The sequence below is a fragment of the Listeria sp. ILCC792 genome (assembly GCF_900186135.1).
GTDB lineage: Bacteria > Bacillota > Bacilli > Lactobacillales > Listeriaceae > Listeria > Listeria goaensis.
Genome location: NZ_FYBO01000003.1, coordinates 1 through 57,671, shown reverse-complemented (window position 1 = coordinate 57,671; position 57,671 = coordinate 1). Strand labels below are relative to the sequence as shown.

Annotated in this window: 59 protein-coding genes, 2 tRNA genes and 1 riboswitch (1 of these 62 running past the window's edge); of the genes, 44 read left to right on the top strand and 17 right to left on the bottom strand. The window is 41.4% G+C overall.

What is annotated here, in order from left to right:
- A protein-coding gene (locus CFS60_RS05000) for a pyrimidine-nucleoside phosphorylase (protein ID WP_088838911.1) crosses the window boundary here: on the top strand, positions 1-132 show its 3' end. It extends 1,170 nt beyond the left edge of the window; 132 of the gene's 1,302 nt are visible here — the last part of the coding sequence; the start codon falls outside the window, past its left edge; the stop codon is at positions 130-132.
- A 36-nt stretch (positions 133-168) separates the two neighbouring features.
- Here the strand turns inward: CFS60_RS05000 and ilvA are convergent, their stop codons facing one another.
- From ilvA to ilvD, 9 genes are read right to left on the bottom strand one after another with little or no spacing between them, the layout of a single operon-like run.
- Positions 169-1,437 (bottom strand): threonine ammonia-lyase IlvA, encoded by a 1,269-nt coding sequence (gene ilvA / locus CFS60_RS04995; RefSeq protein WP_088838910.1) that lies wholly within the window; start codon positions 1,435-1,437, stop codon positions 169-171.
- A 15-nt stretch (positions 1,438-1,452) separates the two neighbouring features.
- Positions 1,453-2,034, bottom strand: coding sequence for a 3-isopropylmalate dehydratase small subunit (gene leuD / locus CFS60_RS04990; protein ID WP_088809592.1), 582 nt, complete (start codon positions 2,032-2,034; stop codon positions 1,453-1,455).
- A complete protein-coding gene (gene leuC, locus CFS60_RS04985) occupies positions 2,012-3,409 on the bottom strand; it encodes a 3-isopropylmalate dehydratase large subunit (protein WP_088809593.1) in 1,398 nt (465 codons plus the stop codon). Before leuC ends, leuD begins: the two co-directional genes overlap by 23 nt.
- Entirely contained in the window at positions 3,402-4,463 is a 1,062-nt protein-coding gene (leuB, locus tag CFS60_RS04980; RefSeq protein ID WP_088838909.1) for a 3-isopropylmalate dehydrogenase, read from the bottom strand. Before leuB ends, leuC begins: the two co-directional genes overlap by 8 nt.
- Positions 4,464-5,996: a 2-isopropylmalate synthase gene (locus CFS60_RS04975; protein WP_088825449.1), complete on the bottom strand. Its 1,533-nt coding sequence runs from the start codon at positions 5,994-5,996 to the stop codon at positions 4,464-4,466. It lies immediately after the preceding gene.
- Between the two features lie 38 nt (positions 5,997-6,034).
- The gene (ilvC, locus tag CFS60_RS04970) at positions 6,035-7,045 is read right to left on the bottom strand and encodes a ketol-acid reductoisomerase (protein ID WP_088809596.1); all 1,011 of its coding nucleotides are present in this window, start codon (positions 7,043-7,045) and stop codon (positions 6,035-6,037) included.
- Positions 7,046-7,087: 42 nt separating this feature from the next.
- Positions 7,088-7,576 (bottom strand): acetolactate synthase small subunit, encoded by a 489-nt coding sequence (ilvN, locus tag CFS60_RS04965; protein WP_088809597.1) that lies wholly within the window; start codon positions 7,574-7,576, stop codon positions 7,088-7,090.
- Between the two features lies 1 nt (position 7,577).
- A complete protein-coding gene (gene ilvB / locus CFS60_RS04960) occupies positions 7,578-9,290 on the bottom strand; it encodes a biosynthetic-type acetolactate synthase large subunit (protein WP_179946597.1) in 1,713 nt (570 codons plus the stop codon).
- A 9-nt stretch (positions 9,291-9,299) separates the two neighbouring features.
- The gene (gene ilvD, locus CFS60_RS04955) at positions 9,300-10,991 is read right to left on the bottom strand and encodes a dihydroxy-acid dehydratase (protein ID WP_088809599.1); all 1,692 of its coding nucleotides are present in this window, start codon (positions 10,989-10,991) and stop codon (positions 9,300-9,302) included.
- Between the two features lie 633 nt (positions 10,992-11,624).
- On the opposite strand from ilvD, the gene CFS60_RS04950 reads away from it, so the two are divergent.
- Both CFS60_RS04950 and CFS60_RS04945 read left to right on the top strand, forming a co-directional pair.
- Positions 11,625-12,146 (top strand): GNAT family N-acetyltransferase, encoded by a 522-nt coding sequence (locus tag CFS60_RS04950; protein ID WP_088838907.1) that lies wholly within the window; start codon positions 11,625-11,627, stop codon positions 12,144-12,146.
- Positions 12,143-12,610, top strand: a complete 468-nt coding sequence (locus CFS60_RS04945) for a DUF6884 domain-containing protein (RefSeq protein ID WP_088838906.1) — start codon at positions 12,143-12,145, stop codon at positions 12,608-12,610. The genes CFS60_RS04950 and CFS60_RS04945 overlap by 4 nt, the downstream gene beginning before the upstream one ends.
- On the opposite strand, the gene CFS60_RS13895 is transcribed toward CFS60_RS04945, so the two are convergent.
- Positions 12,587-12,724 carry a hypothetical protein gene (locus CFS60_RS13895; protein ID WP_088809602.1) on the bottom strand — a complete coding sequence of 46 codons (138 nt, stop codon included), beginning with the start codon at positions 12,722-12,724 and terminating at the stop codon, positions 12,587-12,589. The genes CFS60_RS04945 and CFS60_RS13895 overlap by 24 nt on opposite strands.
- 17 nt (positions 12,725-12,741) lie before the next feature.
- The gene (locus CFS60_RS04935; protein WP_088809603.1) at positions 12,742-13,173 is read right to left on the bottom strand and encodes a YueI family protein; all 432 of its coding nucleotides are present in this window, start codon (positions 13,171-13,173) and stop codon (positions 12,742-12,744) included.
- Positions 13,174-13,411: 238 nt separating this feature from the next.
- On the opposite strand from CFS60_RS04935, the gene CFS60_RS04930 reads away from it, so the two are divergent.
- Positions 13,412-14,080 carry a uracil-DNA glycosylase gene (locus CFS60_RS04930; protein WP_088838905.1) on the top strand — a complete coding sequence of 223 codons (669 nt, stop codon included), beginning with the start codon at positions 13,412-13,414 and terminating at the stop codon, positions 14,078-14,080.
- Between the two features lie 139 nt (positions 14,081-14,219).
- On the opposite strand, the gene zwf is transcribed toward CFS60_RS04930, so the two are convergent.
- Positions 14,220-15,701: a glucose-6-phosphate dehydrogenase gene (gene zwf, locus CFS60_RS04925; protein ID WP_088838904.1), complete on the bottom strand. Its 1,482-nt coding sequence runs from the start codon at positions 15,699-15,701 to the stop codon at positions 14,220-14,222.
- Positions 15,702-15,934: 233 nt separating this feature from the next.
- Here zwf and rnz point away from each other — a divergent pair, with 233 nt between their 5' ends.
- The 4 genes from rnz (at position 15,935) to CFS60_RS04905 (ending at position 19,332) form a co-directional block, all read left to right on the top strand.
- Positions 15,935-16,849, top strand: a complete 915-nt coding sequence (gene rnz, locus CFS60_RS04920) for a ribonuclease Z (RefSeq protein ID WP_088838903.1) — start codon at positions 15,935-15,937, stop codon at positions 16,847-16,849.
- A gap of 9 nt (positions 16,850-16,858) precedes the next feature.
- On the top strand, positions 16,859-17,650 hold the full coding sequence (locus tag CFS60_RS04915) for an SDR family oxidoreductase (RefSeq protein WP_088838902.1): 792 nt from the start codon (positions 16,859-16,861) through the stop codon (positions 17,648-17,650).
- Positions 17,651-17,742: 92 nt separating this feature from the next.
- Positions 17,743-18,813 carry a DNA polymerase IV gene (dinB, locus tag CFS60_RS04910; protein ID WP_088809608.1) on the top strand — a complete coding sequence of 357 codons (1,071 nt, stop codon included), beginning with the start codon at positions 17,743-17,745 and terminating at the stop codon, positions 18,811-18,813.
- Positions 18,814-18,825: 12 nt separating this feature from the next.
- The gene (locus CFS60_RS04905) at positions 18,826-19,332 is read left to right on the top strand and encodes a GNAT family N-acetyltransferase (RefSeq protein ID WP_088809609.1); all 507 of its coding nucleotides are present in this window, start codon (positions 18,826-18,828) and stop codon (positions 19,330-19,332) included.
- Between the two features lie 53 nt (positions 19,333-19,385).
- Here CFS60_RS04905 and CFS60_RS04900 read toward each other — a convergent pair whose 3' ends face one another.
- The gene (locus CFS60_RS04900; protein ID WP_088809610.1) at positions 19,386-20,579 is read right to left on the bottom strand and encodes a toxic anion resistance protein; all 1,194 of its coding nucleotides are present in this window, start codon (positions 20,577-20,579) and stop codon (positions 19,386-19,388) included.
- Positions 20,572-21,219 carry a 5-bromo-4-chloroindolyl phosphate hydrolysis family protein gene (locus tag CFS60_RS04895; RefSeq protein ID WP_088809611.1) on the bottom strand — a complete coding sequence of 216 codons (648 nt, stop codon included), beginning with the start codon at positions 21,217-21,219 and terminating at the stop codon, positions 20,572-20,574. The genes CFS60_RS04900 and CFS60_RS04895 overlap by 8 nt, the downstream gene beginning before the upstream one ends.
- 221 nt (positions 21,220-21,440) lie before the next feature.
- On the opposite strand from CFS60_RS04895, the gene CFS60_RS04890 reads away from it, so the two are divergent.
- Positions 21,441-21,998 carry an NUDIX domain-containing protein gene (locus tag CFS60_RS04890; RefSeq protein WP_088809612.1) on the top strand — a complete coding sequence of 186 codons (558 nt, stop codon included), beginning with the start codon at positions 21,441-21,443 and terminating at the stop codon, positions 21,996-21,998.
- 80 nt (positions 21,999-22,078) lie between these two features.
- Here CFS60_RS04890 and CFS60_RS04885 read toward each other — a convergent pair whose 3' ends face one another.
- Entirely contained in the window at positions 22,079-23,077 is a 999-nt protein-coding gene (locus CFS60_RS04885) for an NAD(P)/FAD-dependent oxidoreductase (protein ID WP_369821516.1), read from the bottom strand.
- The gene (locus tag CFS60_RS04880) at positions 23,055-23,897 is read right to left on the bottom strand and encodes an ABC transporter ATP-binding protein (RefSeq protein ID WP_088809613.1); all 843 of its coding nucleotides are present in this window, start codon (positions 23,895-23,897) and stop codon (positions 23,055-23,057) included. The genes CFS60_RS04885 and CFS60_RS04880 overlap by 23 nt, the downstream gene beginning before the upstream one ends.
- Before the next feature lie 319 nt (positions 23,898-24,216).
- On the opposite strand from CFS60_RS04880, the gene CFS60_RS04875 reads away from it, so the two are divergent.
- The 12 genes from CFS60_RS04875 (at position 24,217) to CFS60_RS04820 (ending at position 35,573) form a co-directional block, all read left to right on the top strand.
- Positions 24,217-24,666 carry a Fur family transcriptional regulator gene (locus tag CFS60_RS04875; protein WP_088809614.1) on the top strand — a complete coding sequence of 150 codons (450 nt, stop codon included), beginning with the start codon at positions 24,217-24,219 and terminating at the stop codon, positions 24,664-24,666.
- Positions 24,667-24,796: 130 nt separating this feature from the next.
- Positions 24,797-25,690, top strand: coding sequence for a site-specific tyrosine recombinase XerD (gene xerD, locus CFS60_RS04870; protein WP_088809615.1), 894 nt, complete (start codon positions 24,797-24,799; stop codon positions 25,688-25,690).
- A 22-nt stretch (positions 25,691-25,712) separates the two neighbouring features.
- Positions 25,713-26,897 carry a phosphopentomutase gene (deoB, locus tag CFS60_RS04865; RefSeq protein WP_088809616.1) on the top strand — a complete coding sequence of 395 codons (1,185 nt, stop codon included), beginning with the start codon at positions 25,713-25,715 and terminating at the stop codon, positions 26,895-26,897.
- Between the two features lie 21 nt (positions 26,898-26,918).
- Positions 26,919-27,737, top strand: coding sequence for a purine-nucleoside phosphorylase (locus CFS60_RS04860; protein ID WP_088809617.1), 819 nt, complete (start codon positions 26,919-26,921; stop codon positions 27,735-27,737).
- 133 nt (positions 27,738-27,870) lie between these two features.
- Positions 27,871-29,181, top strand: a complete 1,311-nt coding sequence (gene lysA, locus CFS60_RS04855; RefSeq protein WP_088809618.1) for a diaminopimelate decarboxylase — start codon at positions 27,871-27,873, stop codon at positions 29,179-29,181.
- A 4-nt stretch (positions 29,182-29,185) separates the two neighbouring features.
- Positions 29,186-29,932 carry a segregation/condensation protein A gene (locus tag CFS60_RS04850; RefSeq protein ID WP_088809619.1) on the top strand — a complete coding sequence of 249 codons (747 nt, stop codon included), beginning with the start codon at positions 29,186-29,188 and terminating at the stop codon, positions 29,930-29,932.
- Positions 29,925-30,512, top strand: a complete 588-nt coding sequence (gene scpB, locus CFS60_RS04845) for an SMC-Scp complex subunit ScpB (RefSeq protein WP_088809620.1) — start codon at positions 29,925-29,927, stop codon at positions 30,510-30,512. The genes CFS60_RS04850 and scpB overlap by 8 nt, the downstream gene beginning before the upstream one ends.
- Complete coding sequence (locus CFS60_RS04840; protein ID WP_088809621.1) at positions 30,512-31,252, top strand: pseudouridine synthase; 741 nt, start codon at positions 30,512-30,514, stop codon at positions 31,250-31,252. The genes scpB and CFS60_RS04840 overlap by 1 nt, the downstream gene beginning before the upstream one ends.
- A gap of 206 nt (positions 31,253-31,458) precedes the next feature.
- Complete coding sequence (locus CFS60_RS04835; RefSeq protein ID WP_088809622.1) at positions 31,459-32,175, top strand: response regulator transcription factor; 717 nt, start codon at positions 31,459-31,461, stop codon at positions 32,173-32,175.
- A gap of 85 nt (positions 32,176-32,260) precedes the next feature.
- Positions 32,261-34,054, top strand: coding sequence for an ATP-binding protein (locus CFS60_RS04830; RefSeq protein ID WP_088809623.1), 1,794 nt, complete (start codon positions 32,261-32,263; stop codon positions 34,052-34,054).
- Positions 34,055-34,059: 5 nt separating this feature from the next.
- Positions 34,060-34,584 (top strand): acyl-CoA thioesterase, encoded by a 525-nt coding sequence (locus CFS60_RS04825; RefSeq protein WP_088809624.1) that lies wholly within the window; start codon positions 34,060-34,062, stop codon positions 34,582-34,584.
- A gap of 79 nt (positions 34,585-34,663) precedes the next feature.
- Positions 34,664-34,784, top strand: a riboswitch (FMN riboswitch).
- A 174-nt stretch (positions 34,785-34,958) separates the two neighbouring features.
- The gene (locus tag CFS60_RS04820) at positions 34,959-35,573 is read left to right on the top strand and encodes an ECF transporter S component (protein WP_088809625.1); all 615 of its coding nucleotides are present in this window, start codon (positions 34,959-34,961) and stop codon (positions 35,571-35,573) included.
- Here the strand turns inward: CFS60_RS04820 and CFS60_RS04815 are convergent, their stop codons facing one another.
- Positions 35,574-35,867: a ferredoxin gene (locus CFS60_RS04815; RefSeq protein ID WP_162859594.1), complete on the bottom strand. Its 294-nt coding sequence runs from the start codon at positions 35,865-35,867 to the stop codon at positions 35,574-35,576.
- A 70-nt stretch (positions 35,868-35,937) separates the two neighbouring features.
- Between CFS60_RS04815 and CFS60_RS04810 the strand changes: the two genes are divergently transcribed.
- From CFS60_RS04810 to CFS60_RS13820, 23 genes are all read left to right on the top strand, one after another.
- Positions 35,938-36,933 (top strand): helix-turn-helix domain-containing protein, encoded by a 996-nt coding sequence (locus CFS60_RS04810; RefSeq protein ID WP_088816109.1) that lies wholly within the window; start codon positions 35,938-35,940, stop codon positions 36,931-36,933.
- Entirely contained in the window at positions 36,930-38,342 is a 1,413-nt protein-coding gene (locus CFS60_RS04805; RefSeq protein ID WP_088809628.1) for an ATP-dependent DNA helicase RecQ, read from the top strand. Before CFS60_RS04810 ends, CFS60_RS04805 begins: the two co-directional genes overlap by 4 nt.
- Positions 38,343-38,453: 111 nt before the next feature.
- Complete coding sequence (locus tag CFS60_RS04800; protein WP_088809629.1) at positions 38,454-39,173, top strand: LysM peptidoglycan-binding domain-containing protein; 720 nt, start codon at positions 38,454-38,456, stop codon at positions 39,171-39,173.
- 82 nt (positions 39,174-39,255) lie between these two features.
- Complete coding sequence (locus CFS60_RS04795) at positions 39,256-40,233, top strand: asparaginase (RefSeq protein WP_088809630.1); 978 nt, start codon at positions 39,256-39,258, stop codon at positions 40,231-40,233.
- 1 nt (position 40,234) lies between these two features.
- Positions 40,235-40,906, top strand: a complete 672-nt coding sequence (gene cmk / locus CFS60_RS04790; RefSeq protein WP_088809631.1) for a (d)CMP kinase — start codon at positions 40,235-40,237, stop codon at positions 40,904-40,906.
- 287 nt (positions 40,907-41,193) lie between these two features.
- Positions 41,194-42,342, top strand: coding sequence for a 30S ribosomal protein S1 (gene rpsA / locus CFS60_RS04785; protein WP_088809632.1), 1,149 nt, complete (start codon positions 41,194-41,196; stop codon positions 42,340-42,342).
- Positions 42,343-42,654: 312 nt separating this feature from the next.
- Positions 42,655-43,353: a WxL domain-containing protein gene (locus CFS60_RS04780; protein ID WP_088809633.1), complete on the top strand. Its 699-nt coding sequence runs from the start codon at positions 42,655-42,657 to the stop codon at positions 43,351-43,353.
- 62 nt (positions 43,354-43,415) lie between these two features.
- On the top strand, positions 43,416-44,435 hold the full coding sequence (locus CFS60_RS04775) for a DUF916 and DUF3324 domain-containing protein (RefSeq protein WP_088809634.1): 1,020 nt from the start codon (positions 43,416-43,418) through the stop codon (positions 44,433-44,435).
- Between the two features lie 15 nt (positions 44,436-44,450).
- Positions 44,451-46,943 carry a pectate lyase-like adhesive domain-containing protein gene (locus tag CFS60_RS04770; RefSeq protein WP_088825456.1) on the top strand — a complete coding sequence of 831 codons (2,493 nt, stop codon included), beginning with the start codon at positions 44,451-44,453 and terminating at the stop codon, positions 46,941-46,943.
- 160 nt (positions 46,944-47,103) lie between these two features.
- Positions 47,104-47,175, top strand: a tRNA-Glu gene (locus CFS60_RS04765).
- 4 nt (positions 47,176-47,179) lie between these two features.
- Positions 47,180-47,252, top strand: a tRNA-Asp gene (locus tag CFS60_RS04760).
- A 181-nt stretch (positions 47,253-47,433) separates the two neighbouring features.
- Positions 47,434-48,003: a GTP cyclohydrolase I FolE gene (gene folE, locus CFS60_RS04755; protein ID WP_088809636.1), complete on the top strand. Its 570-nt coding sequence runs from the start codon at positions 47,434-47,436 to the stop codon at positions 48,001-48,003.
- A gap of 83 nt (positions 48,004-48,086) precedes the next feature.
- On the top strand, positions 48,087-48,854 hold the full coding sequence (locus CFS60_RS04750; RefSeq protein ID WP_088825457.1) for a heptaprenyl diphosphate synthase component 1: 768 nt from the start codon (positions 48,087-48,089) through the stop codon (positions 48,852-48,854).
- Between the two features lie 19 nt (positions 48,855-48,873).
- The gene (locus CFS60_RS04745) at positions 48,874-49,596 is read left to right on the top strand and encodes a demethylmenaquinone methyltransferase (protein ID WP_088816105.1); all 723 of its coding nucleotides are present in this window, start codon (positions 48,874-48,876) and stop codon (positions 49,594-49,596) included.
- Entirely contained in the window at positions 49,586-50,554 is a 969-nt protein-coding gene (hepT, locus tag CFS60_RS04740) for a heptaprenyl diphosphate synthase component II (RefSeq protein WP_088809639.1), read from the top strand. The genes CFS60_RS04745 and hepT overlap by 11 nt, the downstream gene beginning before the upstream one ends.
- A gap of 12 nt (positions 50,555-50,566) precedes the next feature.
- Positions 50,567-51,010, top strand: a complete 444-nt coding sequence (ndk, locus tag CFS60_RS04735) for a nucleoside-diphosphate kinase (protein WP_088838901.1) — start codon at positions 50,567-50,569, stop codon at positions 51,008-51,010.
- A 130-nt stretch (positions 51,011-51,140) separates the two neighbouring features.
- On the top strand, positions 51,141-52,307 hold the full coding sequence (aroC, locus tag CFS60_RS04730; protein ID WP_088838900.1) for a chorismate synthase: 1,167 nt from the start codon (positions 51,141-51,143) through the stop codon (positions 52,305-52,307).
- 1 nt (position 52,308) lies between these two features.
- Complete coding sequence (aroB, locus tag CFS60_RS04725; RefSeq protein WP_088816102.1) at positions 52,309-53,394, top strand: 3-dehydroquinate synthase; 1,086 nt, start codon at positions 52,309-52,311, stop codon at positions 53,392-53,394.
- 5 nt (positions 53,395-53,399) lie between these two features.
- On the top strand, positions 53,400-53,774 hold the full coding sequence (gene aroH / locus CFS60_RS04720; RefSeq protein ID WP_088809652.1) for a chorismate mutase: 375 nt from the start codon (positions 53,400-53,402) through the stop codon (positions 53,772-53,774).
- Positions 53,774-54,859, top strand: coding sequence for a histidinol-phosphate transaminase (hisC, locus tag CFS60_RS04715; RefSeq protein ID WP_088809643.1), 1,086 nt, complete (start codon positions 53,774-53,776; stop codon positions 54,857-54,859). Before aroH ends, hisC begins: the two co-directional genes overlap by 1 nt.
- 12 nt (positions 54,860-54,871) lie before the next feature.
- Positions 54,872-55,975 (top strand): prephenate dehydrogenase, encoded by a 1,104-nt coding sequence (locus CFS60_RS04710; protein WP_088809644.1) that lies wholly within the window; start codon positions 54,872-54,874, stop codon positions 55,973-55,975.
- A gap of 12 nt (positions 55,976-55,987) precedes the next feature.
- Positions 55,988-57,262: a 3-phosphoshikimate 1-carboxyvinyltransferase gene (gene aroA / locus CFS60_RS04705; RefSeq protein WP_088838899.1), complete on the top strand. Its 1,275-nt coding sequence runs from the start codon at positions 55,988-55,990 to the stop codon at positions 57,260-57,262.
- A 141-nt stretch (positions 57,263-57,403) separates the two neighbouring features.
- Positions 57,404-57,550 (top strand): hypothetical protein, encoded by a 147-nt coding sequence (locus CFS60_RS13820; protein ID WP_159457902.1) that lies wholly within the window; start codon positions 57,404-57,406, stop codon positions 57,548-57,550.
- Positions 57,551-57,671 lie beyond the last annotated feature (121 nt).

Genomic DNA, 57,671 nt, shown 5'->3' with positions numbered 1-57,671 from the left:
GGCGACTCTCTCGTAACCATTTTCAGCAATAAGGAAGATGTGGCGGGTGTCACAGAGAAAATTTATGAGAATATCCGCATTTCTAGTCAGGCGGAAGCGCCGAAACTGGTGCATAAAATTATCACGGAATAATGAAAAGCGTTTGGGGCACCCCCAAACGCTTTTTTTTTAAACCAAAAGAGTATATAAAGTTTGATTATCATTAATCGGAATGAAACTTGGGTCAAAGATTCCCATTCGCTCGAGCAGCGCGGGATAGTCTTCTTTATAACTTAGTAGCACGCCAATGATAACAGGCCCGTTGCCACGATTGATTTTTTTCGTGTATTCAAATTTAGTAATGTCATCATGCGGTCCGAGCACCTCACCAACAAATTCCTTTAGCGCACCAGGGCGTTGCGGGAAATTTACGATAAAGTAATGCTTTAAACCTTGGAACAGAAGGGAGCGCTCCTCGATTTCCTGCATGCGATTGATGTCATTATTACCACCGCTCACCACGCAGACGACCGTTTTCCCTTTAATTTCTTCTTTATAGTGTTCGAGCGCCGCAACAGACAGGGCTCCAGCCGGTTCCGCCACAATCGCTTGCTTTGTGTACATCTCAAGAATCGTCTGGCAAACTTCGCCTTCTGGGACTGAAATGCAACCATCTATAAACTTCTCGGCATGTTTAAAGGTGAGTTCACCGACTTGCTTCACAGCCGCCCCGTCTACAAACTTGTCGATTTGGGGGAGATTGACCGTTTTGCCGGCTTCAAGGGCAGCCGCCATCGAAGGTGCACCGCTTGGCTCAACGCCAATTATTTTCGTATGTGGGCTAGCTTCTTTCATGAAACTCGAAATGCCACTAATTAAGCCGCCACCGCCAATTGCTGCGAAAACGTAATCGGCTTTTTCCCCAGCCGCTTCGAGGTCATAAAAGGCTTCAACAGCAAGCGTGCCTTGGCCTGCAATGATATCAAGATCATCAAACGGCGCGATGAAAGTAGTTTTATGCTCCTTTGAATAAGCTTTGGCAGATTCAGCAGATGCGTCGAATGTGTCGCCTGTTAAAATGACGTCGACAAACTCACCACCGAAAAATTTTACTTGCGAGACCTTCTGATTTGGCGTAGTTGTGGGCATGAAAATGGCTGCTTTTACCCCCAATTTTTGACATGTATAAGCAACGCCTTGTGCGTGATTGCCAGCGCTTGCGCATGTGACGCCTTTTGCGCGTTCGGCTTCGCCTAAGCGGTGAATGGCATAGTAGGCACCGCGGAGTTTAAAGGAGCGGACCCATTGCAAATCTTCGCGTTTAAGGAAAACTTGGCAGTCGTATTTGTGCGAGAGATACGGATCTAGTTCGAGCGGAGTCCGTTTTACGATGGATTTTAACACCTCATATGCTTTTAAAACATCGGATTTTGATACGAGTACATCAGCCAGTTCCATTTTTTCACAACCTTTCTATTTGGTTTCGATTTTTTCTTCATACGCCAAAATGGCATCTAAATGTTCGAGCGTAATCGCGATATCGTCGAGTCCGTTCAAAAACTTTTCTTTCCAAGTGGGGTCAATCGTGAATGAAAATTGACCGACAGAGCTTCGCACCTCTTGATTTGGCAAGTCGATAACGATTTCTTCTTCGGAGGAAATTTTGGACAGTTTCTCGCGTGCCAGAGCAGGCAACACAATGGGGAGGACTCCGTTTTTTGTGCAGTTCATGTAAAAAATGTCGCTGTAGCCACCGGCAATGATGACCCGGAAGCCGTAATCAAGTAGCGCCCAAGCGGCATGTTCGCGCGACGAGCCGCAACCAAAATTGTCGCCAGTTACTAGAATCGTCGCGTTTTGTCTGTCAGCCGCATTAAGCGGGAATTCAGGATTTGGCTTACGATTTGGCAAATAGCGCCACTCATCAAACAGAAATTCACCAAATCCCGTTTTTTCAATTCGTTTTAAAAAGGTCTTTGGAATAATTTGGTCGGTGTCGATGTTATCATTCATGAGCGCCACCGTTTGCCCTTTATGAATTTGAATAGCTTCCACTAAGAACAGCCTCCTTTCGAACATCAATAAATTTGCCGTGAATAGCTGCTGCCGCGGCCATAGCAGGGGAGACGAGATGCGTTCTAGCACCTTTCCCTTGTCGTCCTTCAAAATTACGGTTGGACGTCGAGGCGCAGTGCACACCATCTGGCACTTGGTCGGGATTCATCCCAAGACACATTGAGCAACCAGGCTCGCGCCACTCAAATCCGGCCGCCTTAAACACCTCATCTAAACCACGCTTTTCTGCTTCAAAACGGACTTTGCGCGAACCCGGGACGACGAGTGCGCGAATCCCCGGTTTAACTTTTTTCCCCGCAATGATTTTAGCCGCTTCCTCAAGATCAGAAATCCGTGCGTTCGTGCACGAACCGATAAAGACGTATCCGAGCTCAATATCTTCGGCGCGTGCGCCAGGAGTAAGTCCCATGTAAGTGTAGGCACGCTCATCGTTAATATTTTGAATCGCTGGGAACGGCTGGGAAATCGGCACGCCCATTTCAGGATTCGTTCCCCATGTGACGTAAGGTTCGAGAGTGGAAACGTCAACTTGAAGATGCAAATCATAAGTAGCGTCGTCGTCTGTTTTCAGCGTCTGCCAATCTGTAATGGCCGCTTCCATATCTTGCGGTGCATATTCACGTCCGCGAACATAGTCAAATGTCGTTTGATCTGGCGCCATCATGCCCATTTTTGCGCCACCTTCAATTGCCATATTGCAAATGGTCATACGTTCTTCCATCGTGAGCTTCGATATCGTATCGCCGAAATATTCAATGGCATATCCCGTTCCAAAAGCAACGCCATAAGTGGCAATTAAATGCAAAATAATATCCTTCGCATAAACGCCTGGTTGCAGCTCGCCCGTAATTTCAATGCCCATCGACTTCGGTTTCTGCTGCCAAATGGTTTGCGTCGCAAAAACATGTTCCACTTCACTTGAACCAATCCCAAAACCAATCGCGCCAAAGGCCCCGTGTGTCGCCGTATGCGAGTCACCGCATACAATGACTTTCCCAGGTTGTGTCAGCCCCGTTTCAGGGCCCACCATGTGCACAATTCCTTGTCGGTCAGAACCTACATCGGCAAGTGTGACACCAAAATCGCGACAGTTTTTTTGCAAAGCTTCAATTTGTTTTTTCGCTACTAAGTCTTGAATGTTAAAAATATCTTCAGTCGGAACGTTGTGATCCATCGTCGCAAACGTCTTATCTGGCCGTCTTACTGGACGATTTCCCATGCGAAGCCCTTCAAACGCCTGCGGAGAAGTCACTTCATGGATGAGATGCAAATCAACATATAATAACTGCGGTTCACCAACTTCCCCGTAAATCACATGACGGTCCCACAATTTATCAAATAGCGTCTTACCCATGTGTAACGCCTCCTTTAATCCGTTTTTGAACTTCTGCCGTAAAGGCCGTCGTACTCGTTTCGCCTTTTAAGTCTTTTGTGAAAAACCCGGCTATTAAGGTATCATTTACAGCGGTTTCCAGTGCGTGCGCCTCAGCTTCCAAGTGGAAAGATTCCCTTAACATCATCGCAACTGATAAAATCATCGAAATTGGGTTTGCTACGTTTTGACCCGCAATATCAGGCGCAGATCCGTGAATCGGCTCATAAAGCGAAGGTCCATTTTCCGCAAAACTCGCCGAAGGAAGCATGCCCAGTGAGCCAGACAAAACAGAGGCTTCGTCACTTAAAATATCACCAAACATGTTTTCCGTAACGAGCACATCATATTGCCGCGGATTTTGAATCAAATGCATCGCACATGCGTCCACATATTGATGTTCGAGTGTAACGTCAGGATAGTCCGCCGCCACATCATTTGCGATTTGGCGCCACAATTTGCTCGATGCAAGTACATTCGCTTTATCAACCGAAGTCACTTTTTTCTTGCGGTTTTTCGCAATTTCAAACGCCTGAACGATAATTCGACGGATCTCTTCAGCAGAATAAACGAGCGTATCTACCGCGCTGTCTGCGTCGAAACGCTTCGGCTCACCGAAGTAAAGCCCACCCGTCAGCTCCCGCACAATCACCAAGTCAGTGCCATTTACAATCTCTTGTTTTAAAGGGGAGAGATGGCTAATACTTCTAGACACCTGTACAGGACGAATATTTGCGAACAAACCGAGTGATTTCCGAAGAGCAAGTAAGCCTTGTTCCGGCCGAATCGGTGCATCATCCCACTTTGGGCCTCCAATTGCCGCAAGCAAAATGGCGTCAGCGCTTAGACATGCTTGAAGCGTTTCTTCTGGAAATGGCTGGCCTGTCAAATCAATTGCCGCCCCACCAAACGCGCAAGTTTTAATTTGAAACGTATGACCAAATTGTTTTTCAATTTCCTTTAGCGCAGAAAGACCAGCCTCCATAATTTCTGGTCCAATCCCGTCGCCTGGAAGTGCTGTAATCGTGTACTCCATTTAGCGTGCCTCCTCAAATGACTTTTCTGTTTCAGGCATTTTTTTCGTGCTTGCATTTAAGTATGCCTTCGCACTTGCGGTCAGCACATCATGGTCAATGCCAATTCCGTGAATTTCATGGCCCGCTTGATTTTTAATAACCACATGAACTTCCGCTTGTGCATCTTGACCAGGAGTAATGGCTTGAATGTGATAATTCACGAGCGTAACGTCTTGATTTAGCAGACGATTAATCGTGTTGTAAATCGCTTCAATGCTTCCAGCTCCAGTCGCAGCGTCTTCGCGCACGCCATCTTGTCCCTCTGTTCTAACGACCGCCGCCTGAACGCCATCTGTCACAAATTGCACTTGGAGGTGAGTCAGCGATTCATTTTCCGCTGTTTCAGCCGCTTGACCAGCCACTAACGCATGCAAGTCTGCCTCGGAGATTTCCTTTTTAACATCAGCAAGATTTTTAAATTGTTTAAAGGCTTCGTTTTGTTCCGCTTCCGAAAGCGAATAGCCGAGTTCCTCCATGCGTGCTGTGAACGCGTGCCGCCCAGAAAGCTTCCCAAGTGGTAGCGAATTTTTTTGAACGCCAACAAGAGCTGGCGTAATAATCTCATACGTATCCGGATTTTTCAGCACACCATCTTGGTGAATGCCCGATTCATGCGCATAGGCATTGCCACCAATAACCGCTTTGTTGCGCGGAACCGGCATGCCTGAAAGCCGGCTTACCAAATCGCTCGTCGCCTTAATTTGATTGAGTGTTATATTCGTTTCCGCTTGGTAGAAATCCTTCCGAATGTGGAGCGCTACAGCGACTTCCTCAAGTGCAGTATTGCCCGCACGTTCGCCGATGCCATTAATAGCACCTTCCACGCGGAGCGCACCGTTTTCAATTGCCGCCAGCGAATTGGCAACTGCCATTCCAAGGTCATCGTGACAATGCGAGGAAAAAATCACATCATCAAATTCTGGAATGTTCGCTTTTAGGTCACGGAAGAGCTGGCCAAATTCGGTAGGATTCGTGTAGCCGACCGTGTCAGGGATATTAATTACCTTTGCGCCAGCATGAATGGCGGTTTGAACGGCCTCAATTAGAAACGCCCGATCTGTCCGCGTCGCATCTTCTGGCGAAAATTGAACAATGTTAAATAGCTTTCTAGCAAAAGTAACGTGGTGTTTGATAGAAGACAAAACTTCATCTTTGGTCATTTTGAGTTTGTACTGCATATGGACGTCGCTTGTCGCAAGAAAAATATGCAGTTGCGGGCTTTTCGCATGTTTTAGCGCTTCATGTGCCCGTAAAATGTCCTGTTCCCGGCAACGTGCTAAACCAGTTACACTAGATGTTTGAACGGCTTCACTAATGGCTTTCACGCATTCAAAATCACCTAGAGAAGAAATCGGAAAACCGGCTTCGATGACATCTACACCAAGTTTTTCCAGTTGTAAGGCGATTCTAACTTTCTCCTTTACATCAAAATTTACTCCAGGGGTTTGTTCGCCGTCGCGAAGTGTAGTGTCAAAAAACTGGATTTTTTTCATTCGATTTCACCTCATTAGATTTATTTGATGGAACAAAATTATTTGACTTGTTCAACTTGTTTAGGATTTACAAATGGCATCATACGACGTAAATTCGCGCCAACTTCCTCAATTTGATGTCCTTTTTGTTCAGCACGCAAACGGTGGAATTCTTTAAAGCCGTTTTTATTATCATCAATAAAGGCTTTGGCAAAATTTCCGTTTTGAATATCCGTAAGTACTTCTTTCATTGCTTTTTTCGTATCCGCCGTCACAACGCGAGGACCAGATACGTAATCACCGTATTCCGCCGTATTTGAAATGGAGTGGCGCATTTTTTCCATACCGCCTTCATACATTAAATCCACAATTAATTTCATTTCGTGCAGCACTTCAAAGTAAGCAAGTTCAGGTTGGTAACCCGCTTCCACAAGCGTTTCAAAACCAGCTTGGATTAAATGTGTAGCACCGCCGCAAAGAACAGCTTGTTCACCGAATAAATCTGTTTCCGTTTCTTCTTTAAAGGTTGTTTCAATAACGCCAGCACGTGTTGCTCCGATACCTTTTGCATAAGATAAAGCAACATCGCGCGCGCCTCCAGTTGCATCTTGGTAAACTGCAAACAGGGCAGGGACTGCACCGCCTTCAACGAATGTGCGACGAACAAGATGCCCAGGACCTTTTGGCGCTACTAAAAATACATCCACGTCACTTGGCGGCGTGATAACGTCAAAGTGAATGTTAAAACCATGTGCAAAAACAAGTGCATTGCCAGCTTCTAGGCCGGGTTTAATTTCATTTTCATAAGCTTCTCCTTGTGTCTCATCAGGAAGCAAAATCATGACCACATCAGCTTTTTCAGCAGCATCTTTGACAGAATATACTTTAAAACCATCATTTCTTGCCGCTTCCGCTGATTTACCTTCACGAATACCGATAATAACGTTATTTCCATTATCACGTAAATTTTGAGAATGGGCGTGACCTTGCGAACCATACCCAATAACCGCAACCGTTTTTCCTTCTAAAGCATTTCCATTTACTGCATCTTCATAATAAACTTTTGTCATTTTCCTAACCTCCAAATTTTTTTCTATAGGGTAATTCATTACCTAATTTTTTTTCGGACTGCGTGTAAAGCCAGTCACACCAGTTCTTGCCATTTGTTTAATTCCATAAGGTCTGACAACATCGACAAAGGCGTCTACCTTTTCACTCGTTCCCGCAACTTGAATGACAATGCTTTTTGCACCGACATCAATAATCGTCGCTCGAAAAGGTTCAATCACAGCAGTGAGCTCCGCACGAACAGAAGCAGGGGCGCTAATTTTCACAAGTGCTAATTCACGCTCAATATGCGGATCATCTGTAATATCACTAACCTTTAACACATCAATTTGCTTATTTAATTGCTTCGTCACTTGCTCAATTTCATACAGTGAGTCCACATGAACAACAATCGTAATCCGCGATACATTCGGGGTTTCTGTCCAACCAACCGAAATACTATCGATATTATATTGTCGCCTCGAAATGACACCCGTAATCCGGTTCAAAACCCCCGAAGCGTTGTTCACCGTTGCCGTAATAATTCTGCGCATCTCACTCGACTCCCTCCATCTGATGATTCGGTTTTCCACTCGGCACCATCGGCAGCACGAGCTCATTTTTTGAAATATGAACATCAATGACAGCAGGACCATCGTGTGAAAAAGCTTCGCGTAATTTCGCTTCAAGCGTTTCAGGGTCTGTGATGCGTACACTCTTGACCCCGTATGCTTCACTAAGCTTCACAAAATCAGGCTGACTTTGGAAAATGGAATGTGAAAAGCGCTCATTGTGGAATTTTTCCTGCCACTGTCTGACCATCCCAAGAGAGCCATTGTTTAAAATAATCGTCTTAAGTGCGATGCCGTAATCATTTAAAATCGCCAGTTCCTGCGACGTCATTTGAAAGCCACCATCGCCAACAAAAGCCACGACCGTTTTATTTGGAAAAGCTAACTTTGCGCCAATCCCAGCTGGAATCCCAAAGCCCATCGTGCCTAGACCGCCACTTGTAATAATTTGATGATCAAATTGGAAAGGATAAAATTGTGCCACCCACATTTGATGCTGCCCAACGTCCGTTGCCACAAGCGCCTCACCATTTGTTAATTCACCAACGAGTTCAATTACTTTTTGCGGTTTAATCTCAGCATTTTGTTTCCGGTCATATGAATAAGGATGTCGTTCTTTTCGCGTCATATTTAATTTGTGCCAGTGGGTAATATCTTCCTTGTCCGCTAAATCCATTTTTAAAATTTGCTGTAGCGTTTCATTAATGTCTGCCACAATAGGAATTTGCGTCGGAATAATTTTACCAATTTCCGCTGGGTCAATATCAACATGAGCAATAACAGCGTGTTTGGCAAATTCTTTTGGTGCGCTTGCTAAACGATCATCGAAGCGTGAACCAAAGTTGATGAGCAAATCGCAATCTGTTAGCGCCATGTTGGCAGCATAGGAGCCATGCATACCGCCCATACCAAGAAAAAGTTCGTGATCAGAAGGGAAGCTCCCAAGACCAAGTAAGGTATTCACAACTGGTATTTCATAACGTTCTGCAAATTCTAAAAGTTCAGCCGTCGCGCGCGAATGATTTACGCCTGCACCTGCTAAAATGAGCGGCTTATTCGCTTTTTCAAGCGCCTGCATCAATTTTTCTACTTGCAATGGATTCGGTAAGTAAGTAGGTTGGTATCCCGGTAAATCAATTGTATCGGGATGTACCACATCCGTATGCGCAATTCCAATGTCTTTTGGAATATCAATTACAACAGGGCCTTTTCGACCGGTTGTCGCAATATGAAATGCTTCATTTACAATTCGTGGTAAGTCACGCACATCGCGCACTTGGTAATTGTATTTTGTAATCGGAATGGTTAGCCCAATCATATCAGCCTCTTGGAAGGCGTCTTTACCAATTCCCGGCGTATGAACTTGGCCAGTAAAAACGACTAAAGGAATTGAATCGCTCATGGCATCAGCAATTCCAGTTAGCACGTTCGTAGCACCAGGCCCACTTGTCACAACAACAACGCCTGGTTTGCCCGTCACTTTCGCATAACCTTCCGCCGCATGAATGGCACCTTGTTCGTGTCTTGCCAAAATATGCGGAATATTGCAGTCATAAAATCCATCGTAAAGCGGTAGAACGGCACCACCCGGATAGCCAAAAATCATTTCAACGTTTTGTTTATTCAAGGCATCAATTAGCAGTTCGGCGCCTGTTTTTGCTGCCGTGTCGCTTACTTCGTTTTTTAGCATCTTCATCACCTCGTTTTAATCTAATAAGTCTTCTGGAATTTGCATAACGCCGCCTGTATGAGCCGATGTGACGAGCGCTGTGTAACGAGCCAAATAACCCGTTTTTACTTTTGCTTTAAAAGGTTGTAGTTCTTGTTTGCGCGCTTCAAGTTCGGCATCTGACACGTCCACGTTTAGCGTTCTGTTCGGCAAGTCGATGATAATTTGGTCACCGTCCCGAACGAGTGCAATCGGACCACCCGCTGCTGCTTCTGGTGAAATATGACCGACGGCAATGCCGCGAGTTGCTCCGGAAAATCTACCGTCTGTGATGAGCGCCACATCTTTACCAAGTCCGCGACCAACGATAGAAGAGGTTGGTGCGAGCATTTCTGGCATTCCCGGCCCGCCTTTTGGACCTTCATAGCGAATGACCACGACGTGACCTTCTTTTACGGTATGATTATCAATCGCTTCAACCGCTTCATCGTGTGAACTAAAGCAAATCGCTTCGCCTTTAAACACTTGAACGGACGGATCTACACCGCCGACTTTAATCGCCGCTCCTTTTGGTGCAATGTTGCCAAAGAGAATGGATAACCCGCCAACAGGGCTATAAGGATCTTCTTTCGGATGAATGACTTTTTCATTTTTGATTGCCGCATCCGCTACATTTTCGCGAATCGTTTTGCCCGTTACCGTGATTCGGTCAGGGTGAATCGCATTTTCAAGTTCCACAAGTTCTTTCACTATGGCAGAAACGCCACCAGCCTCATGAACATCGTGCATCGAATAGGCGGAAGACGGGGCGATTTTTGAAAGGTAGGGTACACGAGCTGCAATATCATTAATTCGCTCAAGCTCATAATCGATGCCTGCTTCATTAGCAAGCGCGAGCGTGTGCAGTACCGTGTTGGTTGAACCGCCCATCGCCATATCAAGCGCAAACGCATCATCAATGGCATCCTTCGTAACAATATCTCTTGGACGAATGTCCTTTTTAACCAAATCCATCAAATGAAAAGCCGATTTCCGAATCAGTTCGCGCCGGTCATCTGAAACTGCGAGTGTCGTCCCGTTACCCGGAAGAGCAAGACCAAGAATTTCCATCAGACAATTCATGGAGTTGGCAGTGAACATTCCTGCGCATGAACCGCAAGTTGGACACGCGTTTTTTTCCATATCTAAAAATTCTTCTTTCGACATCGAGCCTTCTTTAAATGATCCAACAGCTTCAAAAACGGAGGAGAGCGTTAACGCTTTTCCGGTTGCTGAAAGACCAGCTTTCATCGGGCCACCTGAACAAAAAATAGCGGGGACGTTTGTCCGAACTGATGCGAGCAACATGCCGGGCGTAATTTTATCGCAATTCGGAATATAAAACACGCCATCAAACCAGTGCGCATTAATAACAGTTTCTGCCGCATCCGCAATGATTTCGCGACTTGGTAGGGAATAACGCATACCAATATGTCCCATCGCAATCCCATCATCTACACCAATCGTATTGAACTCAAATGGAATACCGCCAGCTTCGCGAATAGCTTCCTTCGCTACATCTGCAAGTTCACGTAAATGTACGTGACCCGGAACAATATCAATATATGAATTACAGATTGCAATGAATGGCTTATTCATGTCACCCGGGCTTTTTAGTTGCCCCGTTGCATGCAGCAAGCTTCTTGCCGGTGCTTGTTCAACACCTTTTTTGATTTTATCACTTCGCATTTTTCTACCCCTTTTCCTACCATAAATTTTCTAAGCAGAATTTTGTGAATTTACTAAACAATAAATGTATGCTAGCTATCTTTTCAAAAGAAAAAGCACCCCAATTTTGTTCCAAACAAAATGGGATGCTTTGAAAGAATCCCATTTAGTAATTCTAAACAGGACTCGAAACCGCTTGAAATCGCGAATTCAAAGTCCTGCTAGAGTAATAAAATTGTAATGACGGCATTAAATGATACTTGTTTCATGGTCATTAACTCCTTTTAATCAAAATGGGATATAGCATTCATAATTTACCACATCAAAGCTTTAAATCTAGCAAGTGATGTAATGTTATAATTAAATATAAACGTGTTGCTCGTAGAAGTCAACAGTTATTTGAAAATTTTCTGTCAGTTTAGACGATTCAATAATTGAGAATAGAAAAATGATAAATTAGTACCAGGTATAACAATCCACCTATAACTTAAAAGAAAACGCTTTCTCGATGAAAATAAAAAAAGAAAACAGAATAGTTTTACTTTTTGATTAAAATTATTATATTTTTATCACGATGGACCCAAAAGTATACAAGTGGAGCTTTTTTTGATAAGTTTAAATTAGTAAATTTGATGAGGAAAGCAAGGGAATAAAATGGAACCTTTGGAAACAAGACGGTTGCTTTTAATTGAATATACATTTGAAATGATTGAGGCCACAATTAAAGGTATTTCAGAGCTCGAAAAAGTGACGGGATACGATGTTTCAGAAGAATGGCCGGGAATCGATTTCTTTTTTTATTTACCATATGTTCTGGAAAATGTGAAAAACAAACCTGAGATGACAAAGTGGACAAAACTTGTTGTCTTAAAAGAAGAAGGCATTGTAATCGGTGAAATTGGTGGGCAAGGGAATCCCGACGAAACAGGAGAAATTGAGCTCGGATACAGCATTGTAGAAAGCTATCAAGGCCATGGATACATGAAAGAGGCGTTAGCTGAAATGGTTTTGTGGCTTGTCGCGCAGAAAAAAATAACCCGCATTTTTGCGCGGTCATTTGAGCATAATTTAGCTTCGATACATGTTTTACAAGGCACCGGCTTTAAATACCGAGAAGGTCACGATGAAATGCAACTAGGCGGGAAAATTACACTTTGGGAGCTGGATCAAACATGATGATAATTCCTTCTGGGAAACCTAAGATATGGGATAAAAATCCAAAATATGGTCCTTGTCAGACAAGAAAAGCATACACTGGAACGTTTCATAAACTCTGTCAGGCTTACGCAGAAAAATTTGCAGATGAATACGTGATTTTGTCCCCAAAATACGGATTCCTGCACCCAAATGATACCCTTTTGAAAACATATGATGTCCGTTTCAATCAAAAAGGCGTCACAGCTGAAACTATTCAACTAGACGCACTAAAAGCGCAGTGGCGCGCATTAAAACTTGAAAATCAAGAATCAATTATTCTACTTGGTGGCAAAAAATATGGTCCGCTTCTGGAACAAATCACAGGTGGTACGCAGCAATTTGTGCAGCCACTCATTGGCTACTCGGGAATTGGCGTGATGCAGGCAAAATTGAAACAAGCCATTTTGTCCAATCAGCCGTTAAATGCGTGTGAGCATGAATAAAGCGGCTGTAATTAATAAGAAAAGTACGCCCATATTGACGTTTTTTCGAATGAAAAAGTAAAGTGATTGAATTAGCATTAGCGCGCATAATGCGACAACAACTATGTGTAACATCTTTTAAACCTCCTATGCTAATTTAAAATTTCTTTGATTTTGTCTAAAAGGGAGCGTTTCTCTGTGTTTTCAGGTTCCTTTTGCTCCGCATGTAAATGGACGTCTTCGATATTCACTTCTTTTGTATCGGCTAAAACGAGATAAATATCGGTATCCTCTTCTTCACGTGACACAATTGAAAACTCATGTTTCGTTCGTTCAGCAATTTGGATATATGGTCGAAGCAGCGCGTATCCAAGTGCGCCATTTAAAAGTAATTTTGAACCTTCATACGTGAGAACCTTTTCTTCTAGTTCAGGCAACATTTTTTTAGAAAGAACTTCACTTTTATTTAACGCAACAATGACGCGTTCTCGGTACGTTCCCAAATATTTCTTTTTTTCTGCTGGATTCAATTCTTTCGGACCATATAACCCGTTGTCGATGTAGTCTTGCAAATTATCAGCCATTTTACAACTGCTCCTTTAAGATTATTCTCTTTCATTTTAGCATGTGCCCATTTAAATTCAAGCTTGAATAATCAATTTGCACTTTATTTTTAACTTCTAGGTATGATATAATTTTTATAACTACGTTTTGTAGTATAAGTTAGGGCAATCTAAAAAAATACATAAGATGAGGCTTAGAAAGTATGCTAGGCGTATATTTTCTTTTTAGTCAAAAAAGAAAGCAAGAGGTGTAAGCTTAATGAAAAGCTGGAGTGAATTTTTAGAGCAGGAAGCGAATGAAACTTATTTTGTCGAACTGATGGAAAAAGTTGGTGCGGCACGTCGTTTAGGAAATGTTTATCCACCTGAAGAAGATATGTTTTCCTGTTTTAAATTATGCCCATATGAAAAGACTAAAGTGGTCATTATCGGGCAAGATCCGTATCACCGCGCGGGGCAGGCGCATGGACTTAGTTTCTCGGTTAAACCGGGGCAAAAAATTCCGCCTAGCTTGCGAAATATGTATAAAGAGTTGAAAACGGACTTAAATATTGATGCGCCAAATCATGGTTATTTAGGTGGTTGGGCGGAGCAAGGTGTTTTGATGATGAACACAAGTTGGAGCGTTCAGGAAGGGGCGGCGGGAAGCCATAAATCATATGGCTGGGCTACTTTCACGAAAAGAGTGTTAGCTGAACTAAATGATTACCCCGAACCACTTGTGTTTATTCTTTGGGGCAACCACGCTCAAAAGGTAGCAGAAGGTGTGACAAATCCAAAACATTATTTAATTAAAGGAACGCACCCATCACCACTTGCGGCAAATGGCGGATTTTTTGGAAGCCAACCATTTTCAAAAGCAAATGATTTTCTCGAAAAATCTGGGCGCGGGAAAATTGATTGGGCCCTCCAAAATATAAACAGCTAAGGGAAGTAATGATAAGATTAGAGGCATTAAATTCCCAAATGGAGCCAAAAACAGAAGCAGAGCTTTTGCGATTAGCCATAAAAGTGCGGACAATGTTTAAAAACAAGCGGCGAGGATTTAATTCCTCGCCGCTTGTTTTTTATTCTTCATGAACTTTAAACCAGCTAAAGCCGTCCTTAGCGAGTAGTTCATCTGCTTCATCTGGCCCCATCGTGCCAGGTGTATAATTCGGGAAGTGTCCCTTCGTGTTTTTCCAAACATCTGCTACGTGATCGATGAAATTCCAAGATAGACTTACCTCATCCCAATGTGAGAAGTAAGTGGCATCACCGCGTAAGCAGTCTAAAATGAGTTTTTCGTATGCTTCTGGTGTGTTCATTCCGTCTGGAGAAGAATGAGCGTAGTTTAAATTAATCGGCATGGTTTCCATACCTTGACCAGGCTTTTTAACATTAAGATGTAAAGTGATACCTTCATTAGGTTGGATATGAATGACGAGCACATTGCCGCCTAGTGACATATCGCTACCAAAAAGGTTCATTGGGACGTTTTTAAAGTGAATCGCAATTTGTGTAGCTTTGGCAGCTAAACGTTTACCAGTTCGGATATAGAACGGGACGCCAGTCCAGCGGAAATTATCAATTAATAGTTTCGCCGCGACAAACGTTTCGGTATTGGAGTCTGGATTCACATTGTCTTCTTCGCGGTAACCTTTTAAATCTTTACCAAATGCGTGACCAGAACCGTATTGCCCACGAATGAAGTTTTCTAACACTTCTTCACCTTCATAAACGCGAAGAGAACGTAGTGCTCGTACTTTTTCATGACGAATTTCTTTGGTGGAAAGTTTAATAGGCGGTTCCATGGCAAGTAAGGAAACAATTTGCAAAATATGGTTTTGCACCATATCGCGGAGTGCACCACTTTCATCATAGTAACGCCCGCGGTCTTCAACACCTAAAACTTCACTTAGCGTAACTTGAATATTGTCAATATAACGATTATTCCAAAGTGATTCGATAATAGAATTAGCGAAGCGAATAACGGAAATATTTTGAATCATTTCTTTCCCTAAGTAATGGTCAATACGGTAGATTTCATCTTCATGAAAAGCTTCACGAAGGGAATCATTTAATTCATGAGCACTTTCTAAGTCATGCCCAAACGGTTTTTCAATAATTAAACGATGGAAACCTTTCGTATCAACAAAGCCTTCAGATTTGATGCGGCTTGCAATAATGCCGAAAAAGTTCGGCGCCATAGCTAAGTAGAAAATACGATTGCCAGCTAAATCATATTTTTGATCAAGTTCATCTGACAATGTTTTAAGCGAAACGTAGGACTCTTTATTGGTGACATCATGTGACTGATAGTAAAAATGACTAGCAAATTCATCTGCTTCAGCACTTGAAGCGGCAATATCTTGAATTGATTCTTTCACCTTATCTCGAAAGAAATCATTACTCCATTCCCGGCGCGCAGTTCCAATTACAGCAAAATTTTTCTTTAAATAGCCTTTGCTAAATAAATGATATAGCGAAGGGTAAAGTTTTCGATTTGCTAAATCTCCCGTACCGCCAAAAATTGTAATCAAAGCTTTTTGTTCTAAATTATCTGTCATACGCACTTACCCTCTTTCTCGTTTCTGCTTTAACAAGGATTACATAAATCCATTCGAGCACAAAAAGCTCTATAGCTCCATACTATTTTATCCATTAAAGTATGTTTGTGCAACTGTTTGAACTAGAAAAAGAATGTGAATTTAAAATGAAAACGTTTTATTTCGAGAATTCATTTCATTTTTGAAGGAGTATGATAAAATGGAACATATTGATTTAGAAAGTTGGGAGAAAAATGGAACTTATTTTTCTTGGGACAGGTGCGGGAGTGCCTTCAAAAAATCGCAACGTCACATCAATTGCCATTTCCATGTTAAATGAGCGAAATGCGATTTGGCTGTTTGATTGCGGAGAAGGGACGCAGCATCAAATTTTGCGCAGTTCAATTCGGCTAAGCAAACTTGAAAAAATTTTTATTACACATTTACACGGCGACCATATTTTTGGTTTGCCCGGTCTTTTAAGCAGCCGTTCATTTCAAGGCGGAGAAACAGAATTGACAGTTTATGGTCCGACGGGCATAGCTGCCTTTATCGAAAATTCTTTGGAACTTAGTGGTTCTCATTTGACCTACCCACTTCAGGTCATAGAAGTTGAACCAGGCGAAATTTTCCGCGACAATCAGTGGCAAGTTGTTTGTGATGAGCTCGATCACGGCATTTCGAGCTTTGGTTACCGGTTGGTTGAGGCGGATAAGCCGGGGACACTTGATGCCGCACGACTTAAGCAGGAAGGGGTTCCGGCAGGGCCACTTTATCAGGAATTAAAGCAAGGAAAAAAAGTGACGCTTCCTGACGGTCGAATGATTGATGGTGAGGCGTTTATTGGGCCAAAACAAAAAGGGCGCATTATCGCGATTTTTGGTGATACGAGGCCACAAGAGAACGAGCGAGCGTTAGCGGAAAATGCAGATATCGTTGTGCATGAAGCAACGTTTGAAGCGTCTAAAGAAGAGATGGCGAAAGAATACATGCATTCAACGACAACCGATGCGGCCAAGCTTGCCCAAATTGCTGGCGCGAAACATCTTATTTTGACGCATATTAGCTCGCGGTACGACAAGGAAGCCAGTTTACAGCTTTGCGACGAGGCGCGTGAAGTGTTTCCAAATACGGATATCGCCGAAGACTTTGCTAGTTTTACTATTTAGGAGGCAAAAATGAATTCTTTTTTAAAAGGAAAAACGGTTCTAATAACGGGCGCTTCAAGCGGTCTTGGCGAAAATTTGGCCTATTATGCGGCGAAATCAGAAGCGAGTGTTATTTTGATTGCGCGAAATGCGGCTAAGCTTGCCGAAATTAGTGCGCGTATTGAACGTGACTACCAAGTCAGTACACACGTCTACCCGCTCGATGTGACAGATTTTCTTGCTATGGAACAAATAGTCAAAGAAATTTTACAGGCTCACGATATCGACGTGCTAATCAATTGCGCTGGCTTTGGTCTGTTTGAAACGGCAGAAAACACTCCGTTTGAAACGGTGGAAGCGATGTTTGATACGAATGTTTTGGGACTCATTCGCTTGACGCAACTTTTTATTCCGCATTTCAAGGAAAAACGAAGCGGGCATATTGTAAATATTGCTTCTCAAGCCGGCAAAATTGCGACGCCAAAATCGAGTGCGTATGCGGCAACCAAATTTGCGGTGTTAGGCTATTCAAATGCGTTAAGGATGGAACTAAAGGCGGACAACATTAAGGTGACAACGGTGAATCCTGGACCGATTGCGACAAACTTTTTTGACCTTGCAGATGAATCAGGAGAGTATTTAAAAAGCGTAGGATTTTTCGTTTTAAAACCCGAAAAAGTAGCTGAAAAAACAATCCGAATCATTGGGAAAAATCGGCGCGAGGTGAATTTGCCATTTTTGATGAACATAGGGACAAGAATTTATCAAGTAATGCCGAGTGTCGTCGAGTTTTTTGGGCGAAATGCTTTCATGAAAAAATGACGCCATATTAGGCGTTTTTTTTCTTGAAAAAAATTAAGATTCTGGTATAATGGAAATAGAACAAACGTTCGTTTTCAGAGGGGTGGCTTAACATGGATGTGAGCAGAAAGATAATTCATATTGATATGGATGCGTTTTATGCTTCTGTTGAGCAACGCGACCATCCTGAGTACCGCGGGAAACCGCTTATAATCGGCGGCGATCCAAACAAGCGCGGTGTTGTTTCGACCTGTTCTTATGAAGCGCGTAAATTTGGTGTACACTCTGCAATGCCCACAAAACAAGCAGTTAAGCTATGCCCAGAAGGGATTTTCATTCATGGAAACATGGAGCACTATATGGAAATCTCTAGCCAAATTCGCGATATTTTCAGACGCTATACGGACATCATTGAGCCGCTCTCGTTGGACGAGGCGTATTTAGATGTGACAGAAAATAAAAAAAACATGACTTCCGCAACACTTATCGCAAGGGAAATCCAATATGCGATATACAATGAATTAGGCCTCACTTCGTCTGCTGGAGTGTCCTACAATAAATTTATTGCTAAAATAGCATCCGATTATAAAAAGCCAGCCGGTCTGACAGTCGTCCCGCCAGAAAAAGCTGAACAATTTTTAGAAACTATTCCCATTGACAAATTTTATGGAGTAGGAAAAGTAACTTCCGAAAAAATGCATCGTTTAGGCATAAAAACGGGTAAAGACTTAAAAGCATGGAGTGAATGGGATTTGATTCGAGAGTTCCATAAACATGGCTACTACTTGTATCGCCACGTGCGAGGTCGTTCGAATAACATTGTTAATCCGCATCGTGACCGTAAATCAGTTGGGAAAGAAACCACTTTCGAACGAAATGTTTTAAATGAAGCTCTGCTTGAAAAAAGTTTAATGCGGTTTGCGGAAAAGATTGAAACGCGACTACTTAAAATCCAAAAGCACGGAAAAACGGTAGTCTTAAAACTGCGATATAGTGATTTCACGACGATAACAAAACGGATGACGCTTACCGATTATATCCATGATCGCCAAATGATATACGAAGCCGGAGCCGCGCTACTAAATGATGTTTATGATGGTAAAGAAGCTATTCGTCTAATCGGTTTGACCGTCACAAACTTAAAACCCATTCATTTTGAAAATATGCGCCTAGAAGGTATATAAAAGGAGGAGTATATGGTTACAATTCGCGTTGCTGAAAAAAAGGATGCCGAAAATATTATTCGTTATTTAAACGGTGTTGGGGGAGAAACTTCATTTTTAACTTTTGGGAAAAATGAATTTTTAGTTTCCCGTTCAGACGAAGAAGCCATCATCGAAGATTATTTTTATCATCAAAAGGCTTGTATGCTCGTGGCTTATGAACATGATGAGCTAATTAGCGTTGGGCTTGTGATTGTGCCGCCTAAAGAGCGAATGGCGCACCGCGGGGAGATTTCACTTTCTGTGAAAAAAGCGTTTTGGGGACAAGGAATCGGCTCGCAAATGCTGGAGGCGCTTGTCCATTCGGCCGAAACAGCCGGTCTGCACATTTTGACGCTTGAAGTTGTGAGTGAGAACCGAGCTGCCTTTCTGTTATATAAAAAATTCGGATTTAATGTGGCGGGGGAGTATCCCGATTATTTCCGCGTTCACGACAAGTTCTATGCGGTGACACTAATGTACCGCACATTAAAAAACTAGGCTTTGAGATTCCAAAGCCTAGTTTTGCGCGACACGTTTAAGTTATAGTATTTTTAACGTAATTCAATTAAACGATCTTTTAGTTCTTGTTCCATAGAAACGAGTTCTTTTTCTGCTGCAGCACGTTTAGCACGGCCTTCTTGTTGAATTTTAAGTGTTTCTTGCAGTGTTTCAATTAAACTTGATTGCGTATGTTTAAGCGTTTCGATATCCACGATACCTCTTTCGTTTTCACGCGCAGTTTCAATCGCGTTTGTTTTCAGCATGTCAGCATTGCGTTTCAGAAGTTCATTTGTCGTTTCAGAAACTTGACGTTGTGCTTCAACTGCTTGTTGTTGTCTTAAAAGTGTTAAGGCAATCGCCACTTGGTTTTTCCAAAGCGGAATAGCCGTCATAATGGACGATTGAATTTTTTCAGCTAACGCTTGGTTCGTATTTTGGATTAAACGAATTTGCGGTGCTTGTTGAATCGTAATCTGCCGACTAAGTTTTAAGTCATGCACACGTTTTTCAAGACGGTCAGCAAATTGCGTCAAATCATTCACTTCTTGGAAATCCATTTGATCGCCAGTTTCTTCAGCTTTTTTGCGAAGTTCAGGCAACAACTTATCATTGATTTCTTCAAGCTTCAATTCGCCAGCCGCGATATAAATATTCAAAGCTTGAAAATAATCTTTATTTTTATCATAAAGTTGCTCTAAGAAGGAGTTATCTTCCATCAAGCGTTTTTTCGAATGCTCTAGTTTTAAAGCAATTCGGTCGATTTGGGTGCCAATTTTTTGATATTTTGACGTGATTTCATTAATCGATTGTTTCACACGGTGAAACATTTTTGTGAAAATATTTTTATTGCGTGCAGCAAGCTCGTCTGGATCAGCTTCTTGCAGTCGATACATCAAGTCGCTAATGATATCCCCAATCGGACCAACATCTTGCTTCTGCACGTGGGCGAGCATTGAGTGCGAAAAATCATGAAGTTTCGCTTGAGCAGGTGCACCGTATCCAAGAATGGCCGCCTGATTTCCCGCATCAATTTGTTTGCTCAGTTCAAGAGCCTGACGTTTATTGCTTTCGGGAAGCATATCTACGAGGCGAGGCGCCGCGTCATTTTCGCTATTCGTAATGCTCGTGTTTTTTGTATCATCCATTCCGAATGGATTGCTAAGTAAATCATCTAATGTATGATTCATATCTTTCTCAAGTAATTCAGTTTGATTTAATTCTTTTTTTTCACTGTTCTCACTCATGTTTCGAGCTCCTTTCGAACTTTTGTTTTTGCTTGGAAATTGAGTTTTTAGCAACTTCAAGCTCAAAATCAAGACTGTTAACATCTTGATTAAGGAGTGTAAACAAATCCTTTTCAATCACACGGCTCAAATCATTTAAAAGTGAGCGAGTGTCTGACAAAGTCTGATAGATTTTTTTATCTTTAACAGGTTGGCTCTCAAGAAAAGCATATTTCTCAGTAAGTTCTACAAGTGAATCAAGGTGGGAGAAGAAGAAATCTTCCGCTTCGTAAAAACGTTTTGGTTCATCTTTTACAATCCCATAGATTCTTTTCGCCAGTTGGAGTGTTTTGTTACGTTCTTGAAAAGAATAGAGTCCTTTATTTGTAGACATGATTTTTTGAAGACGCATTATTTTAAGACGCGCTTCCTCTAAATTTGAGCGAATATATTTGAATTCTTTTTTTGTTAAACCTGTCTTTTCGGTTAAAGCTTGGTCACCTGCTTTTGCAGAAAAGAAAAACAGAATAGAAGCTACAGCAATGGTGATTAAAGCAATCAGAAGCCAGCTACTCTTTAAGATGGCTGAAAGAATACCGAATAACACGATGACGATAAAAATGGAACCTGTAAACGCCATAATCTTTTTAAATGTAGTCATTGTTTATCTTCTCCTTCAGATACCTATTCTAAAAAATAAATTTATGTAATCTCTTGGGATTACTTACTTTCATTATACAAGATTTTTTCTTTTTAGAAAGGATGTTTGATTTGACTTCATCATACCATAATTGAAGAAATGATGTTATCAGTCGTGCGATGTAAATTCATCTCGGACCAAATTTTATGTTAAAATATATAAATAGAAAGAAGGTGCTCTAAATGAAGGATTTAGAAGAAAAAACAATTAGTGAGGAAACCATTTTTAAAGGACGTGTTGTGGAGCTTTCTGTAGCAGATGTGCGCCTTCCAAACGGTAAAATCGCGAAAAGAGAGCTCATTAAACATCCGGGAGCAGTGGGGATTATTCCGATTACACACGATGGGAAAATTGTTATGGTCGAGCAATATCGTAAACCTTTAGAGAAAACAGTCGTTGAAATTCCAGCAGGTAAAATGGAAGTAAATGAACCAAAAGAAGAAACAGCACAACGTGAACTAGAAGAAGAAACAGGCTATAAGGCAAGTGGACTAGAGTTATTAACTTCTTTTTACACGGCACCAGGCTTTGCTGATGAAATTATCCATATTTATGTCGCACGAGGCTTACATAAACAAAATAAACCTTTAGCCCAAGATGATGATGAATTTATCAATGTTTTAGAAGTCACTTTAGATGAAGCCAAGCAATTAATTGAAGAAGCTTCAATTTGCGATGCCAAAACAATGTTTGCAATTCAATATTTAGAGTTAGAACAATTAAAAGCAGAAGAACAGTAAAAGGTTGGGAAAATGTTATGCCCCGAAAAGTTAGATTTTAGGTCTAACTTTTTTTGGTGGCTCAAAATTCCCAACCTTTTTTAGTGCATAAAATGCTCGTGATGTGTGCTAACCATTGCTTCTGGCGCCGCATTTGGATCCAAATATTTTTTCGCGCTATTGACAGCAATTGGACCTTCGTGAAGCCCCGCTGCAATAATTCGAATTTTTCTCGGATAGCAGGCGACATCGCCGCAAGCATAAATACCTGGCACAGTCGTCTGCATTTCTTTGTCGACTGTTATGCCCCATTCTTCAGTTGCAAATCCCCAGTCACGCATCGTACCAATATCGACTTCAACGCCGTGATTGACAAAAACCGCATCGCACATAACTTTTTTATTTTCCCCAGAATGCTTACAAGTTAATTCAATTTCTTTCAAATTTTCATCACCATGTAAGCTTGTAATCTCGTGGTGCAAATGTGTCGTAATACCAGAAGAATGAACGGCTTTCGCGCGTTCCTCATAGCCTTTGAAGTCATCGCCACGGTAAATAAGTTCAACACTTTTAGCAATCGGAAGAAGCATCAATGCTGCATCAAGCGCCGCATCGCCACCTCCTGAAATGACGACTTTCTTATCTCTAAGCTTTTCCAAATCGCGCAAATGATAGTGAATCTGTGCTGGGAAATTTTCCGCAAAACGAGCTTCGAGCGGATTCATTTTGTAAGTCCCGCTACCAACTGCAATAATAATCGTTTTGGTTAAATGAACGGTCCCGTCGTCCGTCTTAATATAGAAAGTGCCATCATTTTGTTTGACGACAGACGTTGCGCGGGTGTTTAAAACAAAGGTCGGATTAAACGTTTCCGCCTGTTTCTTAAAATTAGCGACTAAATCAGCACCGAGAATTTCAGGGATGCCGCCAATATCATGAATCAGCTTTTCAGGATAGAAGTAGCGAATTTTGCCGCCAACATCTGGTTCAGCATCAATAATTTTTGTTTTCATAGAACGAAGACCGCTATAAAATGCGGCATATAGACCGACTGGGCCGCCACCAATTATGGTGACATCAAATAGAGATGGCTTCAACATGATCAAGCTCCCTTACAACATCTTTAATTTCACAACCGTTACAAGTTTCATATGGCAGGCAAAGCGGTACGCCGCTTCTAGGGTCCATTAAAATATCGGCTTTAATATTAAAAACATCTTCTAAAATTTCGCAAGTCATCACTTCTTGAGGTGTTCCGCTTGCGGCAACTTGCCCGTTTTTGATGGCAATCATATGTTCAGCGTACCGTGAAGCATGGTTTAAATCATGTACGACCATAACGATGGTACGATTTTCAGTTTGATTTAACTGCTTCAAAATGTTCATCACATCTAATTGGTGTGTCATATCTAAAAAGGTAGTAGGTTCATCTAAAAATAAAATGGATGTATCTTGTGCAAGTGCCATCGCTATCCAAGCGCGTTGTCTTTGACCACCAGATAAGTTTTCAATAGGGCGGTCTTTAAACTCTTCAAGATTCGTCATTTTAAGCGCCCATTCAATCATATGTTGATCCTCTTTACTGCTGATTTTAAAACCAGTTTGATGAGGACTGCGGCCATAAGCAATGAGTTCATAAACTGTTAAGCCGCCGGGAGCTGTCGGATTTTGTGGCAAGATGGCAAGTTCCTTCGCAATTTGCTTTGTCGCGACTTGATGGATTTTTTTACCGTCTAAAATGACATGTCCCTTACTTGGTTTCATAAGGCGAGACATTGTTTTTAAAATGGTAGATTTTCCAGAACCATTTGCGCCAACTAGGGCGGTAATTTTTCCCTTAGGAATAGATATATTTAATGAGTCAACAATAATTCGTTTATCATAAGCAATTTGCAGGTTTTCTGTATATAAGTTTTGCATAAAATCACTCCATTTATATTAGTGATAATGATTCTCAATGAATTTAGTATAGACGTTTTAGGCGTAACTTTCAAGGCAAACTTTTAGGAAGTAAAAATTATAAATAATAATAATTATAAATAATCTTGATTTTTACTGTAAATGATAATCACTATAGACAGTTTTTGTAAATTATGTTATCGTTATAAACATAGTTATCTGAATGGAAATGCGGATATTTTTAGAGTGTTGAAATGTGAAGATACTCATTTCTAAATAATAATAATTCTAAATAATGATTTCTGATTGAGAATATTTATTTTTAAAGGGAGGCGTCTATATGGAAGGTCGCATTAAACGAATTAAGGCTCAGCTTCATGATGCGAGTTATAAATTAACGCCGCAACGTGAAGCGACAGTTCGTGTTTTGCTGGAAAATGAAAAAGATCATTTAAGTGCAGAAGAAGTCTTTTTACGTGTGAAAAATATCGCGCCTGATACGGGCCTTGCAACGGTTTATCGGACGCTCGAACTTTTAACGGAGCTGCGTGTTGTCGATAAAATTAATTTTGGTGATGGCGTATCGCGTTATGATTTGCGTAAAGAAGGTGCCAAGCATTTCCATCATCACCTTGTTTGCTTAGAATGCGGATCGGTGGAAGAGATTCAAGAAGACTTGCTTGAAGATGTCGAGAAAATAATTGAACAGCGCTGGAATTTTCTTATTAAAGACCATCGTTTAACGTTTCAAGGTGTTTGTTCAGACTGCAAGAAAAAAAGCAAGAAATAGTTTGGGACTGCTACAAGAATGTAGTAGTTCTTTTTTAATTATATGAAAAAAACAACAATTTCGGAGTGAGCAGATAAAAGTTCACCAGAAAAGGGTTTCATGTTAAAATGAATGGGCAGGAGGCGAGAAAATGAACGATTTAATTGAGGATTTTTTGCATTTTTTATCTGTTGAACGTGGTTTATCGATGAATACGCTTGCTGCCTATAAACGCGACTTGCTTTACTTTGCGAACTTCTACAAGGAAAAATCAAACGATGATGATTTTGAAAAGGTTGGGCGTGAAGATATTGTGGCATTTATTAGTGTGGCTAGAAATGACGGGAAGTCGCCGCGTACGGTGGCACGTTACATTGCATCACTTCGTTCGTTTTTTCATTTTTTACTTCATGATGGTAAAATTAAAGGCGATCCAATGATCCAAATTGAGACGCCAAAACAAGCGCAAAGTTTACCTAAAGTGCTTAGTCTTGCAGAGGTTGAGAAGCTGCTAGATGCGCCAAATACGAATACGCCGCTTGGCTTGCGCGACCAAGCGATGCTTGAGGTGCTTTATGCGACAGGGCTTCGTGTTACTGAGCTGGTGCAACTTAAAATGGATGACCTTCACTTACATATGGGCTTTATTCAAACGATTGGAAAAGGGAACAAAGAGCGTATCATTCCGCTTGGGAAAACGGCGACAACGGTTTTGGAAGAATATTTGCGAAACGGTCGACCAAAACTTAGGAAGTCTTCTAATCGAAATGATTTTGTCTTTTTGAATCATCACGGAAACGGGCTTACAAGGCAAGGGTTTTGGAAAATTTTGAAACAGCTTGCGAAAAAGACGGGCATTGAAAAACCGATTACCCCGCATACGTTACGGCATTCATTTGCGACGCACTTACTTGAAAACGGGGCAGATTTGCGTTCTGTTCAAGAACTGCTTGGTCATTCAGATATTTCGACGACACAAATTTATACACATGTAACAAAGGCGCGTTTAAAAGATGTCTACAAAGAGTTTCATCCGCGCGCATAAATTATAGAAGGGCGATGAGGAAATGGTTGAAAAGTTTAAACGTATTCACGTTGTTGTGATGGATTCAGTTGGGATTGGTGAGGCGCCGGATGCGGCCGAATTTGACGATTTTGGTGTCGATACATTTGGTCATATTGCTGAACACATGAAAGGCTTACACATGCCAGAAATGGGCAAACTGGGCCTCTCCAACATTGAACCCGTTTTAGGCATAGAAAAAGAAGAGAAACCACTTGCCTACTTTACGAAAATGCAAGAAGCGTCGCGTGGGAAAGACACGATGACCGGGCACTGGGAAATTATGGGGCTGTACATTGATACGCCTTTCCGTGTATTTCCTGACGGCTTTCCGGATGCGCTAATTAAGCAGATTGAAGATAAGACGGGGCGGAAAGTAATTGGCAATAAACCTGCGAGCGGTACGGAAATTTTAGATGAGCTCGGCGAGGAACAAATGAAAACCGGCGCACTAATTGTGTACACATCTGCTGATTCGGTGCTGCAAATTGCGGCGCATGAGGATATTATCCCGCTTGAAGAGCTTTACGAAATCTGTGAGTTTTGTCGAGAAATTACGCTTGACGACCCTTACATGCTAGGCCGAATTATTGCACGACCTTATGTCGGGGAACCAGGCGCGTTTAAACGGACGGCGAATCGCCACGACTACGCACTTAAGCCATTTAAACCAACTGTTATGAATGCGCTAAAAGACGGCGGAAAGGATGTCATTGCGATTGGCAAGATTTCCGATATTTTTGACGGGGAAGGCGTCACAGAATCCATCCGTACGAAGTCTAATATGGACGGAATGGACCAACTTGTACAAGTTTTAGACAAACCGTTTGAAGGTATGAGTTTTCTCAATTTAGTTGATTTTGACGCGTTATTCGGTCATCGCCGCGATCCAGAAGGCTACGGACGTGCACTTGAAGAATTCGATGCACGACTTCCAGAAGTATTTGAAAAAATGGCGGAAGACGATTTATTAATGATTACAGCGGATCATGGAAATGATCCCACTTACCGCGGCACCGATCATACGCGTGAATATGTACCACTTCTTGTGTATTCCAAACGCTTTAAAGATGGCGGAAAAGCGTTACCACTTCGCGAAACTTTTGCAGACTTAGGTGCAACAGTTGCTGAAAACTTTGCTGTTAAAATGCCTGAATATGGTAAAAGTTTTTTACACGACTTAAAATAATAGAAAAGAAGGAGTAAAGACATGAGCACTCAAAAAGTGAACGAAGCAGTAGCAAAAATTAGAGAAAGTTATCAAGAACGTCCAACAATTGGACTCATTCTCGGTTCCGGGTTAGGCGTTTTGGCAGATGAAATTGTGAATCCTGTTCAATTATCTTATGATCAAGTGCCACATTTCCCAGTTTCAACGGTAGAAGGGCATGCTGGCCAATTTGTTTTCGGTGAACTTCAAAATAAGCGAGTTGTTGCGATGCAAGGGCGCTTTCACTTTTATGAAGGCTATTCCATGCAAGACGTTACGTTCCCTGTTCGCGTGATGAAGGAGCTTGGCGTCGAAATTTTGATTGTGACAAATGCGGCTGGCGGTGTGAACGAGCTTTACAAAGCGGGCGATTTGATGCTGATTTCCGACCATATTAATTTTACGGGAACCAATCCTCTTATTGGAAAAAATGAAGACCATTTTGGCCCCCGCTTTCCGGATATGTCAGAAGCATATCAACTTTCGTTACGCGAAACAGCAAGAAAACTGGCAAACAAATTGGAAATTAACATTCAAGAAGGCGTCTATGCAGGCTTCAGCGGTCCAACATATGAAACGCCAGCCGAAATTCGCATGATGCGCACACTGGGCGCTGACGCCGTTGGAATGTCGACGGTTTCGGAAGTCATTGTGGCAAGACACGCTGGCATGCGCGTTTTAGGGATTTCTTGCATTACAAATATGGCGGCAGGAATTTTAGACCAGCCGTTATCTCACGCCGAAGTTATCGAAACAACTGACAAAGTTAGAAGCACATTTTTAACATACGTCAAAGCAATTGTTGGCGAATTAAATTAATAGGCGTATTCGATACCTTTACTTTTTTAGTAAAGGTATTTTTATTTAGATTGTTATTGTTTCCGAAGTGCCCTTTATGCTACTATAGTAAAGAACTTAAATTAAATTTCTTTGGTAAAGGTGGGGGATAGGCGTGACATTTGAACGTTTTGGGACTATGAATGTGAATACGGAAGGACATCTAGAAATCGGAGGGGTAGACACATTAAAGTTAGTCGAAGAATTTGGAACCCCTTTATACGTCTATGATGTAGCGCTAATTCGTGAGCGTGCCAGAGGATTTAAGAAAACATTTGAAAAGTTAGGCGTTCGTGCGCAGGTGGCCTATGCAAGTAAAGCATTTTCTTCCATTGCGATTTATGAACTTATGGCAGAGGAAGGCTTATCGCTTGATGTTGTATCAGGCGGTGAACTTTATACGGCGATGAAAGCGAATTTCCCACCTGAACGGATTCATTTCCACGGGAATAATAAAACGGCGGAAGAAATTGAAATGGCGATTGACTATGGCATTGGCTGTATCGTGGTCGATAATTATTATGAAATTGAATTGTTAAAGGAAATACTTGAAAAACGGGCGACTAAAATGCCTGTTTTAGTTCGTGTAACTCCTGGAATTGAAGCGCACACGCATGATTACATATTGACGGGGCAAGATGATTCAAAATTTGGTTTTGGTTTAACAAATGGTCAAGCGGAAGAGGCCATTAAACGCATTTTGGCTGCACCGAATCAATTTGATTTAATCGGGCTTCATTGCCACATTGGTTCCCAAATTTTTGAAACAACAGGGTTTATTATGGCTGCTCATCGCATTATGGAAAAACTGGTGGAGTGGCATGACACATTGCAGTTTGACTCACAAGTTTTAAACTTAGGTGGTGGATTTGGTGTCCGTTATACGGAAGAGGACAAGCCGCTTGAGCCTTCTGAATATGTGAAGGAAATTATCCAAGAAGTGAAGAAAATGGCGAATGAAAATGGGTTGCGCGTTCCTGAAATTTGGATTGAACCGGGCCGCTCGTTAGTGGGGGAAGCGGGAACGACCCTTTATAAAATTGGTTCTAGAAAAGAAGTTCCGGGTGTTAGAGAATATGTTGCGGTTGACGGTGGCATGAGTGATAATATTCGTCCTGCGCTTTACGAGGCACATTATGAAGCTGTGCTTGCGAATGCACCACTACTTGAGACTGAAGAAACTGTTTCAATTGCTGGGAAATGTTGTGAGTCTGGTGACATGTTAATTTGGGATTTGCCGCTTCCAAAATCAAATTCTGGTGATGTGCTAGCGGTATTTTGTACAGGAGCCTACGGTTATGCGATGGCAAGCAACTATAATCGCATTCCACGTCCGCCAGTTGTATTTGTGGAAAATGGTAACGCAAAACTTGTTGTGCGACGCGAATCGTATGAAAATCTAGTGCAAAACGATTTACCGTGGTGAACGCATGATGGAAATGAATTTTAAAGTAGAGGCATTTGAAGGGCCACTTGACTTACTTTTACATCTTATTGGCAAATTGGAAGTGGATATTTATGATATTCCAGTTGCTGAAATTACTGAGCAATATATGGAATACATTCATACAATGCAATTTTTGGAGTTAGATGTGGCAAGCGAATACTTGGTTATGGCGGCTACGCTACTTGCGATTAAAAGTAAGATGTTACTACCAAAACAAGAGCTTGAAGAAGATTTTGACGAGTTTGATCCGGAACTTGACCCGCGTGATGAGTTGATTGAACGTTTAATGGAATATAAACGTTATAAAGAAGCGGCGAAAGATTTAAAGGAAAAGGAAAACGAACGCAGTTTCTACTTTAGTAAAGCGCCGATGGATTTAGGCGAATATGATGATGGCACAACTTCGGTGGAGCTTGACGTGACGCTAAACGATATGCTGGGGGCTTTCAATAAGTTACTGCGTCGGCAAAAACTCAATAAGCCGCTTCATACGCGTATCACCACACAGGAAATTTCTATCGACGCCCGTATGGATGAAGTTTTAGAGAAGCTAAATCAAGTTAAAGGGAAAATGAAATTCGATGATTTGTTCGAAAAAGGAACGAAAGACCAGCTTGTCGTAACTTTTCTTGCACTGCTCGAATTGATGAAGCGAAAATTAATTTCGGTTGAGCAATCTGGAAGCTTAGAAGACTTGTATGTAGAAGGTAGAGGGGAAATTAGTGAATAAAGAGCAACAAATTGGCGTGTTAGAAAGCTTGCTTTTTGCGGCAGGTGATGAGGGGCTTTCGACAAAGCAATTAACGGAAACGATGGAAATCACCTATATTGAAGCATTGAACTTGCTGGAGAGCCTCGGGGAACGCTATGAACAGGACGATTCTCGTGGCCTTATTCTTCTTGAACTTGCTGGGTCTTTTCAGCTTGCTACGAAAAAAGAGCATGCTGAATACTTGCGCAAATTGGTGGAGGCACCACACTCAGGCTCTCTTTCACAAGCTTCTCTTGAAACGCTTGCGATTATTGCGTATAACCAACCGATTACACGTATGGAAGTTGATGAAGTTCGTGGTGTGAAAACGGATGGTCCAATACGCACGCTTGTCGCTAAAGGACTCATAACGGATAGAGGTCGAGCAGACGGAGCTGGCCGTGCCAAGTTATACGTCACAACAAGCGAATTTTTAGATGCCTTTGGTTTGAGTAGTATTGAAGAGCTGCCAAAACTTGCAGAACCTTCGGCGGAACCGGAACAAGATGAATTGGATCTGTTTTTTGATAAATTTAACCGAACGGAGGAAGACGAATAATGGAAAGATTGCAAAAAGCGATTGCAAATGCAGGGGTGACTTCAAGACGAAAAGCAGAAGTGCTTATCCAAGAAGGTAAAGTAAAAGTGAACGGGAAAGTCGTAAAGGAATTAGGCGTGAAGGTCAGTGGTTCTGACCGTATCGAAGTAGAAGGTATTGAAATTACAAAAGAAATTCATCGTTATTTTTTATTTTATAAGCCTAGGGGTGTCGTGTCTGCTGTAACAGATGATAAAGGGCGAAAAGTTGTTTCGGACTATTTTTTGGATATTGAAGAGAGGCTTTATCCAGTGGGAAGACTTGATTATGAAACTTCGGGGTTACTTCTCATGACAAATGACGGAGAATTTGCTAATCTATTAATGCATCCAAAATTTAAAGTGGAGAAAAGATACATTGCTCGCTTAAAAGGAATTCCTGAAAAGATGGCGCTTAGAAATTTAGAACGCGGTGTTATCATTGATGGAAGAAAGACGGCACCAGCCAAAGTGAGAATGCGATCTTTTGATAAAGGAAAAAGTAAATCAATTGTTGAAATTACTATTCATGAAGGTAGAAATCGCCAAGTAAGAAAAATGTTTGAAGCAATTGGTCATCCAGTTCAAAAACTTTCACGTGAAGGTTATGCCTTTTTAGATTTAAGAGGAATGAACGCTGGAGAAAGGCGAGAGCTTAGTCATCATGAAGTTAAACAATTGCAAGCATTTGCCAAATTCGGTCAAAAACCTTCTGGACAATGATAGTTTTTTTCGACAAAGAAAAGTTTCTAATAGCTTGTTTTAAAAAAAACATGTATAATTTAATAGACAAGCTATTTAATAAAGTAGTAAAGGCACTAAAAGAGTATGTGGGTACTATTTTAGCTGCTTATAAAGTTAATCGTGCAGAATGATTCTCTCTAACAGAGTAGATGAAATGCAAATGAGAATGTGGGGGATGAGTACTTATGAGTGATCAAGTAAAAGTGCTTGTTGTTGACGATGAAGATCGTATTCGTCGGCTCTTGAAAATGTATTTGGAAAGAGAAAATTTTCGTATTGAAGAGGCAAGTGATGGTGATCAAGCACTTCATATGGCCTTAAACAATAATTACGAAGTGATATTGCTCGATTTAATGATGCCAGGAAAAGATGGTATCGAAGTTTGTAGAGAACTACGTGAGTATAAGGCGACACCAGTCGTTATGCTAACGGCAAAAGGCGAAGAGGCAAATCGCGTGCAAGGATTTGAAGTGGGGGCAGATGATTATATTGTAAAGCCGTTCAGTCCAAGAGAAGTTGTACTACGCGTTAAGGCTGTTCTTCGGCGCGCAAAACAACAAGACAAAAATTTGTTTTCTGCTACGCCTGGGGATATGATTAATTTCCCTCACCTTAGCATCGATAATGAAGCACACCGAGTTATTGTTGATGGGACTGAAATTAATTTAACACCAAAAGAATATGATTTGTTATATTACTTAGCTAAATCACCAGATAAAGTTTTTGATCGCGAATCACTTTTAAAAGAAGTTTGGCGATATGAATTCTTTGGGGATTTGCGTACAATTGATACACATGTAAAACGTTTAAGAGAAAAATTACTTGATGTTTCTGAAGATGCTGCCAAAATGATTGTAACGGTTTGGGGGCTGGGCTATAAATTTGAAGTCCCAGAAGATTAAGTAAAATAGATGGACAGGTTGAATCGGTTGTGATGGACAACCTTCAAAACCTGTTCATTTTTAGGTTAAAGGGAGGCTTAGTGGGATGAAGTTATGGAATAGCATCGTCGGAAAGATTTGGAGCACAATTATTTTACTTCTAATTGGTGTCCTTGTCATTTGCGGTTTTTTAGTTGCGGTTATTTATGAAAAAAATAATTTCAATGAGATTAAAGCTGAGCTAGACCAAGATGCATCTAAAATCATTGGTGTTATGCATAAAAATGATGCCTTTATTACTGATAACGGGATTGGTAGCGAATCGCTCACGCTACTTGATGATACGATAGGTGTTATTATTTCTAGCGATGGTGAAAGCGTTTATACAAGGCAGTCAACTGATAAGATTTCTAATAATTCTATAGAAAGATTAACGCACAACAAAAAGATTAATGAAGCCTTGGCTGAAAAAGATGAGCCTTTAGAAATGAAATATGATTTTAAAGACAAAGATATGAATTATCCGGTGCAACTCTATGTGAAAAAATTCCAATTGGATAACGGTGAAAGTGGCGTGCTTTATATTTATAAATCATTCCATGATATTTTAAGTGTGACAAAACAAGCAACTAGAACGCTTATATTGGCTGGACTAGGCGCGATTTTAATTACGTCATTCTTATCGTTTGTCTTTTCTTCCAGAATGGCGTTCCCACTTCGGGAGATGAAAAAGATAGCAGTTGCTGTTTCACGGGGGAATTTTGATAATCGTGTGCCGAGCTATACGCATGATGAAATTGGTGATTTGGGACTGGCGTTCAATAATATGGCACAGCAGTTGAAATATAATATTAGTGCACTTCGCCAAGAAAAAGAACAATTATCGAATATTTTAGTTGGAATGGCAGATGGGGTTATAAAATTTAATATCGATAAAACGATTATTTTAAGTAATCCACCAGCTGAAGAATTTTTGCATAACTGGTTTTTCTCTAATGAAAACAACGAGAAAGTTTTAATTCCTAAAAAATTAGAAGAGATGCTTGATGAGATTTTGCGCAGTCGAGATGAACAAGTTGGCGAAATTACGTTTGGAGATCAGACGTATGTAGCGATTTTAACGTTGCTTTATAACGGAGAAAATGTTCGTAGTATTGTAGCTGTTATTCGTGATATGACCGAAGAGAAGCGACTTGAGAAAATGAAAAGCGATTTTGTTAGCAATATCTCGCATGAACTTAGAACGCCGATTTCTATGTTGCAAGGTTATAGTGAGGCGATTATTGATGGTGTTGCTCAAACAGATGAGGAAGTACGGGAGTTTGCACAAATTATTTATGAGGAGTCGCTTCGAATTGGCCGTCTAGTCAATGATATGCTAGACCTTGCACGAATGGAAGCAGGCTTTACACAGCTAGATAGGCGAGAAATGAAAATCGCACCGTTTATTTCAAAAGTTGTATCTAACTTCGAAGTTTTAGCAAAAGAAAATTTTGTTGAATTAAAAGTGGAGGTTGATGATAATGATTTAGTCTATTACTTCGATGTCGATCGTCTTGAGCAAGTGCTTATTAATTTAATCATGAATGCCATTCGTCACACCGGACGAGAAGGCTATCACGGCGTTGTCACCGTTCGTGAGCATGCTGATTATGCAAATGGGCAGTTGTTAGTTATTGTCAGTGACAATGGTAGCGGAATTCCAGAAGAGGATATCCCGTACTTGTTTGAACGCTTTTATAAAGCAGATAAAGCAAGAACGCGCAGCAAAGCAGGCACCGGAATTGGCTTAGCCATTGTTAAAAACATCGTGGAGGCACATAATGGTAATATTACAGTAGAAAGTACAGTAGGCGTAGGCTCATCGTTCATTATTAGCCTGCCGCTAAAAAGGAGTTAGTTAAATTGTCCAATCGAGAACAAAAATTTTGCAAAGAATCCCGTGTTATTAAAACAAGCCGTGTGTTTCCACAAGATACAAATAACCATAGCACCCTTTTTGGGGGAAAACTGATGACGTATATTGACGACACAGCGTCGATTAGTGCGTCTAGACACTGCCGTGTTGGCATTGTTACGGCTTCAACCGATTCAGTTGACTTTCTTCGTCCCATTAAAAGTGATCATTCTGTTTGTCTTGAATCATATGTGGCAGCAGTTGGACGTTCTTCAATGGAAATTTTCGTTAAGGTGATTTCTGAAAACTTAAAGACAGGCGATCGCTATTTAGCGGCCACATCATTTTTGACTTTTGTTGCCATTGATGATGACGGAAAAACAGTTGAAGTGCCGGAAGTAGTGCCGGAAAGTGCTGAAGAAAAAATGATTCATGCGGGGCGTGAGGCGCGGGCGAATGCCAGAAAAGAACGTCTAAAAGCAAGCCGAGTGCTTGCCGAATCATTAAATACCGAAGTCTTATGGCTATTTTAAACAAAAAAAGGTTGCTAATTTTTACTTTCATGGTAAAATATTAAATGATTCATCATCTTTTTGGTGAAAATAAAATATCGTTCATCTTCGGGGCAGGGTGTAATTCCCGACCGGTGGTAATAGTCCACGATCTGTTTTTAACAGGTGACTCTGGTGCAATTCCAGGACCGACAGTATAGTCTGGATGGGAGAGGATGTTGGCAGCCTTTTTGGCTTGTCTGCAAATGAACATTTACATGAGTTTGGCGTTTTTACGCCCAGCTTGTTTAGATATTCACAAACCTCTCTAATGCTAAAGATTAGAGAGGTTTTTTTGTTAGACGGTTAAATGGGCACCGTATTTTCTTTGGATGGACAAAAGAGGAGAGTTACTCATGAGAAATTACTCGATGAAAACTTTTGTTAGTGTTGCAGTGCTTGGTACGCTGGCCTTTGTCATTATGCTTTTGCAATTTCCACTTTTACCAAGTGCACCATTTTTAAAGCTGGATTTTAGTGATATTCCAGCGCTAATTGGTGGGTTAATGTTTGGACCGCTCGCCATCATTTTAATTGAACTCATTAAAAATGTTTTGGAATTTATCGTTTCTGGAAGCCCAGTTGGCGTGCCTGTAGGCGAAATCTCCAACTTCTTGTCTGGTATTTGTTTTACTTTACCGATTTATTATTTATTCCGTCATTTCCGTGAAACAAAAGGTCTTATTTTCGCGACTGGTGTTGGAACAATTTGTATGACGATAGTGTTGGCAATTTTCAACTACTTTGTATTATTGCCGTTTTATATAAAACTTGGTGGTCTTCCAGCGTCTACTGATGTATTCGGGCTTATCATAACGGCTATTATTCCATTTAATTTATTAAAGGGTGTAATTGTGAGTGCTGGCTTCTTGCTTCTTTATGCGCCAATGAAGAATTTCATTATTAAAAATCAATCTCCAAAAGAACGGAAAAAGCATGAAAAAAAGCGTCATGAGGTTCATAACGCTTAACTAGGAATCGAATCGATGCGGATTGCCATTAAACGGGCGGTCCGCTATTTTTATGGATAATGATGGGCAGTTTAATTCGGCTTCTGCTGCTTGGTCCTCGTCGCGTTCAAAAATCGGCTGTGTTCCCGAATTGTCATCAAGCAAATTAAACGCGAGCCCATCAGTATTATAGTCGAAAATTTGCGGCGCATGAAGCGCACAAGCTCCGCACGCAATGCAGGTGTCCTGGTCAACAATGGCGTATTTTCCCACTTGACCACCCCTTTCTGCCAAAATATAGATTAAGTATAACATATTTTTTTCAAAAAACAGATGTCGAACAAACGTTTCTATGTTATGATAACGAGAGAATGGAGGCGGAAATTTGGATAGACTAGATGAATATCTCCTATTTATGGTTCATACTTTTGGACGGGCACGGAAAAAGCCATTTTTATATGCGGTCGTAACCGGAAAACGAACGGGACAAGCGGTAACGGACACACACCTTTTTCGGGCTAAAAATTATTTTGGACTAGCCCCATTTTTAAAAGAAGAAGTGTTTTTGTTGCGGCTACACGGTTTAGAAGAAGCGGGATTCATTCGAATAGACGAATCAGGCGTTGTTCCCGTGACGGAATTAGATCCACCAACTTATTTTATTGAAAATGAATGGAATGGCTTTTTTATGCAAGATTTGCCACATCATTTTTTTGAGCATTTACTCCTCGCGGTGCAAGTTGTTAGCAATAAGCATCATCAAAATAGGCATTATTTGCCGATTGTGCGCAACAAAAAAACACAAATTTGGATAAAACGCTGGTTAAATCGGCATAAAAATGAACATGATTTAGCTGAAAAGCTATTTTTAGAATTAAAAATGTGGTTAGAGAGGCCGGATATTACATATCAAGATTTATACGTTGGACGCTTTTCAGGCGGCGACCGAATCGGCGAAACAGCGATGCAAATTTGTGAACGTTTGGAAGTGCCGCTCTGGAATGGCTATTTTGAATGGTTACGCGGTTTGCATGTGCTCCACGCTAAAAAAACAGATTTTCCCCTTTTAAGTGAATTCATGTGCGCGGATCAGGCGTTGCTTACGAAATCGGGCTTAGCGACATATGAATTGTTCCAAAGCGGGCAAACGTTTGAACAAATTGTGCAGCGGCGTAGGTTGAAAAAAAGCACAATTGAAGATCATTTTGTGGAAATTCAGGCGACTTTTCCGCATTTGACGGTCCCTTTTAGGCCAGATGATGCTGTGCTTTTGAAGCTTTCTGAACACTCCTTTTTAACTTTAAAGGAAATGAAAGAATTTATGCCAGACTTGAGTTATTTTGAGCTTAGACTTGCTGTCGTTTCCGAGGTGAAATCATGAATTTAGAGCTAGAGTTAAAGAATTATTTAGGTTTTGATACGTTTCGAAGCGGACAAAAGGAAATTATTGAGGCAGCGCTTTCTGGGCGTGATGTATTTGCGATGTTGCCGACTGGAACAGGGAAGACGCTCTGTTATCAATTAGCGGGGCATTTACTAGACGGGCTTGTGATTGTCGTTTCGCCGCTGTTAAGTTTAATGCAAGATCAGGTGGAGCGAATGCGCGCGGGCGGCGAAAAACGGGTCGCGGCATTAAATAGTTTTCTTTCTTTTCCGGAGAAAAAAGCGATTTTAGCGAATCTTAACGCGTATAAGTTTCTGTTTCTTTCGCCTGAAATGCTCGCTAGTGAGGAAATTCGGGCCGTGATTTTAAACCAAAAATTAGCCTTGTTTGTCATCGATGAAGCGCATTGTATTTCGCAGTGGGGGCACGATTTTCGGCCGGATTATTTATATTTAGGGGAGTTTCGTAAGCTGTCTAATTACCCGCCGACGATGATTTTAACGGCGACGGCGACAGAAATGGTTCGAGGGGATATTTTAAAACAATTACATATGGAAGAAATCGAGTCGTTTATTTATTCCGTGAACCGTCCGAATATCGCACTTTCCGTTCAAAAATTCAATGGAAGACAAGAAAAAATGGAAGCACTTCTAGAGTGGGTGCGTAAACTTTCTGGTCCTGGTATTCTATATTTTTCAAGCAAACGTTTGGCAGAAGAAGTCGCTTTTCAGTTGCGGAATGAGTTTCATTTGACGGCGGCGCATTATCATGGCGATATGGAAGCTTCCGACCGCATTGTTATTCAGCAACAGTTTGTCGCGGGTGTTTTAGACATCATTTGCGCCACGAGTGCTTTCGGAATGGGCATCGACAAACCGGATATTCGCTACGTCATTCATTATCACATGCCAGCTGATTTAGAAGCTTATGTTCAAGAAATTGGCCGGGCTGGGCGTGACGGCGAGCCAAGTCTTGCCATTTTGCTGTATGCAAACGGAGATGAAAATTTACAAAGACAACTTGCGGATAAAGATGCGCCTGATGTGGCGTTGCTAAAGCTTCCAGAAAATCTACGCGATACGCTTCCTGAAACCGAAAAAAGACTGCTAGACTACTTTGCCCGTTCTGGACTTTCCGAACAGGAAATTGTGACAAAAATGGAATACCGCAAAGCTTGGAAATTGGAAAACTTAAAGAAATTTATGGGGTACTTGCAAGAGTCAAGTTGTCGCCGGGAATACATTATGCGCTATTTTTCTGAGAAAGAACAACCTGTCAAATTACCTGGTACATGTTGTGACTTGGACGTTTTAGACTTAGAACCATATATGAAACAATTGGGAGAGGGACCTAGGCGACAAGCGTTTGACTGGGAAGCTATCCTCGGAAAATTGTTTTTAGAATGATTTTTTTAAAAGAAATTAGCTCTAAAGGTTGTTGAATGTTACGTTTATAGGTATAATTATTTCAGGGATGTTTCAATATCCATGTTAGTTTGGAACGAAGGAGGAACGTAGATGGCTAGAAGAAAACGAGGCAAACGTAATTATACGGAGTCCGACGATTATTATAACGATTATTACGATGAAGAGGATGAGTTTGATAATGAACCTCCGATGTTATCTAGATCTGATAGTAGAAGAAAACAGAAAAAAGGTTTCTTTAAATATCCGTTATTAAATGTTTTGATTGTATTCTTTCTTCTGATTCCGATTGTATCTATTATTGTTTTTTTAGCTGTTCAAAATGCTGGCACGCCAGATAATGAAGTTAAAGAGGAAAAAAATGTTACGGTAGATAGCAATAAAAAGGCAAAAGAGGAAGCGGCTGAAAAGGAAAAAGCAGCGGAAGAAAAGAAAGCTGCTGATGAAAAAGCAGCCAAAGAAGCGGAAGCGAAAAAAGTAGCGGATGCGAAAGCGGCCGAAGAAGCGAAACAAGCTGAGGAAGCAAAAAAAGCGGAAGAAGCACAACAACAGGCAGCACAAGAAGAAGCTGACCGAAAAGCAGCGGAAGAAAAGGCTGCTGCAGATGCGAAAGCGGCTGAGGAAGCAAAACAACAGCAAGAGCAAGCGGCTAAAAGTACACATACGGTACAAAGTGGCGAAACACTCTACAGAATAGCTGTCAATGCTTATGGTTCTGCTGGTGCTGCAAGCGGTGTTGAAAAGATCAAACAAGCGAACGGCTTAACAAGTAATAATGTTCCAATTGGGACAGTACTTAAAATTCCACAATAAGATTAAAAAAGAATGAGCATGACTCGGAAAAGTTTTTTCCAAAAGCGCTCGTTCTTTTTATGGGAAAAATGGAGGTGTATGTATGGCGAAAATTGCATTGATTACAACTGGCGGAACAATCGCAAGTAAGAAAGCAGAATCAGGAAAGCTTGCTTCAGGTGAGCTTACTGGTGAGGAACTTGTTGAATTATGTGAGTTACCTCGTGAAATTGAAGTAGATATTTATTCTACTTTCCAATTGCCATCCATGCATATTACAAAAGAAAATTTGGCAGAGCTCGCAAAGCTCGTAATGAAAATTTTTGAAGATGAAAGTTATGATGGAGTCGTTGTAACACATGGTACGGATTCGCTCGAAGAAACTTCTTATTTTCTTGATTTGGCAGTAACGGACGAACGCCCAGTCGTGTTAACGGGTTCACAGCGCGGCCCCGAGGAAATGGGAACAGATTCTTATATTAATATTCGTCATGCGGTTTATACAGCTAGTGAACCACTCCTTCAAAATGCAGGAACTGTTGTTGTATTTAATGAACGAATTTTTGCAGCTCGGTATGTAAAAAAGGTGCATGCTTCTAATATTCAAGGTTTTAGTTCATTTGGTTTTGGCTATTTAGGAATTATTGACAATGATAAAGTTTTTATTTATCAAAAACCTGTTGAGCATGAATGCTATCCACTACAAGAAGCGCTCTCTGATGTTGTGATTATTAAATGCTATTTAGATGCAGATGGATTTTTTATCGATTCTGCCATTGCAAAAAATGTAGCTGGAATTGTTCTAGAGGGTGTTGGTAGAGGACAAGTAGCCCCCAAAATGATGCCCGCGATAAAACGTGCCATTGAAAATGGAATACCCGTTGTGATTACAACAAGTGCGGAAGAAGGGAATGTCTATACGACATATGATTATTTAGGTAGTACATATGATCTTCTAAATCATGGCGTTCTTTTGGGTGGCGATTATGATAGTAAGAAAGCGCGAATGCGGCTAATGGTTTTACTTGCGGCAAATGTAGAAATAAATCAAACTAACTTTAGTGAACTGAAAGGGTTTTAATATGACTAAAAAGATTTGTATTGCGATTGATGGACCTGCTGCTGCAGGAAAAAGCACTGTAGCTAAAATCGTCGCTAAAAAATTAAGTTTTATTTACATTGATACAGGGGCGATGTACCGGGCGGTTACCTACCTCGCATGGGAAAATAAAATTGATTATACAGATGAAACAACTTTGGCTAGTTTGCTACAAAAAACGATGATTCGTTTTGAGCCAGGAGAAGTGCAACAAGTGTTTCTTAATGATGAAAATGTTACGGAAGTCATTCGTTCAAATGAAGTGACAAATCATGTTTCGATTGTCGCGGCTCACCCCGCTATTCGAATTGAGCTCCAAAAGCGGCAACAAGTTTTTGCTGAAGAGGGTGGCATTGTAATGGACGGCCGCGATATTGGGACGGCTGTTCTACCACAAGCAGAACTCAAGATTTTTCTCTTGGCTAGTGTTCAGGAACGTGCTGAAAGACGCTTTAAAGAGAACAAGGCAAAAGGGTTTGACGTCGATATGGATCAATTGAAGAAAGAAATTGAAGCGCGCGACCATTTAGATTATACGCGCGACCATTCTCCACTTAAGAAAGCAGATGATGCAATAGTTGTTGATACGACAAGTATGACGATTGATGAAGTCGCAACAAAAATTTTATCACTTGCTAAACAAACAATGGATTAAAGAGTATATTTTCCAAAAAAAGGCCTAAACGGAATGGCCTTTTTTTATTATAAAAAAACTTGACAAATTGTGGCAATTATAGGATGTTAGAAGAGAGATTTTTTTAAATCTAAAAATCTTTTAGGATTTTCTTGCAAAAAATCAAGTGTTATTAACAACGATGGATACGTGTATCATTTGCGACAAATGTTGCTGAGTGATTTCATGAGGAAATTTTTTGAAGCTTGTCACTTCTTTTGCACTTACAGAAAGTCCTAATTCGACAAACGAATTGAGGAGGGCTACACATGTCTGATGAATTGAGTAATGTGGAAGTTAGGAATTTTGAAGAAGGAGACAAAGTCACCGGTACAGTTACAAGCGTAGAAGAAAAACAAGTCTACGTAGGTATTCCCGATAGCAAACTGGATGGTGTTGTTCCAATCAGTGAACTTTCAAATGTACATGTGGAATCAGCTTCTGACGTAGTTAAAGTTGGAGACACATTAGATTTAATCGTAACTAAAGTAGAGGAAGATGTACTTGTCCTATCTAAACGTAAAGTAGATGCTTTAAAAGCAGTCGATGATATTCAAGCTAAATTTGAATCTGGTGAAGTATTTGATGCCGTTGTGAGTGACGTTGTCAAAGGTGGTTTAGTAGTTGACCTAGGCGTGCGCGCATTTGTACCAGCTTCTTTAGTGGAAGACCATTTTGTCGAAGATTTCTCTGATTACAAAGGAAAAACGATTGCATTTAAAGTCGTTGAGTTTGAACCGGAAAATAACCGTGTTATTTTAAGCCATCGCGCGATTGTGGAAGAAGAAAAAGAAGCGAAGAAAAAAGAGATTCTAGCAAACATTAAGGAAGGCGATGTACTTACTGGTACAGTAGAACGTCTTGCTGGCTTTGGCGCGTTTGTTGATTTAGGCGGCGTGGATGGCCTAGTTCATATTTCGCAAATTTCTTACCAACACATTTCAACTCCAGGAGAAGTTTTATCTGAAGGACAATCTGTTCAAGTAAAAGTAATCGGAATTGATCCGGCGAATGAACGAATTTCACTTTCCATTAAAGAAACAGAACCAGGTCCGTGGGATAATATTAATGAGAAAGCACCTGTTGGCTCAGTCCTTAAAGGAAAAGTCATGCGTCTTGTATCGTTTGGTGCGTTTGTTGAACTTTTCCCTGGCGTAGAAGGCTTAGTTCATATTTCGCAAATTGCGCATAAACATATTGGCACACCGAATGAAGTTTTATCTGAAGGTGAAGAGGTGGAAGTAAAAGTTCTTGATGTGAATGAAAGTGAGAAACGTTTATCGCTTAGCATTAAGGCGCTTCAAGAAGAGCCAGTTGAAGAAGCGGACTATGAACTTCCAGAAGAAAGCACAGGCTTCCAATTGGGTGATTTAATTGGGGACCGACTAAAAGATATTCAAAATCATGATGATAAATAATTTAAAAGAAGCCAATTTTTCAAAATGACACAAAATTGGCTTCTTTTTTTTATGCGCGAAATGTTTTCAGTATGTGTAATTTGGGGTATAGACTTATATATTGATATTTAATAACGAAAAATAAAATCCGGGGAAGTCACACTTTGTTCACATTTGTATGAATGGTTGGCTTAACTGCGTTTCGAGTGTTTCTAAAATGAAAAATGTAAAATTTCGCTTTGAAAACCTGAATCTGATAAAAAATGCTATTGTCAAGAAAAAAGACATCACCTATAATGTTGTTATCAACTACAAAGGAGTTAGATTTAACACATGAAAAAAACAACAGCTTTATTAGCAGGTTTAGGAACAACAGTCTTAGTAACATCATTATTGCCTGTAACATCATTTGCAGCTGATAAAACGGCAGAATCAAATGCGAACATTACATTTATTGCGGGTACTGGACCAGTTGCCCCTGTAGATCCACTAAATCCAGTTAATCCATTAAATCCAGATGATCCAGAAAATCCGACAGATTCACCAACAGGGGATACAGGTGCTTTGACGCTTGATTATGTTTCTTCTATTCATTTTGGATCGCACGAAGTTTCAAGTGCATCCGAAGTTTACTCTGCTATTTCTAAAAAACCTTTTATTCAAGTTTCAGATAGACGTGGAACAGGTGCTGGTTGGTCTGTTTCAGCTACAGCGAGCAAATTTACAGATGGCACAAACGAGTCACTTCGCGGAGCTAAGATTAAATTTGAAAATGGTGAGGCTGTAACAGGTTCTTCAACTTCAAATGCTCCAGTAAGCAGACAATCTGTAGAACTTCCAACTGATGGTACAACAAGCGCTTCTGTTATGATAGCCAGTTCTAATCAAGGTATGGGAACTTGGATTAACAGATGGATGGCCGCAGGCGATACAAATGAAAAAGTATCCATCGAAGTTCCAGGTGGTTCAGCCACTGTAGGAAGCCATCAAGCAAAAATTACGTGGAAACTAACAGACGCACCCGGCGTATAAACCTTTTATGCGGGCTGCTGCTTAAAAAGCAGCAGTCTTTATTTTTTAGTAGGGGGAAGAAAATGAAAAAATTTTTCTTAGTAATCGCAACTACATTAACCGTGATTTTGTTTGCTCCAAACATAACCGCACATGCTGAGGATGTTGATTATTCTGTTCAAGCTATTATTCCAGAAAATCAAATTGATAAAAAACAAGGTTACTTTGATTTACGTATGCAACCACTTATGGAGCAGAGACTTCAAGTGAAAGTATTTAACAGTTCAAATCATGAAATTAAAGTTAAACAAGACGTAACTTATGCGTCAACAAATAAGAGTGGTATGATAGACTACTCAAAAAAAAGCTTGAAAAAAGCAGATGAAAGTTTAAAAGTACCGCTTCCAAAAATCGCAGAAGTCATAGAGGATAACATTACAATCCCAGCAAATAGCTTTAAAGATGTTTGGATTAATGTGAAAATGCCGAAAGAAAGTTTTGATGGCATCATTTTAGGCGCTGTTGAATTTACACAAGTTAATGAAGAAGTGGATGATAAAAAGGAATCAGGATTAAGTATTGAAAATGAATATTCTTACGTAGTGGGAATTCAACTTTCTGAAACTGCAAAGAAAATTGAACCTAACTTAAATTTATTAAATGTAAAAGCAGGCTTAGATAATTATCGAACATCTGTAAGTGCCGTTTTACAAAATGATCAGCCAGTCATTTTAGATCATTTATCGGTCGATGCAAAAGTATATAAAAAAGGTGAAAATAAAGTTCTTCATGAAACAGCAAAAACAGACTTAAAGATGGCACCAAACTCAAATTTTGGCTATGCTATTGATTGGGAAAATCAGCCCCTTGAAGAAGGAACTTATGTTTTAAAATTAAAAGCTGATAATGGAAGCGAAACGTGGAATTTTACAAAAGAATTTAAAATTGGAAATGATGCAAAAGATTTAAATAAAAAAGCAGTCGATGTTGAGAAAAATTATTTATGGTGGTGGATAATTGGCGGAGCATTGGCGATTGCTATCGTGCTTCTTATCATCTGGTTCATCGTGCGTCGCAAGAACAAAAAGGATGATGAGGATTAAAGGAGTGAGTACTTTATGAGAAAATGCGTGTTCATTTTCTTCTTCACTTTGGTCATTTTAGGTGCTCTTCAATCCGTTAAAGTTATAGACTCGAAATTTTCTAGTCGGGACTCTGTTTCTGCGGCGATTACTTTAAACGCAGATGAAACGATTGTAAACAATTATACAGAGTTAAAAGCGGCAGTTCAAAATAACAGTATATCAAAAATTTATTTTGGAGCGGATATTAGTTTATCAAGTGGTATTCAAGTGCCAGTCGGCCGAACGCCATTCACGATTTCTGGAAAAGACCCAACAACAGAAGAAATACACACATTAACAGAAACAGGGAGTTCGACAAGCACATCAGGAACTATTTACATTAGCTCGAATTCCTCGACAAAACAAATTACAATGCAAGACCTTACTATTTTGGGGAAAAATTATTATGGAACAGTTTATGTTGCTAACGCTGCAAAAGGTGTTAATGTAACTTATGACAACGTGGTGTACAAAGGACCACAACTTATTTGGAATACCGCTGGGACGCTAGAACTTGTCGGAAATACAAATGTTGAAATTGGCAAATTTGTTAGTGGCTCAGCATCGAACCAGGAATTTGCCGAAGTAGGTGGCATTAATTTTGGTGGGAATATTGAAATTTATCACCCATCAAGTTCCAGTGACAGCTTGGTATGGTATGGCGAAGATTCTTCGACGAGCAATTTTTTCAATGTTCGTGACGGAGCCAACGTGAACATTTCTGCTAATGGTAATGGTGTATTTTACCGAAGCGCATCAAACCCAGTTTCCATAAGTGTTGGTAAAAATGCAACGCTTAATTTAAATACAACGACTTCCTTTAACCGCAGTGGTGTAGGCGGCAACTTTTTCGTAGACGAAGGAGGTACCGCACGAATTTATCAATCGGATGTTAGTAGTGAGTTGCTCTCGCTTTCAGGTGCTTTAACGGTTAATAAAGACGCAACTGTTGTTTTGAATAAAACGGGAGGAAGCGGTAATGTAATTAAATTCAATAGTGGTGGAAGTCTAAATGTTAATGATCCAGCGTATTTCCTTCTATACAATGGTAATACTTCTAATACAATTGGCTATGCCTCGGGTTCTGGCCAGATGAATTTAAATGGCGGGCTAATAAATTATTGGGATAGATCCGGGAGCGCCAGTACAATTGGTTTGCCAACTTATTCCTACAGTAGGGAAGATCAAGCAAATGTCCAAATGGGCATTACGACTAATGGTTCTACGACAACAATTAATAGCGCGAATGTGCCAGTGACAGCAGCGGAATTTAATGTTGCCAAAATGAAAGTTCTCTCAATTGGAAATTTGCCGCTAAATGTGAATACCTTAAATGATAGTCAGGCTACTTTAAGTGGAGCGACCGTTACAAATGCGGCTATTGAAATTTCTTATGTAGAAAATGGCACGACGAAAACATTGACTGGAACCGCAGATAACGCTGGGAATTTTCAAGTGGCGATTCCAGGCGGCTTTATAAAACCGTATACGGAAGTAAGTGTGACAGCTTCGATGGAGTATTATATTAATAAGACAACTAAAATTACTGTCGTCGATGTGACGCCGCCAACGGGCGATGCTGTTCCACAAATTGTTTCAATTGGTGAGGCGCTTTCTACAAATGCCAATGCTTTTGTGACAAACATTCGAGATAAATCAGATAATACGAGTGGTCAGGGTGTGACGGCGAACATTGAAGCTACACCAGATACAAGCACATTTGGTTCGAAAAAAGCAGAGGTTTCCTTGACGGACCGTGCGGGAAATCAAACGCGAATTGACGTACCGGTTTTTGTGAAAGATGCTGATACGGTTGTTCAAAATGGGACGGCTTTAAAGGCAACTTCATTTAGTGTTGACCAAAGTGAAGTTGGTGGGAAGTCGGCTGCTGAGCTTGGACAATTGATTAAAGAGAAATCGAATGCGCTCGGTTTTGATGTGAATTCTGGCGCTAATATTTCGAATGAGATTACGATTCAAAGTTCGACACTTCAAGCGGTCCCAGGGGACTACACGGCCACACTTGAACTGCGTGGCGTTACGAAAACCGTTTCGATTCATGTATTTGTGCGCAGTGTGAAGTTTGAGGAAGTTAGTCAAGAAATGGACTTTAAACCTGCTCAGATTACTGGGAAGCGAGAAATTCTTGAACGTGATGAGTCGACATGGGGAATTAGTGTGGTGGATACGAGGAATTCGGGCTCAAAATGGGTTGTAAATGCTACAATTACGAAGCCGTTAACCTCTACTAAAAATCCAGATCGTGTTTTAGAAAATGCTTTTATTTTTGTTGGCTCAAACGGGGAAAAAATTGTTTTAGGGGACTCGCCCTATCCTGTTTTTGAATATGAAACGACAAATGCAAATCCTGTTCAAGTGGACTGGGCAAATAATCGCGGGGTGCTTGTAGAGGCTGATACGACGGCGGTTTATGCTGGTGATGCCTACCAAGGCAAAATTTCGTGGACGCTTCAAGATGCACCTTAATTGTTAAGCTAATTCGTGTACAGAAAAACCGTTTGAAAAATAGTTCGAGCGGTTTTTCTATTTTATCTGGAAAAAGTGATTGACAGTAAAGGTAAATATGATATAATAAAAAAGCTGAATGAGAAGCGGTTATTAGTTTCACAGCATAATTATACACTATGGCCCGTTGGTCAAGCGGTTAAGACACCGCCCTTTCACGGCGGTAACACGGGTTCGAATCCCGTACGGGTCACTTAGGTTCCGTGGTGTAGGGGTTAACATGCCTGCCTGTCACGCAGGAGATCGCGGGTTCAAATCCCGTCGGGACCGTTTAAGAAGTTTGTCATTTTTGACAAGCTTTTTCTTTTTGGCGGGAATGAAGTAGAGGTTTGCGTATCGTTATATATAGGAAGATTTTTTTTAATTCTTTAAACATGAGAAGTGTTTGCATTTACCGTAAAGTGTGTGATGTGTTAAGATAAAGGGGACTAAATCAAAAAGGGGTAAGGGCATGGAAGAGATTAATAAAGAAAAGATTGCAGATGCTGTTCGTGTTATTTTGGAAGCGGTTGGGGAAAATCCAGATCGTGAAGGGTTAATTGATACGCCGATGCGTGTTGCGCGTATGTATGAGGAAGTTTTTTCGGGGCTTACGAAAGATCCCTCGGTTCATTTTAATACAGTGTTTGAAGAGCAGCATGAAGAGCTTGTTCTTGTTCGAGATATTCGTTTTTCTTCGATGTGTGAGCATCATTTAGTTCCCTTTTTTGGGGTGGCTCATGTCGCCTACTTGCCGCAGAATGGTCGGGTTGCGGGACTTAGTAAACTTGCTCGCGTTGTAGATGATGTGAGTAAACGTCCGCAACTTCAAGAGCGTATTACGACGACGGTAGCGGAAATTATGATGGAAAAATTAAAGCCGCTTGGTGTGATGGTCATTTTAGAGGCGGAGCACATGTGTATGACGATTCGCGGTGTGAATAAACCGGGAACGAAAACGATTACGAGTGCGGTTCGCGGTGCTTTCCGAACGGATGATAAATTACGTAGCGAAGTGATGTCGTTAATTAATCATTCATGAAGTGAACAATTACGTTTCAAAATAGATTTGTGATATAATATATTTCATATTATTTGTTATTATGAGTTAAAGGGGAAATTTAAATGACCTATCAAGGGAGCCTGGCGCAGTTGAAAGAAGTGGAAAGATTGGTTCATGAAAAATCAGCCTATCGGTTTTTAAAGGACAATTTTTACGGGCCTGAAACTGATAAGGACCAAATGCTATGGCTGAATGAATCCATTCATGGCTCTGATCTTGCTGAAACAGAGAAATACCGGATTATAACCGCAACACTTTATGTGATTCTTGCTCATGATACGCATGAGATGATTGATGAAGATAAAGACGGTAGAGGGGTTAGTCGAAAAGGACGAGAACTTACGGTGCTTGCCGGTGATTATTATAGCGCACTGTATTACCGGACGATGGCAGAACTTGGTATGACACAATTACTTGCAGCACTTCAACGTGGTGTGCAGAAAACGAATACGGCTAAAACAAATATTTATCAGTTACATGTTGTAACAGATGATGATTATATGGAGGAACTGCTTGCTTCATCTTCAGCTATCTTTGCTGAGTTTTCTTCTTATTTTAAGAATGAGGAAGCTTTTACGAAGCTTGCTTGCCAAGCTATTTTATTAAAACGCTTGGAGCGGGAACAACATTTTTATGAACAGTATGGGCTTTCAACATTGAAACGTGCATATGATCATGGTTTCTTTGTGAAAGAGGCGATGGCGACTTTTGAGGAATGGCTCGAGCAACTTATGGATGAAGTAAAGATGCGAATTCATCATTTGCTTAAGACTTCTAGACCGCTATCTGATTCGATACACGCACGTTTAAATGAAATGTTACAGCGCTAAATTAAAGGGGAGTTTTTGTATGGTGGAAACGAAAGAAGAGAAAGTTCATAAAGTTTTTGAAAAAATATCTCCGGATTATGACCGAATGAACAGCTTGATTAGTTTTAAGCTTCATTTGTTTTGGCGTAAACAAACGATGGAACTTATGCGTGTTCCGAAAGGGGCAAAAATTTTAGACGTTTGTTGTGGTACGGCGGATTGGACAATTCTTTCTGCCCGGCATGTTGGGGAAAAGGGCTCTGTTGTGGGGCTTGACTTTAGTGAGAATATGCTTCAAATTGGTAGAGAAAAAGTGCTCGAGAGTGGGCTTCAGAATGTGACTTTAACTCACGGCAATGCGATGGAGCTGCCTTTTTCGGATAATCAATTTGATTTTGTGACGATTGGTTTTGGTCTTCGAAATGTGCCGGATTATTTACAAGTTTTAAAGGAAATGAATCGCGTTTTGAAGCCGGGTGGACAGGCGGTTTGTTTAGATACGAGCCAGCCGAACGTGCCACTTTGGCGTCCGTTTTTTAATACATATTTTCGCCATGTGATGCCGCTTTTTGGTAAATTGTTTGCGAAAAGTTATGAGGAATATAGTTGGTTACAAGAATCAACTAGAACTTTCCCGGGAATGGGCGAGCTTTCTGATTTATTTTATGAAGCTGGTTTTAAATATGTCCGCTATATTTCACATAGTGGCGGGGCGAGTGCTACACATTTTGGCTATAAAAAGGTGACGGTAGATGAAATTTAATTTTTTGTATCCGGCGATTCAAAAAGATATTGAAGCGGTTGAAGCAGAATTAAAACGTGCGGTTTCAAATGCTGACGCGGAAACGACTTCTGCTTCTGCGCTACATCTGTTGGAGGCGGGCGGAAAAAGAATACGGCCGATGTTTGTTTGCTTGACGGCAAGACTAGGTGCGCCTGCTGATTTTACATATGTGCGAGATGCGGCGGTTGCGATTGAACTCATTCATATGGCTTCAATTGTTCATGACGACGTGGTTGATGATGCGGGGCTTAGACGTGGTAGAAAGACGATTAAGTCGATTTGGGGCAATCATATTGCGATGTATACGGGAGATTTTCTTTTTGGGAAATCGCTTGAATATATGACGAAAATTGACAGCCTCAAGGCGCATCAAATGTTGTCGGCGGTTACGGTTGAGCTTGCGGTAGGGGAAATCGAACAGATTAAGGATAAATTCAACTTTAATCAAAGTGTAAGGTGTTATTTGCGGCGTATTAAGCGGAAGACGGCACTTTTGATTGCGGCAAGTTCGGGGCTCGGCGGGGTTCTTTCGGGATTGCCTGAGAAGGTTGATGATAAACTTTATTTATTTGGCTACTATGTAGGTATGGCGTTCCAAATTACGGATGATATTTTGGATTTTGCGGCGGATGAGCGGACGCTTGGGAAGCCTGCTGGTGAAGATTTACGTCAAGGGAATGTGACGTTGCCGGTCTTTTTTGCGATGCAAGATCCGCTTCTTAAAAAGCGAATTAGTCGTGTGACGGAGGAGTCGTCAAAAGAGGAGATGATGCACTTAGTTGCGGCGATTAAAGCGAGCGGTGCGATTGAGCAATCTGAACAGGTGGCGACGGCTTATTTAACGAAGGCGATGGCGATTTTAGATACTTTTCCAGCATCGAAAGAAATTAAACCTTTGAAACAAATCGTGAAAATGCTTGATAAACGAGATTATTAGGAGGAATGTAGGGTGGAGAGAACTTTTGTCATGGTAAAGCCGGACGGCGTACAGCGCGGTTTAATCGGGGAAATTGTCACGCGCTTTGAGCAAAAGGGTTTGCGGATTGCAGGCGCAAAATTGATGCGGATTTCTGAGTCTTTGGCTAAAACGCATTATGCGGAACATGACGGGAAACCGTTTTTCGCGGACTTAATTGGGTTCATCACATCTGGTCCTGTTTTCGCTATGGTTTTAGAGGGTGACGAAGCAATTGCCACGGCACGCCAAATGATGGGCAAAACAAATCCGCTTGATGCGGGGCCGGGAACAATTCGGTCAGATTTTGCGATACATACGAATAGAAACGTGATTCATGGTTCTGATGGTTCGGCTTCTGCCGCACGGGAAATTGGCCTCTTTTTTAAACAAGAGGAGCTCTTGGATTACGAAAAAGCTACGGATTCTTGGCTTTGAATGGTGACTGTCTCTTATGGTAAGAGGCAGTTTTTTCAAAATAACTGGTTGTTTTCTGGTGAATGTTATGCTATTATTTAACACATACACTTTAAAGCGCTAAAATATTTGTGGTAAAGGAGAAGGACTTATGAGATATTTAACGGCTGGAGAGTCACATGGACCGGGTTTAACGACAATTATTGAGGGGCTACCTGCGGGGATGCCACTTTTATCTGAAGATATTAATGTGGAACTAAAAAGACGGCAAGGTGGGCATGGTCGGGGGGCACGCATGAAGATTGAAAAAGATCGTGCGCAAATTACGGCTGGCATTCGGCACGGGAAAACGCTTGGTGCGCCGGTTGCCATTTTTGTGGAAAATAAAGACTGGAAGCACTGGGAAACGGTGATGAGCATTGAACCTGTTGATGAGAAACACGAGGCGTCACGAAAAGTTACTAGACCTCGTCCGGGACATGCTGATTTGGTGGGCGGCATGAAATACGGTCACCGAGATATGCGTAATGTGCTGGAGCGTTCAAGTGCGAGAGAAACAACGTTACGAGTGGCTGCTGGTGCGGTAGCTAAACAACTTTTGCGTGAACTGGGGATTTCAGTTGCCGCGCATGTGCTGGAAATTGGTGGTGTGCGGGCGAATTTGACGCGTGATTACACGGTGGCTGAAATTGCTGACATCGCGAATAATTCGCCAGTTCGAACACTCGATAAGGATATTGAACAGGCGATGATGGATAAGATTGATGATACGAAGAAAAAAGGGGATACAATTGGTGGCATTGTTGAGGTCGTTGTTGGCGGTGTTCCAGCTGGCCTTGGTAGCTATGTGCAATGGGATAAAAAGCTAGATGCCAAAATTGCACGTGCAATCGTTAGTATTAATGCTTTTAAAGGTGCTGAATTTGGCGTTGGGTTTGTTGCGGCACGTAAATATGGTAGCGAACTCATGGATGAAATTGTTTGGTCAGAAAATGACGGCTATACGAGAACAAGCAACAACTTGGGTGGCTTTGAAGGCGGTATGACAAACGGTATGCCGATTGTGGTTCGCGGCGTCATGAAGCCCATTCCGACTTTATATAAGCCACTTCAAAGTGTGGATATTGATACGAAAGAGGCGTTTAGTGCGAGCGTTGAGCGTTCAGATAGTTCGGCGGTTCCAGCGGCAAGTGTAGTTGCTGAAAATGTAGTCGCATGGGAAGTGGCCTGTGCCGTGCTTGATAAATTTGATAGCGACCGTTTTGACGTTTTAAAGAAACATGTGGAAGAACATCGCGAACTTACGAGGGGCTTTTAAAATGTCTAAAATTACAGTTCAAACAGCGAGCAAAACGTATCCTGTATGTATTGGCAATGACATGTTAGTTTCATATGGTGCTGAGTTTTTAACCGAGCTAAAAAGGTTTTCAAAGGTTTTTGTTTTGACGGATCGACACGTTTTTGAACTGCATAAAGAGAAGCTTGACCGTGTTCTTAAAAGTTTGCCGCACGTGACGTATTATGTGACGCCAAACGGTGAGGCTGCGAAAACGTTTCAGGTGTATGAAGATGTGATGACGAAAATTATTGAAACGGGGCTTGACCGCAAGTCTGTGATTCTTGCTTACGGTGGTGGTGTGATTGGTGACTTGGGCGGCTTTGTTGCGGCGACTTATATGCGCGGCATTCCGTTTTACCAAATTCCGACGACTGTTTTAGCGCATGACAGTGCGGTAGGTGGCAAAGTGGCAATAAACCACCCGCTTGGGAAAAATTTGATTGGCAACTTTTATCAACCTGAAGCGGTTATTTACGATACGGCGCTACTTGGAACGCTGCCGGTACGCGAAATGCGCTCGGGCTTTGCGGAACTTATCAAGCACGCTTTAATTAGCGATCAGGCGTTACTAGATGAACTGATGGCGACTTTCAAAACGCCGGACGACTTTTACTCGCAAGATTTAACCCCGTTTTTACAAAAGGGCATTTTGGTTAAAGCGGGTATAGTGGCGCAAGATGAAACTGAACAGGGCGTCCGCGCGTATTTGAATTTCGGTCATACGTTTGGGCATGCTCTTGAGGCCTACGGTAATTTTTCGCGTTTCCTTCACGGCGAGGCCATCATTTTTGGAATGATTTATGCGCTTTTGATGAGCGAAGAAACCCAAAATCTCACGTTTGATAGGGCGACATTTACTGCTTGGCTAACTGGACTCGGTTACGAAACTGAGCTCCCAGATGACGTCCCGTTTGAAACGATTTTTGAAAATATGCTACACGACAAAAAAACGACTTTTGAAGAGATTAAAATGGTGCTGTTGAACGAAATCGGTCACATGGAAATTGTTCCTGCTGACCGGGCACTGATTTTACAAACTTTTAATCAAATGAAAAAAGGAGAATGATGAGTGTGAGAGCGATTCGCGGTGCAACGACTATAAAAGAAAATACGGCAGATGAAATTTACGAGGCGACGAGCGAACTTTTTCAGGAAATTTTAAAGAAAAATCAAATTGTTGACGCGGAAACGCTTATTTCGGTCATCATAACGGTAACGGAAGATATTAATGCGGCTTTTCCGGCGCGTGCTGTACGTGTAACGCCTGGTTTTGAGCTTGTTCCTGTGATGGGTATGCAAGAAATCCCGGTACCGGGTGCCCCTTTAAAATGTATTCGAATGATGGTGCAAGCAAGTGTGGATAAATCACTTGCGGAAATTGAACATGTTTATTTAAACGATGCGGTGCGCCTGCGCCCAGACCTCGCGGAAAGGAAGGATTCTTGATGAAATGGAAAACGTCTTTAGAAGGGCTTCATTCGTATAAGCCGGGAAAAAGAGAAGATGCGGTGATGAAAGAATTAGGGTTAACTAAAATTACGAAACTTTCCTCCAATGAAAACCCGCTTGGTGCGTCTAAAAAAGTACAAGAACTTGCGCGTTCATTAGCGTTTAAAACAGAAATTTATCCTGACGGGCATGCGAGTGACCTTCGAAAAACCGTTGCGGAGTTTTATGATATTTCAGAAGACGAACTTGTTTTCACGGCTGGAGTTGATGAATTAATTGAGCTTTTAACGCGCGTATTGCTCGATCAAACAACGAACACGGTCATGGCAACACCAACTTTTGTTCAGTATCGCCAAAATGCGCTCATTGAAGGTGCGGAAGTACGAGAAATTGCTTTAAAACCTGATGGGCATCATGATTTCGAAAGAATGTTAGCGGCGATTGATGAGAATACGGCAATCGTGTGGATTTGCAATCCGAACAATCCGACAGGCAATTTTTTGCCGCTTGATGCTATTCGTGCATTTATTCAAAAAGTGCCAGCAGATTGCTTAGTCGTTCTTGATGAGGCGTATATTGAATACGTGGAACCGCAACCTGCTGCTCATGAAAAATGGGTTCGAGAGTTTCCAAATCTGATTATTACACGGACGTTTAGTAAAATTTACGGGCTAGCTAGTTCGCGAGTTGGCTACGGCATTTGTTCCAAAGAAATTGTGCACTATTTAAATGTTGTCAGACCGCCGTTTAATACGACGACAGCGGGACAATTGCTTGCGCAAGCGGCTTTGCTTGATCAGGATTTTGTTGCGGAATGTCGGGCATTAAATCACGCGGGAATCGCGGCTTACGAGGCGTTTAGCGCAGAATATGCGCAAGTCACACTGTACCCGTCGCAAGGCAATTTTGTACTGCTCGATCTAGGCCGAAAAGCAGCGGATATTTTTTCTTACCTAGAGAAAAATGGCTTTATTACAAGATCAGGGGCTGCTCTTGGATTTCCAAATGCGGTGCGGATTACGGTTGGGACAGCGGCGGAAAACGAGCAAGTGATTGCGCTCCTAAAAGAGTTTCTGGGATAGGAGGCAATCTTTATGAAGGGAACAGTCGTTATTGTTGGGCTGGGACTCATTGGCGGTTCGATTGCGCTTTCTATTAAAGCAAAACATAAAGAGGCGCACATCATCGGAATCGATGTCTCGTTAAACACGCTTGAGAAAGGACTTTCGCTCGGGATTATTGACGAAATCGGCGAAAGTGTCCTAATCGATGCACCAAAAGCAGATTTGCTCATTTTTTGCTGCCCGGTGAAAGAAACCGAAGAACTCGTTCGTCATTTACCGGGATTAAACTTAAAAGAACAGGTTATCGTGACGGATACAGGGAGTACGAAGCAAACCGTTATGCAGGCCGCACTAGGGCTCGCTGACAAGTCGATTACATTTATTGGGGGTCATCCGATGGCAGGCTCACATAAAAGTGGTGTGACTGCCGCAAAGCGCCTGCTTTTTGAGAATGCTTACTATTTATTAACGCCAGGAAATGAAACGGCAAGCGAACGTCTGCCAGAATTAAAGGAATGGCTGATTGGGACAAATGCTAAGTTTCTAACGCTATCGCCAAAAGAACATGACCAAATTACAGGCATGCTGAGCCATCTTCCGCATATTGTTGCGGCCGCTTTAGTGCAAGAAACGGAAGCTTTCACAGCGAGTCATCCTGATGCGTTTAGTTTAGCAGCAGGCGGCTTCCGAGATATTACACGTGTCGCTTCAAGTGATCCGCGCATGTGGACGGACATTTCGCTTAGCAATCGTGAAATTTTGAAAGAACAGCTTACTTCTTGGCGCGACCGAATGAATGAGGCTATTCAGCTCATTGAGACCGCCGACAAGACCGCGATTTATGATTTTTTTGACGGTGCGAAAGAGTTTCGTGATTCGCTGCCGATTCACCGCGGTGCTATTCCAGCTTTCTACGATTTATTTGTCGATGTGCCGGATTATCCGGGTGTCATTTCAGAAGTGACGGCCATTTTAGCGGATGAAAAAATTAGTTTAACGAACTTGAAAATTTTGGAAACGCGCGAAGATATAAACGGTGTGTTACAAATTACGTTTCAAAATGAAACTGACCGCTTGCGTGCTAAAGCAAGTATTGAATCAAGAGCAGCATATACGTGCTATTTAGAGCAGTAAAGGAGTGTAATGATGAAATTACAAACAGGGAAAAGCCTTTTGCACGGAACGATCGAAGTCCCAGGCGATAAATCCATTTCGCACCGCAGCATTATGTTTGGCGCGCTAGCAAACGGCGAAACGCGGATTCGGCATTTTTTACGTGCAGATGACTGTTTAAGTACGATTCAAGCATTTCGTGATTTAGGTGTACAAATTGAAGAAACGCCCGATGAAATTATCGTTCATGGTGTAGGCTTTGGCGGTCTAAAACCATCTAAGGCACCTATTAACGTAGGAAATTCTGGTACAACGATTCGACTAATGATGGGCATCCTTGCAGCTCAACCGTTCGCTACAACACTATTTGGCGATTCTTCGATTGCAAAACGCCCAATGAATCGCGTCATGTTACCGCTAAAAGAAATGGGTGCCAACATGACAGGTCGCGAGGGCAGCGAATTTGCCCCAATTGCTATTAAACGCGCTGAAAAACTTCACGGCATCACATATCACATGCCAGTTGCAAGCGCCCAAGTGAAAAGCGCCATCATTTTTGCGGCACTTCAAGCAGAAGGCGAAACAATGATCCATGAAAAAGAAAAAACGCGTGACCATACGGAAGAAATGATTCAAAAATTTGGCGGGAACATCGAGGTGGACGGTCTGACTATTCGCGTCTCCGGCAACCAGGCGTTTCAAGGACAATCGCTAACGGTTCCGGGCGATATTTCTTCGGCTGCTTTTTTCATCGTAGCAGGGTTGATTGCAGAAGATAGCGAAATCGTTTTAAAAAATGTTGGGTTAAACCCTACACGGACGGGAATAATCGACGTGGTGAAAGCGATGGGCGGAGACATTTCGGTTGTGGAAGATGATTTAGCTGGCACCATAACCGTGAAAACGTCACGTCTAACTGGGACGACTATTTCCGGAGATTTAATTCCGCGTTTAATCGACGAGCTCCCCATCATCGCGCTCCTAGCAACGCAAGCAGAAGGCGAAACCATCATTCGCGACGCCGAAGAATTGAAAGTCAAAGAAACAAACCGAATTGATGCCGTAGCAACTGAACTTGCGAAAATGGGTGCCGACATTACGCCTACAGCAGACGGCCTTATTATTCGCGGGAAGACCAAACTCCGTGGTGCCAAGGTAACTAGTTACGGCGACCATCGCATCGGCATGATGCTCCAAATTGCAGCGCTTTTAGTACAAGACGGAGAAGTAGAGCTTGAAAAGGCAGACGCCGTTTCGGTATCTTATCCAAGTTTTTTCGACGATGTGAGAAGTTTGTTTGATGAATAATAAACGAAAAGAGGCTTAACGGCTTCTTTTTTTTGAATACTAGAACGGTTAAATAAAAGCATGAAACTAGCTGTGTACAATTTTTCATCATATCTTTTTATGCTATACTAAAGGAAGTATTTATAAAACAACCAAGAGGTGATGACCATGATTAAAATTCAAATTAGCGAAAGCGAATTGCGGACCCATGCCAGCGACTTACGGGAGGCAAGCGGCGGGGAAACTTATCAGACCTTACGAGAGCTAGAGGCGCAACAAGCCGAGCTTCGAAAGGCGTTGTCCTCATGAGCCGGATTAGTATTGCCGAAGTACGTGCCTTTCAAGAAGCCTTACAAAAGGCCAATGCCACCATGCGTGCTCGTATTCAAGCGGTACAAGCAAGCGCCTTTCGTTATTCGGCGGATTATTT

Bases quoted from the DNA above. Each gene is read 5' to 3' on its own strand.
- aroA (WP_088838899.1), top strand. From the start codon at position 55,988: ATGAAATTACAAACAGGGAAAAGCCTTTTGCACGGAACGATCGAAGTC.
- rpsA (WP_088809632.1), top strand. From the start codon at position 41,194: ATGTCTGATGAATTGAGTAATGTGGAAGTTAGGAATTTTGAAGAAGGA.
- rnz (WP_088838903.1), top strand. From the start codon at position 15,935: ATGGAACTTATTTTTCTTGGGACAGGTGCGGGAGTGCCTTCAAAAAAT.
- zwf (WP_088838904.1), bottom strand. From the start codon at position 15,701: ATGACAGATAATTTAGAACAAAAAGCTTTGATTACAATTTTTGGCGGT.
- CFS60_RS04710 (WP_088809644.1), top strand. From the start codon at position 54,872: ATGAAGGGAACAGTCGTTATTGTTGGGCTGGGACTCATTGGCGGTTCG.
- CFS60_RS04935 (WP_088809603.1), bottom strand. From the start codon at position 13,173: ATGGCTGATAATTTGCAAGACTACATCGACAACGGGTTATATGGTCCG.
- ilvN (WP_088809597.1), bottom strand. From the start codon at position 7,576: ATGCGCAGAATTATTACGGCAACGGTGAACAACGCTTCGGGGGTTTTG.
- CFS60_RS04850 (WP_088809619.1), top strand. From the start codon at position 29,186: ATGATGGAAATGAATTTTAAAGTAGAGGCATTTGAAGGGCCACTTGAC.
- hisC (WP_088809643.1), top strand. From the start codon at position 53,774: ATGAAATGGAAAACGTCTTTAGAAGGGCTTCATTCGTATAAGCCGGGA.
- CFS60_RS04745 (WP_088816105.1), top strand. From the start codon at position 48,874: ATGGTGGAAACGAAAGAAGAGAAAGTTCATAAAGTTTTTGAAAAAATA.
- CFS60_RS04805 (WP_088809628.1), top strand. From the start codon at position 36,930: ATGAATTTAGAGCTAGAGTTAAAGAATTATTTAGGTTTTGATACGTTT.
- CFS60_RS04950 (WP_088838907.1), top strand. From the start codon at position 11,625: ATGGAACCTTTGGAAACAAGACGGTTGCTTTTAATTGAATATACATTT.
- CFS60_RS04885 (WP_369821516.1), bottom strand. From the start codon at position 23,077: ATGTTGAAGCCATCTCTATTTGATGTCACCATAATTGGTGGCGGCCCA.
- CFS60_RS04840 (WP_088809621.1), top strand. From the start codon at position 30,512: ATGGAAAGATTGCAAAAAGCGATTGCAAATGCAGGGGTGACTTCAAGA.
- aroC (WP_088838900.1), top strand. From the start codon at position 51,141: ATGAGATATTTAACGGCTGGAGAGTCACATGGACCGGGTTTAACGACA.
- leuB (WP_088838909.1), bottom strand. From the start codon at position 4,463: ATGGAGTACACGATTACAGCACTTCCAGGCGACGGGATTGGACCAGAA.
- hepT (WP_088809639.1), top strand. From the start codon at position 49,586: ATGAAATTTAATTTTTTGTATCCGGCGATTCAAAAAGATATTGAAGCG.
- CFS60_RS04875 (WP_088809614.1), top strand. From the start codon at position 24,217: ATGGAAGGTCGCATTAAACGAATTAAGGCTCAGCTTCATGATGCGAGT.
- ilvC (WP_088809596.1), bottom strand. From the start codon at position 7,045: ATGACAAAAGTTTATTATGAAGATGCAGTAAATGGAAATGCTTTAGAA.
- CFS60_RS04775 (WP_088809634.1), top strand. From the start codon at position 43,416: ATGAAAAAATTTTTCTTAGTAATCGCAACTACATTAACCGTGATTTTG.
- CFS60_RS04930 (WP_088838905.1), top strand. From the start codon at position 13,412: ATGAAAAGCTGGAGTGAATTTTTAGAGCAGGAAGCGAATGAAACTTAT.
- ilvD (WP_088809599.1), bottom strand. From the start codon at position 10,991: ATGCGAAGTGATAAAATCAAAAAAGGTGTTGAACAAGCACCGGCAAGA.
- CFS60_RS04895 (WP_088809611.1), bottom strand. From the start codon at position 21,219: ATGACTACATTTAAAAAGATTATGGCGTTTACAGGTTCCATTTTTATC.
- xerD (WP_088809615.1), top strand. From the start codon at position 24,797: ATGAACGATTTAATTGAGGATTTTTTGCATTTTTTATCTGTTGAACGT.
- CFS60_RS04975 (WP_088825449.1), bottom strand. From the start codon at position 5,996: ATGAAAAAAATCCAGTTTTTTGACACTACACTTCGCGACGGCGAACAA.
- CFS60_RS04800 (WP_088809629.1), top strand. From the start codon at position 38,454: ATGGCTAGAAGAAAACGAGGCAAACGTAATTATACGGAGTCCGACGAT.
- CFS60_RS04860 (WP_088809617.1), top strand. From the start codon at position 26,919: ATGAGCACTCAAAAAGTGAACGAAGCAGTAGCAAAAATTAGAGAAAGT.
- CFS60_RS04820 (WP_088809625.1), top strand. From the start codon at position 34,959: ATGAGAAATTACTCGATGAAAACTTTTGTTAGTGTTGCAGTGCTTGGT.
- ilvA (WP_088838910.1), bottom strand. From the start codon at position 1,437: ATGGAACTGGCTGATGTACTCGTATCAAAATCCGATGTTTTAAAAGCA.
- CFS60_RS04900 (WP_088809610.1), bottom strand. From the start codon at position 20,579: ATGAGTGAGAACAGTGAAAAAAAAGAATTAAATCAAACTGAATTACTT.
- CFS60_RS13820 (WP_159457902.1), top strand. From the start codon at position 57,404: ATGACCATGATTAAAATTCAAATTAGCGAAAGCGAATTGCGGACCCAT.
- CFS60_RS04770 (WP_088825456.1), top strand. From the start codon at position 44,451: ATGAGAAAATGCGTGTTCATTTTCTTCTTCACTTTGGTCATTTTAGGT.
- CFS60_RS04815 (WP_162859594.1), bottom strand. From the start codon at position 35,867: ATGTTATACTTAATCTATATTTTGGCAGAAAGGGGTGGTCAAGTGGGA.
- CFS60_RS04880 (WP_088809613.1), bottom strand. From the start codon at position 23,897: ATGCAAAACTTATATACAGAAAACCTGCAAATTGCTTATGATAAACGA.
- CFS60_RS04835 (WP_088809622.1), top strand. From the start codon at position 31,459: ATGAGTGATCAAGTAAAAGTGCTTGTTGTTGACGATGAAGATCGTATT.
- CFS60_RS04830 (WP_088809623.1), top strand. From the start codon at position 32,261: ATGAAGTTATGGAATAGCATCGTCGGAAAGATTTGGAGCACAATTATT.
- CFS60_RS04750 (WP_088825457.1), top strand. From the start codon at position 48,087: ATGACCTATCAAGGGAGCCTGGCGCAGTTGAAAGAAGTGGAAAGATTG.
- deoB (WP_088809616.1), top strand. From the start codon at position 25,713: ATGGTTGAAAAGTTTAAACGTATTCACGTTGTTGTGATGGATTCAGTT.
- folE (WP_088809636.1), top strand. From the start codon at position 47,434: ATGGAAGAGATTAATAAAGAAAAGATTGCAGATGCTGTTCGTGTTATT.
- CFS60_RS04795 (WP_088809630.1), top strand. From the start codon at position 39,256: ATGGCGAAAATTGCATTGATTACAACTGGCGGAACAATCGCAAGTAAG.
- CFS60_RS04780 (WP_088809633.1), top strand. From the start codon at position 42,655: ATGAAAAAAACAACAGCTTTATTAGCAGGTTTAGGAACAACAGTCTTA.
- ilvB (WP_179946597.1), bottom strand. From the start codon at position 9,290: ATGAAGATGCTAAAAAACGAAGTAAGCGACACGGCAGCAAAAACAGGC.
- leuC (WP_088809593.1), bottom strand. From the start codon at position 3,409: ATGGGTAAGACGCTATTTGATAAATTGTGGGACCGTCATGTGATTTAC.
- CFS60_RS04890 (WP_088809612.1), top strand. From the start codon at position 21,441: ATGAAGGATTTAGAAGAAAAAACAATTAGTGAGGAAACCATTTTTAAA.
- CFS60_RS04945 (WP_088838906.1), top strand. From the start codon at position 12,143: ATGATGATAATTCCTTCTGGGAAACCTAAGATATGGGATAAAAATCCA.
- CFS60_RS04915 (WP_088838902.1), top strand. From the start codon at position 16,859: ATGAATTCTTTTTTAAAAGGAAAAACGGTTCTAATAACGGGCGCTTCA.
- CFS60_RS13895 (WP_088809602.1), bottom strand. From the start codon at position 12,724: ATGTTACACATAGTTGTTGTCGCATTATGCGCGCTAATGCTAATTCAA.
- aroB (WP_088816102.1), top strand. From the start codon at position 52,309: ATGTCTAAAATTACAGTTCAAACAGCGAGCAAAACGTATCCTGTATGT.
- dinB (WP_088809608.1), top strand. From the start codon at position 17,743: ATGGATGTGAGCAGAAAGATAATTCATATTGATATGGATGCGTTTTAT.
- cmk (WP_088809631.1), top strand. From the start codon at position 40,235: ATGACTAAAAAGATTTGTATTGCGATTGATGGACCTGCTGCTGCAGGA.
- CFS60_RS04905 (WP_088809609.1), top strand. From the start codon at position 18,826: ATGGTTACAATTCGCGTTGCTGAAAAAAAGGATGCCGAAAATATTATT.